The organism is Streptomyces sp. 378, from assembly GCF_030124145.1.
In the GTDB taxonomy this organism is placed as follows: Bacteria; Actinomycetota; Actinomycetes; order Streptomycetales; family Streptomycetaceae; genus Streptomyces.
Genome location: NZ_JASKMS010000042.1, coordinates 1 through 53,155 on the forward strand (window position 1 = coordinate 1; position 53,155 = coordinate 53,155).

Below are 53,155 nucleotides of genomic sequence, written 5' to 3' on the forward strand. Positions count from 1 at the left end.
TGGCAGACCGGGCCGGTGGTGTGGGGCACGCCGGGCACCAACGGGCAGCACGCCTACTACCAGTTGATCCACCAGGGCACCAAGCTCATCCCCGCCGACCTGATCGGCTTCGCCCGGCCCGTCGACGAGCTGAGCGACGAACTGAAGGCGCAGCACGACCTGCTGATGGCCAACCTGTTCGCGCAGGGGCAGGCGCTCGCCTTCGGCAAGACCGCCGAGGAGGTGCGCGCGGAGGGCGTACCCGAGGAACAGGTGCCCCACCGCACCTTCCGGGGCAACCACCCCACCACGACGATCCTGGCCACCGAACTGACCCCGTCGGTCCTCGGCCAGCTCGTCGCCCTCTACGAGCACAAGGTGTTCGTGCAGGGCGCCGTGTGGAACATCGACTCCTTCGACCAGTGGGGCGTGGAGCTGGGCAAGGTCCTCGCCAAGCGCGTCGAGCCCGCCCTGACCGAGACGTTCTCATCAGCCGCTGACGCGGCGGGGTCCGTCCCCGGTCTCGACCCGTCCACGGCCGCGCTGGTGGCCACCTACCGCAATCTCCGGGAAGTGAACTGACATGCAGATCGGTCTTGTGGGTCTCGGCAAGATGGGCGGCAACATGCGCGAGCGCCTGCGCAACGCCGGCCACACCGTCATCGGATACGACACCGACCCCGAGAAGTCCGACGTCGGCAGTCTGGCCGACCTCGTCAACCGGCTGGAAGCGCCCCGCACGGTCTGGGTCATGGTCCCGGCCGGCGAGCCCACCCAGCACGTCATCGACCAGCTCGCGGGTCTCCTGAAGCCCTACGACACGGTGGTCGACGGCGGCAACTCCCGCTGGACGGACGACGAGAGGCACGCCGAGGAGCTGGGCAAGCGCGGCATCGGCTTCGTCGACGCGGGTGTCTCCGGCGGCGTGTGGGGCCTGAAGAACGGCTACGCCCTGATGGTGGGCGGCGAGAAGGAGTACGTCGACCGGCTGCTGCCGATCTTCGAGGCGCTCAAGCCGGAGGGCCCGTACGGCTTCGTCCACGCGGGCAAGGTCGGCGCCGGGCACTTCGCCAAGATGGTCCACAACGGCATCGAGTACGCGATGATGCAGGCCTACGCCGAGGGCTGGGAACTGCTGGAGGCCGTGGACTCGGTGGACAACGTCCGCGAGGTGTTCCGCTCCTGGCAGGAGGGCACCGTCATCCGGTCCTGGTTGCTGGAACTGGCGGTGGAGGCCCTCGACGAGGACGAGCACCTGGAGGAGCTCCGGGGCTACGCCCAGGACTCCGGCGAGGGACGCTGGACCGTGGAGGCCGCGATCGACAACTCCGTGCCGCTGCCCGCGATCACCGCCTCCCTCTTCTCCCGGTTCGCCTCCCGGCAGGACGACTCGCCGCAGATGAAGATGATCGCGGCGCTGCGCAACCAGTTCGGCGGCCACGCCGTCGAGTCCGCGAAGAAGGCGTAGCGCGTGGGTGATCTGCTGCTGGTCCGCCACGGCGAGACGGAGTGGAGCCGGAGCGGACAGCACACCAGCTTCACCGACCTGCCCCTCACCCCGAACGGTGAGGAACAGGCCACGTCGCTCGCCCCGCTCCTCGCGGACCGCTCCTTCGCACTGGTCCTCACCAGCCCGCTCGCCCGCGCGGTACGCACCGCCGAACTCGCGGGCCTGACGGGGGCCGTGCGGGAGGCGGACCTGCACGAGTGGTACTACGGCGCCTACGAGGGCGTCACCACCGAGGAGATACACCGCACCCGCCCCGAGTGGGACCTGTGGACCGACGGAGGCCCGCCCGGCCCCGACGGCGAACCGGGCGAGTCCCCCGAGGAGGTCGGCGAGCGGGCCGACCGGGTACTGGCCCGGGCGGCGAAGGCGCTTCCCGAGGGCGATGTGATGCTGGTGGCCCACGGCCACTTCCTCCGCGTCGTGACGGCCCGCCGGCTGGGTCTGTCCCCGGCGGAGGGGCGGCTGTTCCGGCTGGAGACCGGCACGGTCTGCCGGCTGTCGACCGAACACGGCCGGCCCGTGATCTCGGAGTGGAACACCAGGGCGTAACCGGCCCCGGCCGGAGGCGGGTTGACAGCCTCCGGCCGGGCGCGCCAGAGTCCCCGCTGATGGAGATCGACAACATGACGCCCGCCGAGGAGCGGGTGTGGCGCGCCTTCGCGCGCGGGGCGGACGTCGACTTACGGGAACCGGCGGACGGGGACCCCGCGCGCGGCGCCGACTGGGGGCCCGAACGGACCCTGCGGGCGGCCGTGGTACGGGCACTGCTGCTCAGCGCCCCGCAGGAGGACGGGGAGACGGCCGCCCTCAGACTGGCCGGCGCGCGGATCACCGGGACGCTGAACCTCCAGTACGCCGACGTCGGCCACGCCGTGCGCCTCAGCGACTGCTTCTTCGAGGAAGTGCCCGTGCTGTACGCGGCGCGGCTGCGCCAGCTGAACCTGCGCGGCTCCGCCCTTCCCGGCCTGGACGCCGACACCCTGCGCGTGGACGGCGTGCTGCGCATGTCCGGCTGCCTGTTCGAGGGGCCCGTGCGGCTCGGCGGCGCGCAGATCTCCAGCGCGTTGTTCATGGACGGGGCCACCATCGACGAACCGCCCTCCGGCCGGCCCGCGCTCCAGCTCAACCACGTGACCGTTGGGGACGGCCTGTCGGCGCCGGGCCTGCGGGCGCACGGTGAGGTGCGGCTGACGGGCGCCTCGGTCGCCGGCACCGTCGACCTCAACGGGGTGCGGCTGGAGGCCGGTGCCGGAGAGGTCGCCATCGACGCGGAGACGCTCACGGTGGACGGCGACGCCCTGCTGCGCGACGCGGACGTCCTGGGCTGGATCGGACTGCGCGGCGCCCGGATCGCGGGCCGGCTCGACCTGTCGCACGCCCGCCTGGCGAACCCGGGTGACGCGGCGCTACGGGCCAGCAGCTGCACCATAGGGGAACTCTGGCTGCGCAAGAGCCCTCCCATGGTCGGCACCCTCAATCTGCGCCGTGCCCAGCTGGACGTGCTGTTCCTGGAGCCGGAGGTCGTCCCGGAGAAGGTCCTGCTCAACAGTCTCGTCTACACCTCCCTGACCCCGCACGAGCCCGCCGAGCGACGCCTGGCGATGCTGGAGCGGGACGGCGAGGGCTATGTTCCGCACGCCTACGAGCAGTTGACCGCCGCCTACCGCAGGATCGGCGACGACCCCGCCGCCCGCCTCGTTCAGCTCGCCAAGCAGCGCCGCCGGCGCGCCACCCTGCCCTGGTACGGCCGGTTGTGGGGCCATGTGCAGGACGCCACCGTCGGCTACGGCTTCCGCCCCCTGCGGGCCGCGGGCTGGCTGGTGTCGCTGCTGGTGATCGGCTCCCTCGCCTACGCCCTGCACCACCCCGAGCCGCTCAAGGCGGACGAGGCCCCCCGGTTCAACCCGGTCTTCTACACCCTCGACCTGCTGCTGCCGGTGATCTCGTTCGGCCAGGAGGGCGCGTTCGCCCCCACCGGCGGGTACCAGTGGCTGTCCTACGCCCTCGTGCTCACGGGCTGGATCCTCGCCACCACCGTCGTCACCGGCATCACCCGGACCGTCAGCCGCCAGTGAGCGCCCGCACCGCGTGCTGCGCGGCCAGCCGCACCGGGGCGTTGGCGGCGCCGTAGCCCCGGTAGCCGCCGTCGCGCTGGACGAGTTCGACGAAGACCCGGCCGACGGTGCGGGTGTAGCAGTGGCGGAAGACACCGTGGGCGTCGCGGTCGTAGAGGATGCCGAGGTCGCGGTAGGTCTCCAGCTCACCGTCGGCGAACTCGAAGCGGGCGGCGAGGTCGTCGTGGTAGTTCGCCGGGACGGGCAGCAGGCTGCCGCCCGCGTCCCGGAAGCGGCGGGCGGCGGCGACCACGTCGTCGGTGGCCAGGGCGATGTGCTGGGCGTGGACGGTGTCGTCCGTGGGCGCGGCGCCGACGGTGAGGGCGATCCGGACGCTGCCGTCGGGGGTGGTGACGGCGCGGCTGCGCATCAGTCCGTAGGGGTCGGCGACGTCGACGCTGTCCTGGGCGCGCAGGCCGAGCACGCCGCGGTGGAAGAGGGCCGCCTCGTCGAAGTGGTGCCAGGGCTGGGTGAGGGCGAGGTGGTCGATGCCCCGGATGCCCGCGCCCGGCGGGGGCGCGCCGATGTCCTCGAAGTCGGCGCGCCAGTCGGGCGGTTCCGGGTGGCCGGCGGCTCCGGCGGCTCCGGCGGCGCAGAAGAACAGTTCGGTGCCGTCGGGCGCGGCGACCGCGTCCAGCGGGGCGTCCCCGGGAGCGCGCCGGCGCGGCAGCACGGGCGCCAGCAGTGCCTCGGCCCGCCGGGCCGCCGCTGCCGGGTCCGGTGACTCCAGCCCGATCGCGGCGAGTCGGGTGCCCTCGCGGCGGACGGCCGGCCCGGTGTTGACGAGGATCCGGGCCTCGCCCTGCTCCCACAGGGTGACGGGCTTGCCCCGGTGCCGTGCGGTGCGAGTGAAGCCGAGGGCGGCGAGCAGGGCACCCAGGGGTTCGGCGTCGGGCGTGACCAGCTCGGCGAAGGCGACGCCGGTGGGGACGACCGGGGCGGGCAGGGACGTCGCTCCCACCTCCTCCTGGAGGACCAGCAGGGAGCGCCGGGCGTCGACGGCGGTAGGGCCGGCCTCGGCCTGCCGGAACACGTCGTTGAAGACCTCCAGGGACAGCGGGCCGTCGTAGCCGGTGGCGAGCACACGCCGCACCAGCCCGGCGACGTCGAAGCCGCCCTGGCCGGGGAAGCAGCGGTGGTGGCGGCTCCACTGCAGGACGTCCATGGCCGGCAGCGGGGCGTCGGCGAGCTGGAGGAAGAAGATCTTCTCGCCGGGGATGGCAGCGATGCCTTCGAGGTCCTTCGGTTCACCGCCGCGCGAGAGGATGTGGAAGCTGTCCAGGCAGGTGCCGAGCGCGGGATGGGCGGCGGCCTCGACGATGCGCCAGGCGTGGTCCCAGGTACTGACGTGCCGGCCCCAGGCGAGCGCCTCATAGGCGACCCGGACGCCGGACTCCCCCGCCAGGTCGGCGAGCCGGCGGAGCTGCTCGGCGGCGAGGGCGTCGTCGTCCACCGCCTGCGGGGAGACGCTGGAGCAGACGAGGACCGTCTCGGCGCCGAGCCGGCGCATCAGCTCGAACTTGTGCCGGGCCCGCCGCAGGTTCCGGGCGAACTCGGCCTCGGGGACTGCCTCCATGTCCCGCATGGGCTGGTAGAGGTCGACGGTGAGACCCAGGTCGGCACAGCGGGCGCGGATGTCCTCGGGAGTGAGAGAGCTGGCCAGCAGGTCGTTCTCGAAGATCTCCACCCCGTCGAACCCGGCCCGGGCCGCGGCGTCGAGCTTCTCGGTGAGGGAGCCGCTGAGACAGACGGTGGCGATGGACGTACGCACGTCGGTACCCCTCTCTACTTCGAAGCCCCGACGGCCCCGGCCAGTTCGGTCAGGTCCGCCAGCATCCGCGCGGTATCGGGTTCCCGGCCGGTGAACAGGCGGAACGCGTCGGCGGCCTGGAAGGCGGCCATGCCACCGCCGTCGAGGGTGGCGCAGCCCAGGGCGCGGGCCGAGCGCAGCAGCTCGGTCTCCAGCGGGCGGTACACCACCTCGGCCACCCACAGCCCGGAGTGGAGCAGCGCGGCGGGCAGGGGGAGGCCGGGGTGGGCCGCCATACCGGTGGGCGTGGCGTGGACGATGCCGTCGGCGTGCGCGAGCAGCTCGCCCCGCCGGTCCGGCGGGGCGGCGCCCGCACGGCCCGCCCCGAAGGTCCGGTTCAGCGCGTCGGCCAGGGCGGCGGCCCGCTCGGGCAGGGCGTCGACGACGGTGACCCGCCCGGCGCCGAGGGTGAGCACGGCGTGGGCGACGGCGGCGCCCGCACCGCCGGCGCCCAGCAGCACGACCCGCTCCAGCCGCGCGTCGGGCAGCCCGCGCGCGAAGGACGCGGCGAAGCCGGTGACGTCCGTGTTGTGGCCGACGGCCCGGCCGTCCTCGAAGACGACCGTGTTGACCGCTCCCAGCGCCTCGGCCTGCGGGGTGAGCGCGTCCAGGTGCTCGACGACGAGCTGCTTGCAGGGGTGCGTGATGTTGAGCCCGTCGAAGCCCAGGTCGCGGGCGGCCCGCACCAGGTCGCCCACCGCCTCGGGCGCCACTTCGAGGGTGTCGATGTCGATGAGCCGGTAGACCAGTCGCAGGCCCTGGCGGTCGGCCTCGCGTTCGTGCAACGCCGGGCTGAGTGACGGACCGATGCCGGACCCGATCAGTCCGACGAGATACGACTCCTTGGGCACGTGCGCCTCCCGAGCGGCTCACTAATGTACGAACCAGTACGTTAGCTATATCAGCCGAGCATCGGCTCGGGAAGACCCAGCGGAGGGACGGCCCCGTGCTTCTACAATCACCGGCACCGGCCCCTCCGCCCGAAGGAACCTGATGACCAGCGCCGAAGAACCGGCACGTCCCGGCGAGCGCATCCGTGACGCCGCCCGCACCCGGGCCGAGATCCTCGACGTCGCCACCCAGGAGTTCGCGCGGGCCGGCTACGACGGGGCCCGGGTGGACGAGATCGCCGCCCGCACCCGGACCACGAAGCGGATGATCTACTACTACTTCGGCGGCAAGGAACAGCTGTTCACGGCCGTGCTGGAGCGGGCGTACGGCGTGATCCGGGAGGCCGAGCAGCAGCTCGACGTCGACCACCTGGACCCGGTCGCGGCCATCCGGAGGCTCGCCGAGGTGACCTTCGACCACCACGAGCAGCACCCCGACTTCATCCGCCTGGTCAGCATCGAGAACATCCACGAGGCGCAGCACATCGCCGGCTCCGAGAAGCTCGGGAAGATCGGCTCCCCCGCCCTGGACGTGATCCGCCGGATCCTGGCGTCGGGCCGGGAGTCGGGACTGTTCACGGCCGACGTCGACGCCGTCGACCTGCACGCGATGATCTCCGCGTTCTGCTTCTTCCGGGTCTCCAACCGGCACACCTTCGGCGCGCTGTTCGGCCGCGACCTGCTCGACCGGACGCAACGCGCGCACTACCGCACCATGCTGGGCGACATGGTGATCGCGTATCTGACGGCGGAGCGGACGACGGACTGAACGTCCGGCGCGAGACCCCTTGACACCGGTGGCACCCGGGCGCAGCATCACTGGCCATCCCCTACTAACTACCCAGTGGGTTAATTAGCCGTGATCCGGCGCACACCCTCCCCTGCTCACCCGTGTCCCGCTCCGCCCAGGGCGGAGCTCCCCCGAAGGAGCCGCCGTGTCCGTCCCCGCCCCGTCCCCAGGGTCCACCGCACCGCCCGGCCAGCCCAGGAAGGCCGCGACCGCCGCCTGGATCGGCAGCGCCCTGGAGTACTACGACTTCTTCATCTACGGCAGCGCCGCCGCGCTGATCTTCCCCGAGGTGTTCTTCGACGAGTCCGATCCCGCCACGGCGACCCTGCTGTCGCTCGCCACGTTCGGCGTCGCCTACGCCGCACGCCCGGTGGGCGCGCTGGTGCTCGGGCACGTCGGCGACCGGGCCGGCCGCAAGAAGATCATGGTCTTCACGCTGATGCTGATGGGCCTGTCGACGTTCCTCATCGGCTGTCTGCCCACCCGGGACCAGGTCGGCGACCTCGCCCCGGTCCTGCTGGTGGTGTGCCGGGTGCTGCAGGGCATCTCCGCGGCCGGTGAGCAGGCCAGCGCCAACTCCATGACGCTGGAACACGCGCCACCCCACCGGCGCGGCTTCTTCACGAGCTTCACCCTGAGCGGCACACAGGGCGGCCAGCTGCTGGCGACGCTGGTGTTCATCCCGGTCGCGGCGCTGCCCGAGGAGCAGTTGCTGTCGTGGGGCTGGCGGCTGCCGTTCTGGCTGAGCGTCGCGGTGGCCGTCGTCGGCTACGTCATCCGCCGCAAGCTGGACGAGACGCCCGCCTTCGCCCAGCAGGCCGCCGAGGAGGGCGTGGCCAAGCTGCCGCTCGTGATCCTGCTCCGCGAGCACTGGGCGGACGTGCTGCGCGTGATCGCCGGCGCGCTGGTCGCCTCGGTCAGCACGATCTTCACGGTGTGGGCGCTGGCGTACGCCACCGGCGACGCCGTCGGCATGTCGCGTACGGCCATGCTGTGGGTGGGTGCCCTGGCGAACGTCGTCGCGCTCGCCGCGATCCCGCTGTGGGCCGCGCTGTCCGACCGGATCGGCCGCCGCCCGGTGTTCATGATCGGCGCGGCCGGCAGCGCGGTGACGATGTTCCTGTACCTGTGGGCGGTCTCCACGGGCTCCTATCCGCTGACGTTCCTGACGGGCGTCGTCTGCTTCGGCCTGGTCTACAGCGCGGCGAACGGTGTGTGGCCCGCCTTCTACGGCGAGATGTTCGCGACGCGCGTCCGGCTGTCCGGTGTGGCGATCGGCACCCAGATCGGCTTCGCCGCGGCCGGGTTCGCGGTGACGTTCGCGGCGCGGATCGCCGGCCCCGAGGGTGACGACTGGTCGGCGGTGGCGCTGTTCACGGCGGCGTTGTGCGTGCCGCCGGTGATCGCGGCGATGTCGGCGCGAGAGACCCACCGGGTTCCTACAGAGGCGCTGGGGGAACGCACCGGACTCGGGGCCGCGCAGGCACAGAAGGTGACGGCCTGAAGCTCGTCGTGTGGTGCCGTCAGCGGTTGGACCAAGCCCGGCGGCACGGCACGAGACGTCAGCCGTCCGGGTCCTCGACGGTGACTCCCCACTGGAGGGACACGGGGAAGCGGCTGCCACCGGACCGTCGGCCATCGGTTGAGCACCCCCGGCCTCAGGGCCGTCGCCCGCCCGTTCCTGCGCGATCATGAACCGTTCCTGCACCACGATGGGGTCTGAGGCGGTCCGGGCGGGGTATGCCGGATCTCACCTCGACGAGCGCGACGGGAGAAGAGCCATGGCACAGCTGCGACAAGAGGTCGACCCGGATGAGGCCGGGCTGGATCCGCGGGTGCTGAGCCGCCTGGACCGGCACTTCGCCCGGCTGGTCGACGACGGGCGACTGCCGGGCTTCCTCGTCTCCGTGGCCCGGGCCGGGCGCGTCGCCCACCTCGCGACGCACGGGCTGCGCGACATCGCGGCCGGGCTCCCGGTCGAGCCCGACACGCTGTGGCGGGTCTATTCCATGACGAAGCCGGTCACCGCGGTCGCCGCACTGCTGCTGGCGGAGGAGGGCCGGCTGTCGCTGGACGACCCGGTCGCCGACCATCTGCCCGCCTTCGCCGACCCGCGGGTCTACGTCAGCGGCTCCGGGGCCGGCGTCGAGACCCGCCCGGCCGACGGCCCCATACTCGTCCGGCACCTGATGACCCACACCTCGGGTCTGACCTTCGGCTTCTACCACGCCCACCCCGTAGACGCCCTGTACCGCGAGGCCCGTCTGGAGTCGTCGGTGCCGCCGGGCGCGGACCTGGCCGAGACGATCGAGGTGTACGCGAGCCTGCCGCTGCAGTTCGAGCCGGGCACCGAGTGGAACTACTCGGTGGCGAGCAACGTCCTGGGCCGCATCATCGAGGTCGTGTCCGGGCAGCCGCTCGACGCGTTCTGCGCCGAGCGGATCTTCGGGCCGCTCGGCATGACGGACGCGGGTTTCCATGTGACGGACGCGCAGGCGGACCGGCTGTCCGAGATGTACGGGGAGAAGGAGGGCGGCGGCATCGAGCCGATCCCGGGGCTCCCCCTGCGTGGCCGTCCGCGGTTTCTGTCGGGCAGCGGCGGCATGGTGTGCTCGGCCCACGACTACCACCGCTTCATGGAGATGCTGCGCCGCCGGGGCGAACTCGACGGCGTGCGGCTGCTCACGCCGCGGACCGTGGATCTGATGACCCGCAACCACCTGCCCGGCGGCGCCGATCTGCGGGCCTTCGGCAGCCGCCCCGCCCACGACGAACCCGGCAACGACGGTCTAGGGTTCGGCCTCAACTGCTCCGTGGTGATCGACCCGTCCCGCACCCTGGTGCCGTCCGGGCTCGGCGCCTTCGGCTGGAGCGGCGTGGCCACGACGACGTTCTGGGTGGACCCGGGCCGCGACCTGACGGTGCAGTTCATGACGCAGGTGCGGCCCAGGACCTCCCACACGGTCTTCAAGGACCTCAAGCGAATGGTGCACGAGGCCCTGTCGGACTGACACCGCCACCGGTCGACGCAGCGGGCCATCGCGCTCTCCTCGGCGTCACCCACCGAATTGAGCAGTAACCGCCCTGCCGCGACGGCCGGTTCAGTGGTCGGAGGGCTCCCCCTTGTCGCGGCCGTGGGCCCGGGACGCCTCACGGAACCGGTCCAGGCAGCGTCCCCAGGGCCCGGAGACGCCGAAGTCGAGCAACTGGGGCAGCAGGGCGGCCGAGAAGTCGGTGCTGGACTCCAGCGGCAGCAGGGAGGGCAGGTTGTCGATGGCGATCAGGTCGAGCGGGGGTTCGTCGCGCAGCCGCCGTACGGGCTCGTCCCAGTCGGTGGTGTCGTCGTACACCGGGAGGACGTTGAGCGGGGAGCCGACGTCGCAGGTCACGTCGCACAGGGTGCGCAGCCGGCGGCCGGGGGTGTCGAGGTCCCGCTCGCGCAGGAAGGGCGGGACGGGGGTGGTGGCGAGCACCGCGTTGACCATCACGTCGTGCCGCAGCAGCGCGGGGCGGTCCAGGTCCCGGGTCTCGGCGAGGTCCCAGCAGGTCGGGTCGACGCCGGCGGTGGTGAAGGCCGCGCGGGCACCGCGGCCGCTGCGGCCCAGGGCGCCGATGACGAGGCCGGTGAAGTCGCGGTCCCCGGCGGCCGGCCGCAGCGTCTCGTCCAGGTCTTCCTTGGTGGTCGGCGTCAGCGGTGCCCGCAGCCGGCCCCGGTGCCGGAGCACCGCCAGCGCCGCACCCAGGTAACCGGCCCAGAAACCGAAGGCGGCGAGACGCCGCCCGGTGTCGTCCACCAGGTACTCCAGGTCGAACAGCGCCCCGCCCCCGGCGGCGAACCGGCCCAGCAGGTCCGCGGCTCCCGGCTGGGCCTTGTACGCGTGGCCGAAGAAGACGTGCCGGTGCGTCAGCGCGGCCGGGCGGTCGGGCAGTTCCTTCAAGCCGAGCACGACGGCGTCCCGCGGCGCCGTCGCCCAGGAGCCGGCGGGCGCGACACGGCAGCCGGCCGCCTCGTACTCCTCGATCGGGAAGACCCGCTGCGGGGACTCCTCCACGGTCAGTCGCACTCCGTGCCCGACGAGCCGCCGGGCGTCGTCGGGCACGATCGGAGTGCGTCGTTCGGTCGTGCGGTCCTCGTGGCGCAGCCACAGATGGAGCTCGGTCATACCAGGTGGGCCTCCGGCGTGAGGCGCCGGCCGCTGAGGGCCGACGCTCAAGGGGCGGACGTCCACGAAGCGTACGCGTCAGGAGGAGCTGACCACCGCGTCCAGGTGGGGCAGGTGGTGGTCGAGGCGTTCCCGCTTGGTGCGCAGATAGGTGATGTTGTTCTCGCACGGCGGGATCAGCAGCGGGACCTGCTCGGCGACCGTGATGCCGTGGTCCACCAGTGCCTCGCGCTTGCGCGGGTTGTTGGACATCAGGCGCACCGACCGCACGCCCAGGTCGTCCAGGATCCGGGCGGCGACACCGTAGTCACGGGCGTCGACCGGCAGGCCGAGCGCGAGGTTGGCCTCGACGGTGTCCAGGCCCTCCGCCTGCAGGGCCATCGCGCGCAACTTGGCGAGCAGGCCTATGCCGCGGCCTTCATGCCCTCTGAGGTAGACGACGATGCCCGCGCCCTCGGCGACGACCGCGCGCAGGGCGGCGTCGAGCTGGTCACCGCATTCGCAGTGCTGGGAGCCGAAGGCGTCACCGGTCAGGCACTCCGAGTGCAACCGGACGAGGACGTCGTCCGTGCCGATCTCTCCGTGGACCAGAGCCACCTGTTCGTCACCGCGGTCATGGTCCAGGTAACCGACCGCCTGGAATTTCCCGTACACGGTGGGCAAGGGCGCATTCACGACGCGTTCCACGCCGGTCCGCTGCGCCGACTTCTTGCCGAGTACGCCAATTTTTTCTGTCATGATTCTCGAGTTCCTAAGCAGAGACGAAAGGCCGTGACGTGATGAGTGATCTGGTGCCGGCGGACACCACGGAAGACGTACGGACGCGGGGCGCCGGTGTCTCACGGCAGGTCGCGGTGCTTCCCGTGGGGAGCTTCGAGCAGCACGGTCCGTACCTCCCGCTGGCGACCGACACGCTCGTCGCCTGTGCCGTCGCGCGGGAGATAGCCGGCGCGTACCCGGTGCACCTCCTTCCTCCGGTGACGATCTCGTGCTCGCACGAGCACGCGGCCTGGCCGGGGACCGTGAGCATCTCCTCGGTGACCCTTCATGCGGTGGTACGGGACATTGCGGCTTCGCTGCGCCGGTCCGGGGTCGACGCCCTGGTGGTGGTCAACGGGCACGGCGGCAACTACGTGCTGGGCAACGTGGTTCAGGAATCCTCCGCCGGCGGCGAGCGGATGGCGCTCTTCCCGGCCCCGGAGGACTGGGAGGCGGCGCGCGAACGGGCGGGGGTGGTCACCTCGCTGCTCACCGACATGCACGCGGGGGAAATAGAGACCTCCATCCTTCTGCACGCTCATCCCGAAATGCTCCGACCCGGTTATGAGACCTCCGATTTCGTCGCTGACGACCGGCGTCATCTGCTCACCCTCGGCATGTCCGGCTATACCGATTCGGGTGTCATCGGCCGTCCTTCACTGGGTTCGGCGGAAAAGGGGAAGGAACTGCTGGCGAGCCTCGCGGATTCCTTCGGGACGTATTTCTCGATGCTGACCTCCGAGGCGTAACCACCCTGCGGCGCCAGGGCCTCGGGGACGGCTCGGGGCCCGGTTCGCAGGCCCGCGTACCAGCGGGCGACGAGCACGATCACGCCGGGCAGGCTCGCCACCAGGCTGAGCACCCCGTAGACGACCGCGACGGCGAGCCCCCGTCCGGCACCCAGGCCGGCGGCGCCGAACGCCCAGGCGGTGACGCCCTCACGCGGTCCCCAGCCGCCGACGTTCAGCGGCAGACCCATCGCCAGCAGGGCGAGGACCGCCAGGGGCAGCAGGACGGCCACCGAGGCGGCGGTCCCGGCGACACGGGCGGCGAGTACGAACATCGCGACGTAACCTGCCAGCACCACCACGGAGGAGACAACCACCGCGGGCCCGTTCCGCCGCGACAGCAGCCCCTCGCGGGCCTCGGTGAGGACCGTGCGCAACGCGCGGCCGCGGCGGGAGGACGCCGAACGGTTCATGCGCAGGGCGAGGACGACGGCGGTCGCGCCCAGGGCGGCCAGGGCCGTGAGCAGGGCGATGTACCGGGCCTCGGCGAGCACGGGGGACGGCATGGTCAGCAGGACGACGGCCCCCACGGCGAACAACGCGATCTGCCCGGCGGCCCGTTCGAGGACGACGGCCTTGACGCCCCGCCGCAGATCCCCCTCGCTGTGTCCGTGCCGCACGGCCCGGTGCACATCGCCGAGGACGCCTCCGGGCAGGGCCGCGTTCAGGAACAGCGCGCGGTAGTAGTCGGCGACGGCCGGACCGAACGGCAGCCGGATGCTGAGCCCCCGGGCCACGATCGCCCATCGCCACGCGCTGAACACGGTGGTCACGAGGCCGATGCCGAGCGCCAGCAGCAGCGACACACCGTCGATGCGCCGCAGCCCGTCCAGGAAGACACCGGTACCGAGCCGCCAGAACAGGACGCCCAGGATGGCGATTCCGGCGAGGGTGCCGAGGTGCGTACGGAAACGGGAGGAGCCGAGGCGGGCCAGGGCGGCGCGGAGGGGGCCGGGCGGCGGGGCTCCGGTCGTCGCCGCCCGGCCACATCCGGCCGGGTCCGAGGCGACGGGCCCGCTCCGGTCATCCGCGGCCAGGTCCGAGGCGACGGGCCCACCCTGGTCGCCGACAGCCTGGTCCAAGGCGACGGGCCCGCTCCGGTCGTCCACGGCCGGGTCCGAGACGACGAACTCACTCCGGTCGCCGACAGCCGGGTCCAAGGCGACGAACTCACTCCGGTCGCCGACAGCCGGGTCCAAGGCGACGAACTCACTCCGGTCACCCACGGCCGGGTCCGAGACGACGAACTCGCTCCGGTCGTCCACGGCCTGGCCCGAGGCGACGGGATCGCTCTCGTCGTCCGCGGCCGGGCGCGGTACGACCACCTCTGTCCGGACCGTGCCCGCCGCACCGGATATCGCGGGCGCACGGGTACCGCTGCCGGTCGCGGACGGCGGGGCGTGGGTGGGCGTGGCACGCGGACACGTTCCCGTCGCCTGGGGGCTCATGACGCTCCGCCCACCGGGCGGGACAGGGCCAGCAGGTCGATGTGGTGGACCGTCACGCGCAACTCGCCCGCGGCGCAGGCCGCCAGCCGGTTGGTCAGGTAGACGTCTGCTTCGGCCCGCAACTCGGGGCGCTCCTCGACGGCGGCGCCGACCCAGCCGCGCAGCCACTGTTCGGTGAGCGCGGCCTGCTCGGGGCCGAGCCGCCAGGGGCTCGGGTGCAGCCGTACGGTCGCGCCGTGTGCGGAGAACGCCTCGGCCGCCGCCGTGACCGCGTCGGGGCCGAGCAGTCCGTCATGGCGCTGGTGGTCGTTGAACGCCTGGGCGATCTCCGCGTCCAGCGGGTGGGACGGGGTCAGTTCCACGCGCCCGGCGACGGACAGCGTCAGCAGGGCGGGGCAGCCTGCTCCGGTGCACGCGGCGGCGAAGGTGTCGATCTCCTCGTGGGTGAGGACGTCCAGCAGGGCGGACGCCGTGACCAGGGACGCGCCCCGCAGGGCGTCCGGGGTGAGGCGGGCGATGTCACCGCGCCGCGTCTCCACGGTGACCCGGCTGCCGTCGGCGGCCGAGCGCGGGGAGGCGACGGCGGCGAAGTGCAGCAGGTAGGGGTCGCGGTCGTGCAGCACCCAGTGCTGGGCGCCGTCGAGGCGGGGCGCGAGCCAGCGGCCCATCGAGCCGGTGCCGCAGCCCACGTCGTGGATGACGACGCCCGACTTGCCCGGCAGGTTGGCGAGCCGGATCCGCAGCGGGTCGAGCAGGTCGTGCGCCCGGGCGGCGGCATCGGCCGGCTCCCGCAACTCCAGCCACTCGGGTGCGTAGCGGGGCGGGTCGTCGGGGTCGGCATCCCGCAGCTTCACGGTCGGCCGGGCGCCGGGCTTGCCGCTGGGTCCGGCGCCGGGGATGACGGCGCCGGGGACCGGCCCGGGGAAGAACGCGACACCGGAGCCCGGCCCGGGCCGCACGGCGTCACCGGCCGCGCCCGGCCCGGGCTTTCCGCCCTGGGCCGCGGTGTTCTCGGCCTGCCGCGGCCCGGGCGTCCCGCCGGGAGCCGGACTGTCCGCCGCGGCGGCCTGCTTCGACCCCGGCTTCCCCGCCGGCCACGCGCCCGGGGTCACGTCGTCCGTCACCGTGACCTCCCTCGGGCCGGGCTGGGCCGGGATCGTACCGCTCTGCTGGGTCGTCACCGGGTTCGTCATGCGGCCCTCCGGGGTTCGGTCGGAAGCCGGCGCAGGACCGCCGCCAGGCTCTGTGCGGTCGCCGCCCAGCCGCCGAGGGCGGCGCGGCGGCTGCGGGCGGCGGCCTTCAGCCGGCGCCGTACGTCCGCCTCACCGAACCAGCCGCGCAGTTCGGCGGCGATGGCGGCGGGGTTCTCCGGCGGGACGAGGATGCCGGGCACCCCGCCGTCGGGCGCGCGGCCGACCGCCTCCGGCACCCCGCCGACATCCGTGGCCAGCACCGGGATGCCCCGGGCCAGGGCCTCGGTCACCGCCATGCCGTACGTCTCGGCGTAGGAGGTGAGGACCATCAGGTCGGCGGTGGCGTAGGCGGCGTCCAGCGCGGCACCGGACTTCGGCCCCGCCAGCTCCAGCCGGTCCTCCAGCCCGTGCTTCCGGATGAGGGACCGCAGATGGGCGACGTACTCCGGGTCCTGGGTCAGAGCGCCGACGCACACGCAGCTCCACGGCAGGTCGGTCACCGTGGCCAGCGCCTCGACCAGCCGGTGCTGGCCCTTGCGCGGGGTCACGGCGGCCACGCACAGCAGGCGCGAGACACCGTCGGTGCCGGGCGCGAGCGGTGCGATGTCGGCGCCGGGGGCCGCGACGTGGACCCGCTCGGGAGGGAGGCCGTGGTGGGCGACCAGACGGCGGACCGCCCAGTCGCTGGTGGCGATCACCGCGGGCACCGCCCGCAGCACCCTCCGCTCCTTGGCGTCCAGTTCGGCGGCCACGGCCGTGTCGAGCCCGGTCTCGTCGCCGAGCGGGAGGTGGACGAGGACGGCCATGCGCAACCGTTCCGCCTCGGGGACGACGACCTCAGGCACGCCGCAGGCCACGAGCCCGTCGAGCAGGACCACGGCCCCGTCGGGCAGTCCGCCCAGGGTGCGGGCGAGTTCCGTACGGGCGTCGGCCCCCGGCCGGGGCCAGTCACCGGCCACGGCGTGCTGGGTGACCTGCCAGCCGAAGCCGGGCAGGTCCAGACACACACGCCGGTCGTAGGCGTTGCCGCCGCTGGGTGCCGCCGGGTCGTCGACGCCGCCCGGCAGCACGAAGTGCACGGTGCGCAGGGACATGGGGATGATCTCGGCGTTCTTCTGGGAGGCGTGCTGCACGGGAACATAATTCAGCCGTGCCGGTGCCGGTCCGGGCTGCCCGGGCCGTTCGATCGTCGTGTCGGTCACAGCGCACGCTCGTAACTCGCCCAGGCGATGTGCGACTCGTGCAGTGTGACCGTGAGGCCCGCGATGCCCTTGGCTCCCTCGCCCAGCGCCCCCTTGTGGATGCGCTCGGCGAGCCGGTCGGCGATGACCTTGGCGAGGAACTCCGTGGAGGTGTTGACTCCGGCGAAGTCGGGCTCGTTGTCGAGGTTGCGGTAGTTCAGTTCGCTGACGACCGCGCCGAGTTCCTGGGTGGCCAGCCCGATGTCGACGACGATGTTGTCCTCGTCCAGCTGTTCGCGCCGGAACGTGGCGTCCACGAGGAACGTGGCGCCGTGGAGGCGCTGGGCCGGTCCGAAGACGTCGCCACGGAAGCTGTGAGCGATCATGATGTGATCGCGGACGGTGATGCTGAACAACGGACGACCCTCCAGGTGCGGCGCGTCTGCTCCCCGCTCTCGGGTGCCGGGGATGCCGAGTAGTACGGCTCCTTGCCTTCCCTTGTTCAGCCTTCGGTACGTCTTTTCTCAGGTCAGGCGCTCTTGTCGTGGCGAAGTCGTACCGGATGGAACGAATCGTCAGCCGATGCGTCCATCGTTCTCGTCGTATCGGACCCGGTGGCACAGCGCGGGGACCTCGCCGGAGACCAGTCGGGGCAGCACCTCGGGCAGGTCCTCGAAGGCGGATTCACCGGTGATGAGGGCGTCGAGCGCGGGATCGGCGAGCAGGTCCAGGGCGACGGCGAGCCGGTCGGCGTAGGTGCGGTTCGCGCGGGCCGGGGAGACGGTGCCGACCTGGCTGCTGCGGATGACCAGCCGCCGCGAGTGGAAGGCCTCGCCGAGCGGGAGAGCGATCCGCCGGTCGCCGTACCAGCTGAGTTCGAGGACGGTCCCCTCGGCGGTGAGCAGCTCGAGCGACCTGGCGAGGCCCTGTTCCGTGGCACTGGCGTGCACGACCAGGTCGCGGTCCCCGTCGGCGTCCTGCGGGGTGGCGAAGCCGACGCCGAGCGCCTCGGCGATCTTCGCCCGGGACGGGTCGGCGTCGACCAGCTGGACGCGGACGCCGGGGAACCGGGCGAGCAGGGCGGCCACCGAGCAGCCGACCATGCCACCGCCGACCACGGCGATCCGGTCGCCGACCAGGGGCGCGGCGTCCCACAGGGCGTTCACGGCGGTCTCCACGGTCCCGGCGAGCACGGCCCGTTCGGCGGGGACGGTGTCCGGCACGGGGGTGACCGCGGTGGCCGGCACGACGTAGCGCGTCTGGTGCGGGTAGAGGCAGAACACCGTACGGCCGGTGAGCTCCTCGGGCCCCTGCTCCACTACGCCGACGTTGAGGTAGCCGTACTTCACCGGGCCCGGGAAGTCGCCCTCCTGGAACGGTGCGCGCATGGCCGTGTGCTGGCTGACGGGCACGCCGCCGCGGAAGACGAGCGTCTCGGTGCCGCGGCTCACGCCGGAGAACAGCGTGCGGACCAGCACCTCGTCCTCGCCGGGCGCGGGCAGGGTGACGTCCCGGATCGAGGCTCGCCCAGGCGAGTCGATCCAGAACGCGCGTCCGGTGTGCTTCATCGAAGTCCTCCTGAACGATCGGGAAGCTGCTTGCGTACCGAGGGGTGCACAGGCCGCGCACAACGTAGCGGCGTTGATCGACTCTGTCACACGGCCGGAGGACGTTCGGTGGCCCTGAACAACACTTACGACGCGAGGCTCGTACAGCAGGAGACCGCCCTGGGGGCGGGCGTGCAGGTCCTGCTGCTGGTCCTGATCGGCACGGCGATCGGGATGGGGCCGGCGGGCTGGCTGACGGGCCTCGCGTTCGCGATCGCCACCTGGGCGGTTCTCTCGCGGGCCCTGCACCGCTCGCGGCTGCGCTCGTTCGGCGCGGCCAACCGGGTCACCCTCGGCCGGGCCACCCTCGTCGGCGGGGTCACCGCCCTGGTCGCCGACTCCTTCCAGAGCTCGCCGCCCGTGTCGCTGTTCGTCGGCCTGACGGCGGTGGCGCTGATCCTCGACGGCGTGGACGGCAAGGTCGCCCGCCGCACCGGCACTTCGACCCCGCTGGGCGCGCGTTTCGACATGGAGGTCGACGCGTTCCTGATCCTGGTGTTGAGCGTGTACGTGTCCACGCAACTGGGCCCGTGGGTGCTGCTGATCGGCGGTATGCGCTACGTCTTCGTCGCCGCGGCCAAGGTGCGGCCCTGGCTGACCGCCGCCCTCCCGCCGAGCACCGCCCGCAAGACCGTCGCCGCGCTCCAGGGTGTGCTCCTGCTGCTGGCGGGCGCCGATCTGCTGCCCCACGCGGCCAACTTCGGCGTCGCGGCCCTGGCCCTGGGCCTGCTGCTCTGGTCGTTCGGGCGGGATGTGCTGTGGCTGTACCGGACCTCGCGCATCCAGGAGCCGGTGGCGCCGCGGCAGGTGCGGGAACTGGTCGCCGGCTGACGGCAAGCGCGGCGGGGGCGGTCAGTCGTCGAACCGCCCGCGCGCCGCCTCGATGTGGCCGAGGTACTGGTGGGTCCAGCCGCAGATCGCGTCGACCGTGGCGCGCAGGGCCCGGCCCGGCTCGGTCAGGGTGTACTCGACCCTGGGCGGCACGGTGGGGTACACCGTCCGGTCGACCAGACCGTTGCGCTCCAGCATCCGCAGGTTCTGGGTCAGCATCTTGTGGCTGACGCCCTCGACCTCGTCCCGTACTTCACTGAAGCGCAGGGTGCGTTCTCCGAGGGCCTCGATGATCAGAAGCGCCCATCTGTTGGCCACGTCGGAGAAGATCTCCCGCGCCAGGGAGTCCGCCCGCCGCAGGTCCGCGTTCTCGGGCAGGTCCCTCAACTGCTTGGTCACCATCTGGTTCCCCCGTTACCGAAAAGTGCGTTCTTCCAGGTCGGCGGTCACTCTCCTACGGTTTCCCAGTAACCGCAAGAGAGCGCGGTTCGCGCTCGACGGAAGGACACCGACTGTGACCACCACCGACGTCTACGACCACGGCATCCCGGCCGAGAGCCACTTCGGCTACGCGCAGGCGATCAGGTCCGGCGGTCTGATCCATGTCTCCGGGCAGCTCGCGTTCGACGAGGCGGGCGGCTTCCGCCCCGAGGACGACGTCACCGCCCAGCTGGAGCGGACCCACATCAACCTCGACAGGGTCCTGGCCCACTACGGCGTGACGCGCAACCAGATCGTGTCCCAGACGCTGTACGCGGTGGACCTGGTGCGGAACGCCGAGGTCGTGGCGAAGGCCAATCGGGCGTACTTCGGCGCCCACCGCCCGGTCAGCACGGCCCTGGGCGTCACCGAACTGACCTTTCCCGGGCAGCTCGTCGAGATCAGTTGCGTGATCGACACGCGGTTGCCCGCCTGAACGGGCCGGTCAGCGACGCGTTCCGGTGCCGACCAGGGTCCGCTCGTACGGGTCGAGCAGCACGCCCCGCACCTTGGTCGAGACGCGGCGATGATCCACTGGTGGGCCGGTGGCACGACCGCGTCCGTGCCGAGGATCGCCGCCTCGGCGGCCATGGCGGCGTCCTGCCGCTCTCCGGTGCCGTCGGTCCCGTCGGCTTCGGCGACGGCCCGGTCGGCCTTCTCGTCGCACAACCGGGCCAGGTTGTAGCCGCCGTCGCAGGTGTAGTCGCTGCCGAGGACTCCGACGGGGTCGCCGGTGTCCAGGAGGCTGTTGCGGGCGCCGATGAACGCGTCGAACTCTCGGCAAGCGCGTCGCTCTCCAGCCGTGAGTACTCGCGCACTTCCAGCTTCACCGTGAACCCGGCCTTCTGCGACTGCCGTTGCACGACCTGGGCGACCTCGGGAAGCTCGGGCCGGTTGTCGTAGGTGGCCAGGGTGATCGATGCGCCGTCGGGCCGGGCGGGCTCGGCGCGACCGGCCGGCTTCACCCGCTTGCCCTCGGCCCAGGGGACGGCGGGTCCGAAGAGGCCGGCGCCCGGGTCGGCGTACCCCTCGAAGACGCCCTTGACCAGGGCGGAGGGCGCGATCGCCGCGCGGGCGGCGGCGCGCAACTCCGGGTCCTTGAAGGGCCCGGACTCCGTTGCGGAGCAAGAGATTTGACACGGGTGCGGACCACTCCTTAAACCTATCCACATGACATCCATTTTCAAAAAGGTGGGGCGGTCGTGAGGGTCGCGTTCGTCGGCAAGGGCGGCAGCGGCAAGACCACGCTGTCCGCGCTCTTCTCCCGCCACCTGGCGCGCTCCGGCGCTCCGGTCCTCGCCATCGACGGCGACATCAACCAGCACCTGGCCGAGGCGCTCGGCGGCGCGGAGGAGTTCGCCCCTCCCCTGGGCGCACACGTGCACGAGATCAAGACCTTCCTGCGAGGCGACAACCCCCGCATCCTCTCCCCCGAGGCGATGATCAAGACGACCCCGCCGGGCCGCGGGTCCCGTCTGCTCCGCCCGCTCGGCGACGACGAACTGCACACGCGGCACGTCGGCCGGGCGGGTGGCGTCCCCCTCATGGTGACGGGCGAGTTCGACGAGTCGGACCTGGGCGTGGCCTGCTACCACTCCAAGCTGGGCGCGGTGGAGCTGTACCTCGGCCACCTGCTGGACGGCCCCGGCGAGTACGTCGTGGTCGACATGACGGCGGGCGCGGACGCCTTCGCGTCGGGCCTGTTCACCCGGTTCGACATGACGTTCCTGGTGGCGGAACCCACCCGTAAGGGCGTCTCGGTGTACCGCCAGTACCGCGACCACGCGGAACAGTTCGGCATCCGCATCGCGGTCGTCGGCAACAAGGTCACCGGCGAGGACGACCTGCTCTTCCTCAAGGAACAGGTGGGCGACGACCTCCTGACCCACCTGGTGCAGTCCCCCTGGGTTCGCGCGGCCGAGCAGGGCCGCGCGGAGCCCGGCCCGGACGCACTGGCGTCGCTGGAGCCGCACAACCGCCACGCCCTCACGGTCCTGCGCGAGGCGGTCGATGCCGAGGTCCGCGACTGGAACCGGCTCCACCGTCACGCGGTCGAGTTCCACCTGCGCAACGTCCGGTCCTGGGCGGACGCGCGTACAGGCGGGGACCTGGCAGCCCAGGTGGACCCGGACTATGTCCCGGGCAGCGGGGCGGAGGTCTGATCCAAGAAGGCCGCCAGAGCCGTCACGAACGCACCCGAGCCGTCCCGCCACGGAAAGTGCCCCGCTTCGCTCTGCACGATGAGCTCGGCGTGCGGAAACAGGCCGGCGTACTCCTTCATCACGCGCACGGGCGCGGCGATGTCGTACTCCCCCGCGAGGACGAGCACCGGTGAGGGCAACTCCGCGAGAGCGGCACGCGTGGCGCCGGGGTCGAAGGCGCCCTCGGAGGCGTACAGGGCCGCCGCCTCGTCGTTGCGCTGCTGCTGCTCCGCAGCGCGGAACCGGCGCGCCTCGTCGTCCCACCGGCCGAACCAGAAGGGGGCGACGGCATCCCAGTCGGCGGGCTTCGCCCGGCCCGACGTGATCGCTTCCAGGGAAGCGTGCGCCGGGGCGAACCACGGTTCGTCGCGGCGCAGTCGGGCCGTCTCCAGCCGGTCCTCGGCGGTGACGACGAGGCCGACGGCGAAGACGCTGGGTGTGACGACCGCGAGCCGGCCCACGCGCTCCGGATGCCGGGCCGCGTACAGCACGGCCAGGTTCGCCCCTGCGGAGTGCCCGAGCAGATCGATCCGCTCCAGGCCCAACTCCGCACGCAGCGCCTCGACATCGCCGACCTGCCGGTCACAGCGGTACGACGCCGGGTCCCGCGGCACCGTGGAGTGGCCCGTGCCCCGGAGGTCCAGCCGGATCAGGGTGCGGCGGGCCGTCAGGCCGCCGAGGTCCCCCAGGTACACGGAGTCCTGCATGGGGCCACCCGGGAGGCAGACCAGAGGCGGTCCGTCTCCCGTCACGTGGTAGGCCAGGCGGGTGCCGTCGGGTGCGGTGAAGGCGGGCATGGGCGCGACCTTGTCAGGAGATGGCGTACTGGACAACGGGATTTCCGCGGAAGACGTCAGTCCCCGCCCACCAAGGCGTTCCACTACTCGATCCCCGTGGCATCGAGCAGCCGGACCACGTCCTTGCGCCCGTATCCGAGCAACCGGGCGCGGTCGGCGGCCATCAGCACGACATGCGCGACGATCTTCGCGGCATATCCGTCCTTGCCGTCCGCGTCGAACCATTCCTGGGGCTTCTCGACGCCCAGGCTGTTCATCACCAGCCCGTGCTCTCGGCGGATCTCCGCGACGGTACCGGCGACCGCGTCCAGGAGCGTCTTCCCCGGCCGTTCGCACTCCAGGGCGAAGCACCCCCAGTCGACCGACGTGCACCCCTCGGGCGGACGTGCCCGCAGCCCCGCATACCTCTCGTCCTCGAAGCCGGAGGCCCGGAACTCGTCGTGCACCAAGGAGAACCTGTGAAACCCGGGCGGCACCGGGGGCGGTGGAGGCGTGTACTCCCACCCGGCGTCCTCGTACAACTGCCGCTTCACCTCTTCTTCGTCGGCAAGCGTCACGGTGAAGCCGTTGGCCTCGTTGCGCCCGGTCGTCGTGCCGTCGGGGTTGCGGTGGAAGTGCAGGCCCATGGTGTGCTCCCGTCACCGTGCTGAGAATGGACGACAAGTCCCGTCACCAGGTCGAACGGCCCGCAGGCAGGGCAGGTGCCCGCTCCCCGAAGCACCATCCGATCGCGTGAAAAGGGCCGCTGCGGGAACTTCCCGGCCCAGCCGGACGGACGGTTGCTACGCTCGGCCGATGAGGATTCCGGGCCCCGCAGAGATCCGGGCGCTGCACGAGAAGTACGCGCCCACCACCGAGGCGTTCACCCTCGTCCATACGCACTGTGAGATCGTCTGGGACATCGCCGAGCAGCTCCTGTCGGCACCCCACCTCTCGCACCTCGACGCCGAACTGGTCCGCGCCGGCTGTCTCCTCCACGACATCGGCGTCTACCGCCTCTACGGAGACGACGGACTGCTGGACCACCGGAACTACGTCCGGCACGGCCTGCTCGGCCACGAGATCCTCGAAGCGGAGGGCTTCCCCGAGGCCCTCCGCCGCTTCTGCTCCCACCACACCGGAGTGGGACTCACGCGGCACGACATCGTGAGCCAGGGACTGCCCCTGCCTCCCGCCGACTACGTGGCGGTGACCGAAGAGGAGAGGCTCGTGATGTACGCGGACAAGTTCCACACCAAGTCCCGGCCATCGGCGTACCTCTCCCCCGACGAGTACGCCGCCCACGTCCGCCGCTTCGGCGAGGACAAGGTGACCGCGTTCCAAGCGCTGCGCGCGGAGTTCGGCGACCCGGTGCTCGAACGGCCGGTGCCGGGCTGCGGCATGGAAGCAGACGTGAGGACGGCCCACGCTCAGGCGTAGAAGTCCGGTTCGAGCACGGCGAAGTGTCCGTCCCGTCACGTTGGTTGACCTACTGTGACGGCATGACGACGAAGTCTCTTCCCCGCCTCACCCCGACCGGCACCTGCTGGTGCGGCTGCGCCAAGCAGGTCGGACCCGGATCGTTCTTCGCTCCCGGCCACGACAAGGTGGCGGAAGCCGCACTGCTCGCGGCCGAGTACGGTTCTTCCGTCGCCCAGTTGCTGCACGGCCACGGATACGGGCCCGGGCACTCGGTGAGCGCCCGGGCCGTTTCCGAAGGGGTGTGGCAGACGTGCCCCGCGTGCGACTACGTCGGCGCGCCGGCGAGCATCGCCAACCACACGAAGAAGTCGCACGCCGCGGCCGCCGGCGAGCAGGCGCAGGGAGCGGAGCGTTGACGGAACCCGCCGACAGCCAGCGCGCAACCCTCGAGAAGGCCGTGCACATGTACGGCGGCTACTGGGACACCGACCGAAGTCTGCGCGCGCTGCGTGACGCCGGACACGACCCGCAGGACAAGCACACCCGCCGGATCCTCCGGGACCTCACGAGCGAGGGCCTGCTGGTGAAGGTGGAGGACCGGCCCGTCAAGTACCGCCTTGCTGAGACAGGTTGAGACGGAGATAGGAACCCAGCGGGCCCGCGTGCTGCGGGCTCCGGTCGTGAGGTCGGCACCGCCGACCGCGGTCCATTGTGAACGCCCCGTGGCGTTCCACCCGCGCCAGCTTGACGAACCGCTCCTTCTCCGCGTTGCCGGCAAGTGGCATGAGACCCGTAGGGTCGCGGGTATGGCGGATGATCAGCAGCAGGCGCAGGCCGTGGCGGGCGCCTGGGCGAGGATCGAGAAGTGGCTGGAGCTGCACGCTCCGCGCTGCCCCGGTCGCGCTCCTGCGGGTCGAAATCGGTGACGGTGGTGCCGTCGTGGACCTCGCCGCGTTTGTGGGTGGTGCCGGTGGCGAAGAGGACGCGTTCGGCGACGGTGGTCTTGCCGGCGTCGACGTGGGCGAGGATGCCGAGGTTGCGGACGGCGGCGAGCGGGTTGAGACGGGTGCGCACGGCCCAGGGCCTTTCGATGCGATCGGAAGAAGGGGCAGCGCGATTTCCGGACGGGAAGGGCAGGGCGGCACACGGCCACCCTGCCCTGACATCACGTCAGAGCACTTCGGGATCTGGCGCTCTTCGTCCGGTCAGCCGATGCCGCCGCGCAGCGGGCACCGGGGCGACGAAGACACGAGGATCACCTCGTAGCGCGGCGGGGAGACGGCGGCAGCGGTGCGGTCACGCATGGCCCTCTCCCTTCGTTCGTCGCGGCGACGCCCGGCGCTCGGTGGTGGGCGGCCGGGTATGTGCGTGAGTGTAGGAAGGTCACACGCACCGGGCCAGCGAATATCGCGCGCGGGACGGTCGGGGTCGTCGTCGTGTCTCAGCCGCGTACGTCTCGGCGGTGGTTGCCGACTGAACCTGCCGGGCCTCGTTGTTCACGAGAGAGTCAGGACCGCCCCTCGAAGGCGGCCGCGTGCTCGGCGGCCCACTGGGCGAAGGTGCGCGCCGGGCGGCCGGTGACCCGCTCGACGGTGCCGGAGACCGTACGGCCCACCTCCGGCGTGTTCCCGTACGTCTCCCTCAGGAAGCCGATGACGTCCTCGGGCAGGCCCGCCGCCCGCCACCGCGCGAGGGCCTCTTCCTCGGTCAGTTCGACCAGGGCGATCTCGCGACCGACGGCGGCGGCGATCGTCTTCACCTTGTCCCCGACGGTGAGCACCTCGGGGCCGGTGATCACGTACTCCCGGCCGCCGTGCCCCTCCTCGGTGAGCGCGGTCGCAGCGACGGCGCCGATGTCCGCTTCGTGGACCATGGCACTCAGCCGGTCCACGAACGGCTCCCGCACCTCGCCGGAGGCGACGATCCCGTCCGCCCACTCCAGGGCGTTGGCCATGAACTCCACCGGCATGAGCACGGTCCGCTCCACACCGTCCTCGGCACGCACCGCGTCCTCCAGGGGGGTGGGCCCGCCGCCGTGCAGCACGGTGACGCGTCGGACACCGGCCGAGCGGGCGAGCTCCAGGATCCGGGGGCCGGTCTCCAGCGGGCTGAAGGTGACACCGCCGAACGTGATCAGATGGAGGCCGGTGACGCCCTCCAGGGCCGGGGCCAGGCTCTCCGGTTCGGTCAGGTCGCCCTCGACGACGTCGACACCGGCCGGGAAGGCGGCCCTCGCCGCGTCGCGGGTCACGGCACGCACGTCGTGCCCCCGGGCGAGCAGTTCGGCGACGACCTGACGGCCGACGGTTCCGGTGGCGCCGGTGACAAGAATCCTCTGCGTCTGAGTCATGGCACGACCCTAGGCAGGCTTGCGGTCACCTTCTGTCCGCGGTGACCGGGCGGTCCGGGTCGGCGCTCGCGGTCTTCGGCGGGGACGTCATCGTCGCGGCGGGCGCAGCGCCGTCAGGTCGTCCGGGAGGAACTCGGGGTGGTACGCCGCCAGAGCCGCGCCGCCCAGCCACCAGCCGCGGTGGACCAGGGCCCGGCAGAGGCCGGGGTCGAGGCGGTCGAACACGGTCGGGACGAGGGCGAGATGACGGCCGTCGAAGGCCGGGTGTTCGGGGAAGGCCGCGCGCCAGCGGCGCAGGGCGTCCGGGCCGTCCGCCGGGAAGTCGGTGGAGAGCTGGACGAGGATGCCGCGCCGGGCACCACGCGGCAGGGAGCCGTCCGGGCCCGAGGCCCTCGCGTGCGCGAAGCGTTCGACGACGGCACGGGTCCGCAGCGTGGTGCTCTGCCGGTACAGCAGCGAGTTGGCCCGGGCCAGGTCCCGGACCACCGGCACGCGCCCGTACACGCCGGGCCGCAGCAGCCCTCCGGCGTTGAGGACGCACAGGAAGGTGTGCCGGTAGCGGTCCGAGTCGATGGCCTCCAGGCCGGTGTTGTCGTACGTACCGCCGTCGAGCAGGGCGGGCGGCCGGGCGGCGCACGGGAAGGGGGCCTGGTCGAGAACGACGGGCGGGAACGCGCCGGGCACCGCGGCGGAGGCCGACACGGCCCGGCTCAGCCGCAGCCGCGTGCCGGCTGTGGGGGCCAGACCGATGGTGTAGTCGCCGTACACGTCGCGTTCGAAGGTGAAGCGGGCACCGGTGGTCAGGTTGGCGGCGTTGACGATCCAGCGCACCTCCGGGTCCAGGCGCTCCAGTTCGGCCTCCCGCAGGAACCACTCGTCCAGACACCCGGCCAGGAGGTCCGTACGGGTGGAGGGGCCGAGGGTTCGCCACAGGCCGTGGACGAGGGCGCGCTTGAGGGAGCGGGAGGAGACGCGGTCGACGACCGGCGCGATGACCAGCTCGTCGACGGCGCGGGCGGTGAAGTCCTCCCGCCGCAGCGCGGGCCAGGCGGTGGCCAGGCAGCCGTTGGCGATCGAACCGCCGGACACCGACGAGGAGTACCGCAGCCGGGCGAGCAGCCCGGTGTCGGCCAGCAGCCGCACGAAGCCCAGGGCGGCGAGGGTGGCGCGGAACCCGCCGCCGGACAGGGCGAGCGCCACCGGGTGCGCGGTGGCCGGTGGTTCTGCGGGGCGAAGGGCGTCACCGCAGGGACGCGCGGTGAGGCCCGTGCCGGTGGCGGGCGAGTCCACGGCCCACAGCGGACCGGCGTCCGGTGCGGCGCCGGCCGGCGGCGCGGGAAGGGCGGGGGCCCGCCGGAAGGTGGTCATGGCCGGTCTCCGATCTCGATGAGGAGCGCTTGGTCGGCGGGCGCCCGGACGTCGACGCCGAAGGCGCGGCCCTCGCTCAGTCGCGTGAGTTCCTCTTCGGCGAAGGGGATGTGGTTGGTCAGGTGGATGACGTACTCGTCGTCCGGTGCCCGGGACTCGACGAGCCTGCGCAGGGTGTCCTCACTGGGGTGGTGGTGGCGGACGCCGTCGGCGGATATGACGTAGTGGTCGGCCCACACCTGTTCGAAGAAGCCCGCCGCCATGTTGCGGTCGCTGCCGTGGTGCGGCAGTTTGAGCAGGTCGACGTGGAGGGGTTCCGAGTCGTCGAGCAGGCCCAGTTCGCGCAGGCCCGTCAGGACGCGGTCACCGCGGGCGTCACCGGTGAGCAGGGCGGTGCACCCCTCGTGGCGCAGCAGCAGGACGATGCTGGAGAGGTTCGGCACCGACCCGTCGGTGTAGCCCGCGGTGATGACGTCGGGGTCGCCGCGCTGCTTCGCCTCGCGCCACCGCTCCTCCAGTTCCACCAGCGCTTCCCGGTCCGGTGCGACGACCGTGACGTCCAGGTCGTCGAGGACGGCCTCGGCGCCCTCGGTGAGCGGTCCGCCGAACGGGGCGTTGCCGTCCAGGCGCAGCGCGGTCGCCGCGTTGCGGATGTCGCGGCCCTGCTGGTAGCTCGCCCCGACCGCCGCGTCGGCGGCGGCGCGTTCGAAGAGCGGCCGGACGGAGGCGCTCAGCCCGGGGGCGTGCCGGTCGACGAGTTCCTCCACGGAGTTGAACCACAGGGCGTCCACCGCGTACGGCGGGGCTTCTCCGTCCTGCTGGGCCTGTCTCATGTCGCGGAAGAGCCGGACGAGCCCGCCGGCGTGGTCGTCGTCGACGTGGGACAGACACACGACGTCGAGGTGCGGCCGGTCATCGCCGTCCGGTCCGCCGAGTTCCTGCAGCCGGCCGCGGAGTGTGGCCCGGTAGACCCCACCGGGACCGCCGTCGACGAGCATGACCCGCTCGGGGGGTGTGCCCCAGTGGACGAGGAAGCAGTCGCCGTGGCGCGCGTCGAGGAAATCGAAGGTGAGCATGGCGGCTCCTGGCTGGTGGACCGTTCCGTCAGACGGACTGGATGGCACGCAGCACGTCGACGAGCCCGTGGCCCTGGAAGTGGCGTTCACGAGCCAGGTCCGTCGCCGTGGCGCACAAGATCTCCTTCACCCGTTCGGGGCGGCCGAGCAACTCCCGGTTGCGGGCCAGCAGCATGGCCGCGGCCCCGCTGACATGGGCCGCCGCCTGGCTGGTGCCGTGCATGGCGGCGATGCCCTCACCGGGGATGGGGCCGTCGATGTCCTCCCCCGGCGCCACCAGGTCGGGCTTGGGCCGCCCGTCGCCGGTGGGCCCCCGGCCGGAGAAGTAGCTGACGCCGTGGCGGTGCGGGTTGCTGCGGTGGGTGGAGCCGACGGTGATGACGGACTCCGCGTTTCCGGGGTCGGAGATGCTGATGGCCCGGTAGTCGGCGCCCACGGTCCGCGCCGTGCCGGCGAACCCCGCGTTGCCCGCCGCGGTGACGACCACGACGCCCGACCGTGTCAGCCGGTCGCACTCGACGCACACGGGTGTCCACCCGGTGGCGTGACTGGCGACGTCGTGCGGGACCGACAGGCTGATGTTGACCCCGGCGACGATGAACCGTCCGGCCTGCTCGTTGATGTGACGGATCGCCTGCAGCGCGGTGACGATGGAGAACTCGTCGCCCCCTCCCTCGTCGTCGAGGACGCGGAAGTCGTAGAGCCGGATGCGCGGACAGATGCCGCGGAAGTCCAGCTCCGGCCACCAGCCGCCGATGATGCCGGCGATGTGGGTGCCGTGCTGGTCGCCCGGCGGCGGCCGTGCGGGCTGTTCCCGGGACAGGGTGGTCTCGACGGTCGGCAGGGCGGCCGCCCAGTTGACGAGGCCGCCCACGAGCACGTCGGCGGAGAGTTTCTCCCGTACGCCGGTGAAGTCGAAGGCGCGGGCGATGCGCGTCTCGAGTCGCTGCGGCGTCGGGCCGGTGGTGTCCCAGTCGTGGAAGGCGGGATGCCGTGCATCGATGCCGCTGTCGACGACGGCCCAGCCGATGGAGGCGGTGTCGACCGAGAAGACCTGCTCCGCCGCGTCGGCCTTGATGGTCCGGCGGGACCGTACGACCGCTCCGGTCGCGGGCCGGTTCGTCGTCACGGAGACGACCGGATACTTCTGTCTCCGGTCGGCCACCCGCCCGGTGGGTGCGTGGGGTCGGCGCACGGGCCCGGTGTCCACGACGACGGCGTCCAGCATGTCGACGAGCACGTCGGTCACCGCCTGTTCCCGCGTCTCGCCCCGCCCGAGGTCGGGCCTCGCGTGCAGCACGATGCGGTGCAGCAGCCTCAACAGCCAGGTGACGTGGCGGCCACGTTCCTGCCGGCGCTCCATGCTGTCGTGGATCTCACTGGTGGCCGGGGTCCTGACGTGTCCGGCGAGGGCGGCTTCGACGCCTTCGGGCCCGCCGTGCCGCGCGAGTTCGTGGGCGACACGCACCGCACCGGCCAGACTGGTCAGGGGCAGGACGTCGCCGACGAGCTCCTTCAGGGTCAGCTGTGCCGCCACGAAGCTGCCGGCGGCGATCGGACGGCACTTCTCCATCAGCCCGCGGCTCTGGAAACGCTCCAGTACCTGCTCGACTCCGTACTCTTCGCGGATCGCGAGAATCAGGTCCTGCCGTCCCCGCTCTCCCGTCCGGGCCGCGGCCCCCGAACCGTGGGCGTCCCCCAGCGAGGCCGGCGGCTGGGCGAACGCCAGCCACACGTCGAAGTGCACAGGGCAGTGGGTGGCCCACAGGACGGGAACGGGGCCGTCCCCGTAGAACACCGCTGAGAGGTCGGCTGGATCCATGGGGACTCCCGGTGCGCGTGCGTGTGGCCCTGCGCAAGGGGGTGGGAGGCGGTGACAGCGGCCGGAGGGCCTGCTTTCATCCTCCGCCCCGGGCGCGGGCGCCGCAAGCGCACGGCCGTCCGGGCCGACGCCTCCGGTCGGACCGCGTTCACGAGACCCGTGAATCCCTGCGGATCCCGTCCCGGGCGATCAGCCGGGCGCGAGACTCCGGCCGAACGCTGACGTCGCATCAGACACGGGCCGTGAGGCAGCGTTCACGGAAGGTGCCGTGAGGCAGCGGCCATGGAAGGTGCCGTGAGGCAGCGGCCATGGAAGGTGCCGTGAGGCAGCGTCCATGGAAGGTGCCGTGAGGCAGCGTCCATGGAAGGTGCCGTGAGGCAGCGTCCATGGAAGGTGCCGTGAGGCAGCGTCCATGGAAGGTGCCGTGAGGCAGCGTCCATGGAAGGTGCCGTGAGGCAGCGTCCATGGAAGGTGCGGAGTGTGCCGGCTGAAGGCGGCACCTATGCCGTCGACGGCGGCCCTCCCTCGTACGCCGCGAGCAGCACGCCCCGAACCCCCTCGGCCGTCACCTCGCGCGGGTTGGCGTACGGCTCACCCGCGGCCCGGGCCGCCGCCGGTGTCACGTCGGCCCGCGCGAGGCCGAGTTCGGCGAGGGAACGCGGTGCGCCCAGGCGGCCGGCCAGGTCCCACAGGGCGCGGGGCACGTCGTCGGCGCCGAGGGCGCGGCGCAGGACGGTCAACGCCCGCGGGGCGGCGGGGGCGTTGTGGGCGAGAGCGTAGGGCAGGACGACGGTGTGGGTCTCGGCGTGGGGCAGGCCGTACGTGCCACCGAGGACGTGGCACAGCTTGTGGTGCAGGCCCATCGTGGTCGCGCCGAGGCATGCCCCGCACAGCCACGCCCCGTACAGCGCCCGGCTGCGCGCGTCGAGGTCCTCCGGGTCGTGGGCCAGCAGCGGCAGTGCCTCGGCCATCGCCCGCACCCCCTCCTCGGCCATGACCGTCACCAGCGGCGAGACGTCCGGGGCGTACAGCGCCTCGACGGCGTGCGCGAGCGCGTTGATCCCGCTGGTGACGGTCAGCGGCACGGGCAGGGAGAGGGTGAGCCGGGGATCGTAGACGACGCTGCGGGGCTGGACGGCCGGGTCACGGCCGGTGCGTTTGGTGCCGTGCTCGGTCAGGCCCCACACCGGGGTCATCTCGGAGCCCGCGTAGGTGGACGGCACCGCGATCAGGGGCAGTCCGGTGCGCAGGGCGATCGCCTTGCCGAGCCCGATCGCGGAGCCGCCGCCGACCGCGACGCAGCCGTCCGCACCGGCCGCCCGTACGGCCGCGACGGCCCGGTCCGCGTCCCGCACGGGCACGTGCATCCGGGCTTCGGCGTGCAGCCCCGCGCAGGTGTCGCCGAGGGCGTCCGCGACGGTCCGGGCCACGTTCTCGCCCCGCCTGCCGCACACCACGAGCAGCCGCCGCAGGCCCAGGCGTGCCGCCTCGCCGGGGGTCGCGGTGACGGCCGCGCCGGGCCGGAAGACGACGCGCACGGGCCGCGTCTCGTACGTGAACTCCTGCTGGAACGTCATGCGGCCCGCTCCAGCACGAGGTCGAAGCGGGCGTGCCGGAAGGGGTTGGGCACGCCGAACTCCTGGGCGAGCGGGGCGTCGTCCGTCTCCGCGAAGTCCTGGATCAGGCTCTGCTTCACGGCGAACACCGCGTCGGAGTCGAGGTAGTCGCCGCCGGCCACGAAGATGTGCGTGGTGACGGGCGTGTGGCCCGCGGCGGAGGCGATGAAGTGGATGTGCGCGGGGCGGTAGGGGTGCCGTCCGGTCGCGCGCAGCAACCCGCCCACGGGGCCGTCGGTGGGGATCGGATACGCGGCCGGGACGCAGGTGCGGAACCAGAACCGGCCCTCGGCGTCGGCCGTGAACAGTCCGCGTCCGTTGCCGGCGGGCTGGACGCCGGGCTGCTGGACGTCGTAGTACCCCTTGTCGTCGGCCTGCCAGACGTCGACGACGGCGCCGGGCAGCGGGGTGCCGTCCGCGGACCGCACCCGGCCGCTGACGACGCACGTCTCGCCGCCGCCCACCAGGTCGATGTCGTCGCCGAGCGCGCGGACCGGCGACTCGGTCATGTGGAAGGGGCCGAGCACGGTCGACTCGGTGGTCCCGGGCGCGCGATCGCCGCTCAGCGTCTCCACCAGCATGGACAGGCCCAGCACGTCCGACAGCAGGATGAACTCCTGCCGGGTGTCGGTGCAGCTCTGCCCGGTCGCGGTCAGGAAGGCGATGGCCCGCTCCCACTCGTCCTGGGTGAGGCGGGTCTCGCGCGCGAAGTCGTGCAGGTGGCGGACGAGGCCGGTGAGCAGTTCACGCAGCCGCGGGTCGGCGGTCCCGCGCAGGCTTGCCAGGGCCTGCGCGGTGACGCCGGTCCCGGTCCCATCGGTGGTCATCCCGGCTCCTCGTCGTCGATGTCCGCTTCTTCCATGATGGCGCGCACCGGCGGGCCGGGGACACGCTGCGGCGCGTCCGGACGGTGATGCTCAGAAGTGCCCCGGGCTCCGCCGCAGCGCGTCCGTCAGCAACCGCCCCGCGTCCGCTGCAGCGGACGCGTGCACACCGCGATCTCGGAGGCGCCGCGCCGTCACGGCGGCAACAAGGCCCGCACGGCGCCGCGTCGTGATCGATCGGCCGGGCGACGCTGTTCCACCGGCTACGGGAGTGGCGGCGCGAGACCGCGTTCCGCCGGCTGCGGGAGTGGCGGCGCGAGACCGCGTTCCGCCGGCTGCGGGAGTGGCGGCGCGAGACCGCGGAATGGCTCGGTGCGAGGGAAGGACGCCTGGCACGGGATCGGCTCGGTGCGAGGGAGGACGCCTGGCACCGGACCGGCTCCGGGTACGGGACCGACGCACGACAGCTCGGGCGGGTCGAGAAGATCTCGACCCGCCCGAGCTGGTCTGTGTCCGAGGGGGGACTTGAACCCCCACGCCCGATAAAGGGCACTAGCACCTCAAGCTAGCGCGTCTGCCATTCCGCCACCCGGACCAGGTGTCCGCCGCCTTACCCAGAGGTGTTCCCGGCGGCGACACGGACAACAATACCAAGCTTTCGGAGTGCCTTTCACCTGCGTTTCCGTCCGCCTGGCGGGGGTCCGGGACCTCGCGCCCCGCTACCTCTAGGGTCGCACCATGAGTGACTGGATGGTGACGCAGAGCCCCTCGGTGAGGCGTCGCCCGCGTGCCCTGTCGCCACTCAGGGAGCACTTGCGGGACACGTTCTGGTTCGCCCCCACCGCGGCGATGGTGGGGATCTTCCTGGTCTGGGCGGGGGCGGAGCTGCTCGACACGGCTCTCGTCGACGCGCTCCGGGAGGAGCGGGACTTCGAGACGCTCGACGAGCTGCTGCGGTTCGCGGAGGATGCGAAGGCCGTGGTGAGCGCGGTCGGCTCGGCGATGATGACCTTCATCGGTGTCGTCTTCAGCATCTCGCTGGTCGCCGTGCAGATGGCGAGTGGCCAGTTCACCCCGCGGGTGGTGCGGCTCTTCGTCCGGAGCCGGATCACCAAGGCGACCTTCGCGGTGTTCCTGGCGACCTTCGTACTGACCCTGCTGGTCCTGACGAGCTTCGACAGTGTCGACGACCCCCGGGCCGTCACGTCGGTGCCTCTGGTGCAGTCGGTCCTCACCCTCTGCATGGTCGGGCTGAGCCTGCTGCTCTTCGTGCTGTACGTGAACACCACCCTGCGGCTGATGCGGATCAGCCATGTGATCGCACGGATCGCCTCGGAGTCGTTCCGGGTGGCCGCCTCGATGCCGGTGCCGGTGGGCGCACAGGACGCCCCCGCCTTCGGCCCGGAGACCGCGTGGGTGCCGCACGAGGGCCGGGCGGGGGTGCTGCGCGACGTGCACATCGCACGATTGGTGCGGGTGGCGCGCCAGTACGGGGTCGTGCTGCGGCTGATCCCGCGGATCGGGGACTTCGTGGTGCCCGGCATGCCCGTACTGGCGGTGCACGGCGGGCCGGTCCCGCCGCGCAGGGTGCTGCGTCACGCGATCTCGGTGGGGGTGGAGCGGACCTACCACCAGGATCTCGGTTTCGGGCTGCGGCAGTTGTCCGACATCGCGTTGCGCGCCCTGTCGTCCGCGATCAACGATCCGACGACCGCCGTGCAGGCGCTGGACCGGATCGTCCAGTTCCTGGCCGTGCTGAGCCGACGGCCGCTGGACTCCGCCCTGCACCGGGACCGGGTCGGTGCGGTGCGGCTGGTGCAGCCCGTGCCCGGGTGGACCGAGCTGGTGGATCTCGGGTTCACCGAGGTACGGATCCACGCCCTAGGGAGCCCGCAGGTCTCCCGTCGCATGCTGGCCGGCCTGGACGACCTGCTCCTGCTCGCGCCGCCGGAACGCCGCGAGCCGCTGCTGCGCCATCGCGAACTGCTCCGGCAGGCCGTCGGCTTGGCCGCGCCGACCCCGTCGGACCGGGAGTTCGCCCTGCGCCCGGACCGGCAGGGCATCGGCTGAGCCTGTCCCGGCACGCTCGGGGACGGGCCCCCGGCGAGCGGCCGGGCCGAAGAGAGGCCGACCACCGTGGCCGGCCGACCTCCGCGGCAGGCCCGCCCGGCGCCCGACCCTGCCGACGCCCTGCCTCATCAGCGCCCGACTGTGCCGACGGCCGACACCGGCACCCACTCGACCGACCGTGTGGGAAACCGGTGCCGGCCGCCCCCCTCTCTCAGGGCAGCAGCTGGTATTCGGGGAAGTTCCCCGGCAACCGCTCCCCCTGTGGTCCCCGTGTCACGGCGTGCACGAGCAGGTCGCCGCCGACGAACGCGCCGCGCCAGGACGCGCCGAGCCCGCCGAACAGCTCGTCGCGATCCCCCCGCGAGCGGGGCGCGCCGTGGCCGACCTTGAACGCGCGGATCTGCGGGGCGAGCCGGTCGTAGGTCGCCTGGTCATCCGTGGACAAGGTGGCGACCAGCGCGCCGTTGGAGGCGTTCATCGCGGCCAGCAGCTCCGCCTCCGTGTCGACCAGGACGATCGTGTCGACCGGGCCGAACGGCTCCGCGTGGTGCAGCGGAGAGGACGAGGGCGGGTTGAGCAGCGTGACCGGCTGGACGTAGGCGGAGGTGTCCTGGCCGGGCAGGAAGCGGGCGTCGTCGGGCCTGCCGCGGTGCAGCGGCACGGCACCGCGCTCGATCGCCTCGGCGACCTGGTCGTGCAGTTCCTTCGCCTTGGCCGCGTTGATCACCGGCCCGAAGTCCAGCTCCGGGTACGGGTCGTCCCGCCGCTCCACGGCGAGCGGATGCCCGACCTTCAGGGTGCGCACCGCGGGGAGGTACGCCGCCAGGAACGCGTCGAACAGATGCCGTTGGACGACGAAGCGCGGGTACGCCGTGCAGCGCTGCTTGCCGTAGTCGAAGAGCTTGGGGATCACCGCGGTGAGGGTGTCCCAGTCCGAGTGGTTCCAGATTCCCCAGGTGTTGAGTCCTTCCTGTTCCAGTACGTGCCGTTTGCCGAGGTCGGTGACGGCCGTGGCCACGGCGGCGCCGGTGTCGCGACCGCCGACGAAGGAGACGCAGCCGATCTCGGGCGACCGCACCAGTGCCTGGGAGAGCTCGCCTCCGCTGCCGCTGACGAGGGTCACGGGGATCCCCTCGCGGGCGGCGAGGGCGCAGGCCAGGGTGAGACAGGCGACACCGCCGTCGGTCGGGGTCTTGGCGATGACCGCGTTGCCCGCCAGTGCCTGGACCAGCAATGCGTGAACGAGCACGCTCATCGGGTAGTTCCAGCTGGCGATGTTGGACACGGGGCCGTCCAGCGGGGAGCGGCCGGCGAGCATGGGTTCGACTCCGTCGACGTACCAGCGGACCCCGTCGATGGCCCGGTCGACGTCCGCCCGGGCGAGCCGCCAGGGCTTGCCGATCTCCCAGACGAGCAGCAGCGCGAGCAGGCCGCGGTGTTCGGTCAGGGCGTCGAGGGTGGCGGCGACCCGGGCCCGGCGCTCCTGAAGGGGGATGTGCCGCCAGGCGCGGTGCTGGTCGAGCGCGGCGCACACGGCCCGGTGGGCGGTGATTCCGTCCAGGCGTGGCGGGCCGGCGATCGGGCCGCCGTCGACCGGGCTGACGGCGGGCAGGACCCGGCCGTCCTCCTGCCAGGCGCCGTTCCAGAGGTTGAGGACCCGGTCGTCACGGAAGGCCTCGGGAACGACGGCGAGACAGCGCCGCCACGCGTCGGGCCAGGACGTTCCGGTCTTGAGGGTGAGGGTGGGTGCCATGGGGTTGCTCCGCTCTCGGTGCACAGTCGGGGGCGGGGATGCGGCGTGGAGTGGCCCGGCGTCGGCTGGGACTCGGCGTGGGCGGCCCTGTGATCGGGCCGGGGCATCGGCGAGGGCAGCCCGGCATCGGCCGGGCCACTCGGCGCTGGCGGCCCGGCTAGCGGCCGGGAATCCGCGCGGGCGGCCCGGCTAGCGGCCTTCGAGTCGCGCGAGCACCAGCTTCGCCGTCTCGGTCGGTGTGCTGCCCACGCTCACCCCGACCGCCTCCAAGGCCTCCTTCTTGGCGGCGGCCGTGCCGGAGGAGCCGGACACGATCGCGCCCGCGTGCCCCATGGTCTTGCCCTCGGGGGCGGTGAATCCGGCGATGTAGCCGACGACCGGCTTGGTGACGTGCTCGCGGAGGTACGCCGCCGCGCGCTCCTCCGCGTCGCCGCCGATCTCGCCGATGAGGACGATCAGTTCGGTGTCGGGATCGTCCTCGAAGGCGGCGAGGCAATCGATGTGCGTGGTGCCGACGACGGGGTCGCCGCCGATGCCGACACAGGTCGAGAACCCGATGTCGCGCAGCTCGTACATGAGCTGGTACGTCAGCGTGCCCGATTTGGAGACCAGCCCGATGCGGCCGGGCTTGGTGATGTCGGCGGGGATGATGCCCGCGTTGGACTGGCCGGGGGTGATCAGGCCCGGGCAGTTGGGCCCGATGACGCGGGTGCCCTTGTTCTTCGCGTAGGCGGTGAAGGCGACGGAGTCGTGGACGGGAATGCCCTCGGTGATGACGACGGCGAGGCCGATGCCGGCGTCGGCGGCTTCGACGACGGCCGCCTTGGCGAAGGCGGGCGGCACGAAGACGACGGTGACGTCCGCTCCGGTGGCGCGCATCCCGTCGGTGACCGAGCCGAAGACGGGCACGGCACCGGGGGCACCTGCCAGGCCCTCAAGGCCCGGGGGGACGTCGAAGTCGACGGTGCGCCCGGCCTTGCGCGGGTTGACGCCGCCGACGACGTTCGTGCCGGCGGCGAGCATCCGCCGGGTGTGCTTCATGCCCTCGCCGCCGGTCATGCCCTGGACGAGGACCTTGCTCTCCTTGGTGAGGTAGATGGCCATGGCGTTCCCTCTCCTCAGGCCGCGGTGGCGAGTTCGGCGGCACGGGCGGCGGCGCCGTCCATGGTGGTGACCTGCTGGATCAGCGGATGCGCGTGCTCGTCGAGGATGGCCCGGCCCCGGGCCGCGTTGTTGCCGTCGAGACGCACCACGAGCGGCTTGGTCAGCCGGACGGTGTCCAGCGCCCGGACGATGCCGTCGGCGACCGCGTCGCAGGCGGTGATGCCGCCGAAGACGTTGACGAAGACGGATTTCACGGCCGGGTCGGAGAGGACGACGGACAGTCCGTCGGCCATGATCCCGGCGCTCGCACCGCCGCCGATGTCGAGGAAGTTGGCGGGACGCGCACCGCAGCCCGCGACCACGTCGAGGGTCGACATGACGAGGCCGGCGCCGTTGCCGATGATGCCGACCTCGCCGTCCAGCTTGACGTAGTTGAGGCCCTTCGCGGCGGCGGCCGCCTCCAGCGGGTCGTCGTGCCCGGTGTCGTCGGCGCCCCAGCGTGCCTGCCGGAAACGGGCGTTGTCGTCAAGGGTGACCTTGCCGTCGAGGGCCAGGATCCGGCCCTCCTTCGTGCGGACGAGCGGGTTGACCTCGACGAGGAGGGCGTCCTCGCGGACCAGGACCTCCCACAGGCGTACGAGAACGTCGACGGTCCGGGGCGGGAGCCCGGCCGCGTCGGCGATCTCGGTGGCCCTGGCCGGGGTCACCCCCTCGGCCGGATCGACGGGGATGCGGGCGACCGCCTCCGGCCTCGTGGCGGCGACCTCCTCGATCTCCATGCCGCCCTCGGCCGAGGCGATCGCGAGGAAGCGGCCCGCCGCGCGGTCGAGTACGTAGGACACATAGAACTCGTCCGCGATGTCCACGGGTTGGGCCAGCATGACCTTGCCGACCGTGTGGCCCTTGATGTCCATGCCGAGGACCTGGCGTGCTGTCAGCTCTGCGGCGGCCGGGTCTGCGGCGAGTTTCACTCCACCGGCCTTGCCGCGTCCACCGGTCTTCACCTGCGCCTTCACCACGACTCGCCCGCCGAGTCGGCGTGCGATCTCGCGTGCTTCCTTGGGCGAGTCGGTCACCTCGGCCCGTGGCACCAAGATGCCGTGTTCCTCGAAGAGTTCCCTTGCCTGGTGTTCGTACAGGTCCATTTCGGCTCCTGACTGCCGTGTCGTGCGGGGAGCGACTCCCAGCCCCCCGGAAAATGCCGCACGCCCCCTGGACACCACCCACCGGATGCGGGATAACAAGCTTCATACAGTATTCGTCGACTGTATGCAATGTACCGCGAGCCGCTCCAACCCCCTACGAAGGGACAGGACTTCGCCATGCCCGACGACACCCAGGACCTGATTTCCGGTGGTCATCTCGTAGCCAAGGCGCTGAAGGCCGAGGGAGTCGACCGCATCTACACCTTGTGCGGCGGCCACATCATCGACATCTACGACGGCTGCGTCGACGAGGGCATCGAGGTCGTCGACGTACGCCACGAGCAGGTCGCCGCCCACGCCGCAGACGGCTACGCGCGCATCACCGGCAAGCCCGGTTGCGCGGTGGTCACCGCGGGACCCGGGACGACCGACGCCGTCACCGGTGTCGCCAACGCCTTGCGCGCGGAGTCCCCGATGCTGCTGATCGGCGGTCAGGGAGCTCTCACCCAGCACAAGATGGGGTCCCTGCAGGACCTGCCGCACGTCGACATGATGAACCCCATCACCAAGTTCGCGGCGACCGTGCCCGACACGGCCCGCGCCGCGGACATGGTGTCCATGGCCTTCCGCGAGTGCTTCCACGGCGCGCCCGGCCCCTCCTTCCTGGAGATCCCGCGCGACGTGCTGGACGCCAAGGTGCCCGCGTCCAAGGCGCGCGTGCCGCAGGTCGGCGCCTACCGCGCCTCGACCCGCTCGGCCGGCGACCCCGAGGCGATCGAGAAGCTGGCCGACCTGCTGGTGCACGCCGAGAAACCGGCCATCCTGCTCGGCAGCCAGGTGTGGACGACCCGGGGCACCGAGTCGGCCGTCGAACTCGTCAGGACCCTCAACATCCCCGCCTACATGAACGGCGCGGGACGCGGCACCCTCCCGCCCGGCGACCCGCACCACTTCCAGCTCTCGCGCCGGTACGCCTTCTCCAACGCCGATGTCATCGTCATCGTCGGTACGCCCTTCGACTTCCGCATGGGCTACGGCAAGCGGCTGTCGCCGGACGCGACCGTCGTGCAGATCGACCTCGACTACCGCACCGTCGGCAAGAACCGCGACATCGACCTCGGCATCGTGGGCGACGCCGGGCTGGTCCTGAAGTCCGTGACCGAGGCGGCCTCCGGGCGCGTCAACGGCGGCGCCTCCAAGCGCAAGGAGTGGCTGGACGAGCTGCGGGCCGCCGAGCAGACCGCCCTGGAGAAGCGGCTGCCGAACCTGAGGTCCGACGCCTCACCCATCCACCCCTACCGCCTGGTCAGCGAGATCAACGACTTCCTCACCGAGGACTCCCTCTACATCGGCGACGGCGGCGACATCGTCACCTTCTCCGGGCAGGTCGTCCAGCCCAAGTCGCCCGGGCAATGGATGGACCCGGGACCCCTCGGCACGCTCGGCGTCGGCGTCCCCTTCGTGCTCGCGGCCAAGCAGGCGCGGCCCGACAAGGAGGTCGTCGCGCTCTTCGGCGACGGCGCCTTCTCCCTGACCGGCTGGGACTTCGAGACGCTCGTCCGCTACGACCTCCCGTTCGTCGGCATCGTCGGCAACAACTCCTCCATGAACCAGATCCGGTACGGCCAGGCCGCCAAGTACGGCAAGGACCGCGACCGCGTCGGCAACACCCTCGGCGACGTCCACTACGACAAGTTCGCCCAGATGCTGGGCGGTCACGGCGAGGAGGTCCGCGACCCCTCCGACATCGGCCCGGCCCTGCGGCGCGCCCGCGAGTCCGGCAAGCCGTCGCTGATCAACGTCTGGGTCGACCCGGACGCGTACGCCCCCGGAACCATGAACCAGACCATGTACAAGTGAGGTGCCCCCGATGACAGCTACCTCCACCAAGGCCCTCGAAGGCATCCGCGTCCTGGACATGACCCACGTCCAGTCCGGACCGTCGGCGACCCAGCTGCTCGCCTGGCTCGGCGCGGACGTCGTCAAGCTGGAGGCACCGACCGGCGACATCACGCGCAAGCAACTGCGTGATCTGCCGGACGTCGACTCCCTCTACTTCACGATGCTCAACTGCAACAAGCGGAGCATCACCCTCAACACCAAGACCGAGCGCGGCAAGGAGATCCTCACCGAGCTGATCCGGCGCTCCGACGTCATGGTCGAGAACTTCGGCCCGGGCGCGGTGGACCGGATGGGCTTCACCTGGGACCGCATCCAGGAGATCAATCCACGGATCGTCTACGCCTCCATCAAGGGGTTCGGCGAGGGCCCGTACACCAACTTCAAGGCGTACGAGGTCGTCGCCCAGGCCATGGGCGGGTCGATGTCGACCACCGGCTTCGAGGACGGGCCGCCGCTGGCGACGGGAGCCCAGATCGGGGACTCGGGGACGGGTGTGCACGCCGTGGCGGGCATCCTCGCCGCGCTCTACCAACGGGAGCGCACCGGGCGCGGGCAGCGGGTCAACGTGGCCATGCAGCACGCCGTACTGAACCTGTGCCGGGTGAAGCTGCGGGATCAGCAGCGCCTGGCACACGGGCCGCTCGCTGAATATCCCAACGAGGACTTCGGCGACGAGGTTCCCAGGTCCGGAAACGCGTCCGGCGGCGGCCAGCCGGGCTGGGCGGTCAAGTGCGCGCCGGGCGGCCCGAACGACTACGTGTACGTCATCGTGCAGCCCGTCGGCTGGCAGCCGATCAGCGAGCTCATCGGCCGGCCCGAGCTGGCCGCCGATCCCGAGTGGGCGACGCCCGAGGCACGGCTGCCCAAGCTCGGCAAGATGTTCCAGCTGATCGAGGAGTGGTCCTCGACGCTGCCCAAGTGGGAGGTGCTGGAACGGCTCAACGCGCGCAACATCCCGTGCGGGCCGATCCTGTCCACCCGGGAGATCATCGAGGATCGTTCACTGATCGCCAACGAGATGGTCGTCACCGTCCCGCACCCCGAGCGCGGCGACTTCGTGACCGTGGGCAGCCCGCTCAAACTGTCCGACTCGCCCGTCGAGGTGACCGGTTCACCCCTGCTCGGCGAGCACAACGAAGAAGTCTACGTCGGCGAACTGGGCCTCGGCGACGAGGAAGTGCGCCTGCTCAAGTCGAACGGAGTGATCTGACGTGATGGCGGAAGACCGGGTCCTGCGGGTGCGGTCCCTCCTGGAGTCCGTGCGGGCCGAGGGACGGACCGCGCTGACCGCGCCCGAGGGCAAGGTGATCGCCGACGCGTACGGGATCGCCGTACCGGGCGAGGAACTGGCGACGGACGTCGACGAGGCCGTGGCGTTCGCGGCACGCTTCGGCGGACCCGTCGTGATGAAGATCGTCTCGCCGGACATCCTGCACAAGACCGACGCCGGTGGAGTGATCGTCGGGGTCGAGGGCGCGGCCGACGTACGGGCCGCCTTCCACACCATCATCGACAACGCACGCGCCTACGACGCCGATGCCCGCATCTCGGGCGTGCAGGTGCAGGAGCTGCTGCCGAAGGGGCAGGAGGTCATCGTCGGCGCGGTCACGGACCCGACGTTCGGGAAGGTGGTCGCCTTCGGGCTCGGCGGGGTGCTCGTCGAGGTCTTGAAGGACGTCACCTTCCGACTCGCGCCGGTGACCGCCGACGAGGCGCTGTCGATGCTGGACTCGATCCGGTCGGCGGAGATCCTGCGCGGGGTGCGCGGTCGGGCGGGTGTGGACCGGTGGGCCGTCGCCGAGCAGATCCGCCGGGTGTCCCAACTCGTGGCGGACTTCCCCGAGATCGCCGAGGTGGACCTCAACCCGGTGATCGCGACGGCGGAGGGGGCCGTCGCGGCCGACATCCGGGTGATCCTCGCCGAGTCGCAGCCCGCGCCGCGCCGAAAGTACTCGCGCGACGAGATCCTCGCGTCGATGCGCCGGCTGATGCAGCCGCGTTCGGTGGCCGTGATCGGGGCCTCCAACGAGCAGGGCAAGATCGGCAATTCGGTGATGCGCAACCTCATCGACGGAGGGTTCGCCGGGGAGATCCATCCCGTGAATCCCAAGGCCGATGACATTCTGGGCCGCAAGGCGTACAAGAGCGTCACGGACGTTCCCGGTGAGGTGGATGTGGCGGTCTTCGCGATCCCCGCCAAGTTCGTGGCCGCGGCCCTGGAGGAGGTGGGACGCAAGAAGATCCCGAACGCCGTGCTGATCCCCTCCGGGTTCGCCGAGACCGGCGAGCACGCACTCCAGGCGGAGATCGTGGCGATCGCGGAGCGGTACGGCGTACGGCTGCTGGGGCCGAACATCTACGGCTACTACTCCACCTGGCAGGACCTGTGCGCCACGTTCTGCACGCCGTACGACGTCAAGGGCGGGGTGGCGCTGACCTCGCAGTCGGGCGGCATCGGCATGGCCATCCTGGGCTTCGCCCGCACCACCAAGACGGGGGTGTCGGCCATCGTCGGGCTCGGCAACAAATCGGACCTTGACGAGGACGACCTGCTGACCTGGTTCGGTGAGGACCCGCACACCGACTGCATCGCGATGCACCTGGAGGACCTCAAGGACGGCCGTGCCTTCGTGGAGGCGGCGCGGGCGACCGTGCCGAAGAAGCCGGTGGTCGTGCTGAAAGCCGGGCGGACGGCGGCGGGCGCCAAGGCGGCCGGCTCACACACCGGCGCCCTCGCCGGCGATGACGCCGTGTACGACGACATCCTGCGGCAGGCAGGGGTGATCCGGGCGCCGGGACTGAACGACATGCTGGAGTACGCGCGCGCGTTGCCTGTGCTGCCCACACCCGAGGGCGACAACGTCGTGATCATCACGGGCGCCGGCGGCAGCGGTGTGCTGCTCTCCGACGCGGTGACGGACAACGGCCTGTCGCTGATGGAGATCCCGCCGGACCTGGACGAGGCGTTCCGGGCGTTCATCCCGCCCTTCGGGGCCGCGGGCAACCCGGTGGACATCACCGGGGGCGAGCCGCCGTCGACGTACGAGGCGACGATCCGGCTGGGTCTCGAGGACGAGCGCGTCCACGCGCTGGTCCTCGGCTACTGGCACACCATCGTCACTCCTCCCATGGTCTTCGCGGAGCTCACCGCGCGTGTGGTGGCCGAGTTCCGGGAGCGGGGCATCGAGAAGCCCGTGGTGGCGTCGCTCGCGGGGGACGTGGAGGTGGAGGAGGCATGCCAGTACCTCTTCGAGCGCGGGGTCGTGGCGTACCCGTACACGACGGAGAAGCCGGTGGCCGTGCTCGGTGCGAAGTACCGCTGGGCGCGGGAGGCGGAACGGCTGGGGGGCGGTACATGAGGTGAGTGAGCGGGGGGCCGGCCGACGGTGCGCGTCGGCCGGCCCCGGGACCCGCGCGCGCACGAAAGGCATGGGACAGGGGGCGCTGGCCAGATCTTTCGACGCAAGGGGTGCGACACGACATGACAACGACCGATCTGCCCACCACGGTTCCCTACCGGGAGGTCACCGACGCGAACGGTCGCGTCTACCGCCTCGGTGAGACCGACATCGACATCATGGGGCGCAAGCGCAAGTGGATGGTGATCCTGCCCTGGATCGGCATGATGGGCATCTCCTCCGCCGAGTACGCGTTCGCGTCGGCCGAGGAGACCCTGCACACGGCGCACAGCTGGAACAGCATGCACATCTTCTGGATGATGACCGTGTGGGTCTTCTTCCAGGCCGCGGTGGCCTTCCCCGCGGGCAAACTGCGTGAGAGCGGGAAACTGCCGGCCCGCGGGGCCATGATGCTCGGCGCCGTCGGCACACTGCTGGGCTATCTGTCCCTCGCCTTCGCGCCGCACGTGGTCTTCGCCTACATCGGCTTCAGCATGTTCAGCGGCATGGGCGCGGGCATGGTGTACGCCACCTGCGTCAACATGGTCGGCAAGTGGTATCCGGAGCGCAAGGGCGGCAAGACCGGCTTCGTCAACGGCGGTTTCGCCTACGGATCGGTGCCCTTCGTCTTCCTCTTCAACGGCTACATGGACCTGACCAACTTCCGCTGGGTGCTGGTCTCGGTGGGTGTGTTCCTGGCCGGGATGGTCGCGTGCTCCGGCTACTTCTTCAAAGACCCTCCGAAGAACTGGTGGCCCTCCACGATCGACCCGCTGAACCCGCCGGACGACCCGCGCGCGGCCCGCTCGCTGCGGATGAACCCGCCGGCGGTGCGCCAGTACTCCCCCAAGGAGGCCTGGAAGACCGGCCGGGTGGCCCTGATGTGGTTCTGCCTGGCGTGTACGTCCGGCGTGAACATCTTCGGCATCGCCTTCCAGGTGGAGATCGGCGAGGAGGCCGGCTTCGCGGGCGGCATCGTCGCCACGGCCATGTCCCTGAAGGCCATCGTCAACGGCACCGGCCGCGGTGTCATCGGCTGGCTCTCCGACCTGTACGGCCGCAAGCGCTGCCTGCTCGTCGTGTGCGTGATCCTGGGCCTGTCCCAGTACGGCATCCTCTGGTCGGCGAACGCCGAGAACCTTCCGCTGTTCCTGGTCTTCTCCTCGATCTCCGGCTTCGGCGGCGGCGCCATCTTCCCGATGTTCGCGGCCCTCACCGCCGACTACTTCGGTGAGAACAACAACGCGTCCAACTACGGCATGGTCTACAGCGCCAAGCTCGTCTCCGGCCTGGGCGCCGGCATGGGTGCCGTGGTCGTCGGCGCCTGGGGACACTCCGGTGCCTTCATCCTGGCCGGCTCCATCTCGCTCTTCGCGGGCTGCATGGCACTGTTCCTGACCCCGCCGGGACGCGACAGGAAGACGGGCCGCATCTCCCCCAACCCGCAACCGCTCGGCGAGGACACAACCTGACATGACAGCAGCTCCTACCCGGCACGCACGTCCCCCTCACCCTCCGACGCCGCACACCGTCCCTACCGCGAGGTGACCGACACCCACGGCCGCGCCCACCGTCTCGGCGAAGCCGACCACGACATCCTCAGCCACTCCCGCGAACTGATGGGCGGTTTCGGCGTGGTCGGCGGGATCGGCGCCGGGGCCGTCCACGCCATGCGCCGACCGGGACGCGCGCCGGTGCGGCCGCAGCCCTTTGGCTGACACCCGCTCCACCCCTGAGGAGGCCCCTCCCCCGTCCGGGGAGGGGCCTCCTCATGTCCGTACGCCGGTCAGCACTTCTCCCTCAGGGAGTGCAGATGGGCGCTGGAGCGGCGGGCGAACGTGAAGGACTCGGCCGGGTTGTCGTGCTCGGCCTGCCAGTGGTGGGCCATGCGGTGGCCCCGCAGCCGGGTCACGGCCGAGATGAACCGCTGGTAGTCGATGTCCCCGTCGCCGACATCGGTCATCCTGTAGCCGTAGGGGTTCGACGGGTCGCTCTCGCCGTCCTTCACGTGGAAGAGCGGGTAGCGGTCGGGCCGCCGCAAAACGTAGTTCAGCGGCTCGAACGGCGCGGGCGTGCCGTCGGGCCGCTTGGAGAAGCGGAACTGGCCGACGTACGCCCAGTAGATGTCCATCTCCAGGTAGACGAGGTCCGGGTCGGTCTCCTTGAGCAGGATGTCGTAGAGGCGGACCTTGGGATTGTCGGTGGCGAAGGAGAACTCCTCGGAGTGGTTGTGCTGGTAGAACTTCATGCCGCGGGCCCTGGCCGCCGCACCGTAGGTGTTGAAGTCCTCGGCGGCGCGCTTCCAGGCGTCGACGGTCGAGCCGTAGCGGAACGGTCCGGAGGCGGTGCCGATGTGCTTGAGGCCGAGGGCCTGTGCGTCGTCGAGGACCTTCGTGAGGTTCTGGGCGAAGGTGTAGGCGCCGGGGTCGTCGGAGTAGTAGCCGACGTGACTGCCGATCGGGTTCAGGCCGTGGTCGCGGGCCAGCCGCTTGAGCTGGGCGAGCGTGAGGGGGCCGGCCGAGCCCTGGGTGTAACCGGCGAACTCGACCTCGTCGTAGCCGTATCGCGCCAGTTCGGCGAAGACGGGGCCGAAGCCGAGGGTCGAGACCTTGTCGCGCAGGCTGTAGAGCTGGATGCCGAGCCGGCCGGGCGGCAGGACGGGGCGGCCGCGGCCCTTGGCGCCGGACGCGGTGGCGGCCGTGGCGTTGCCGGTGGCGGCGGTCGCGGGGGCCGCGGCGCCGAGCAGGGCTGCGGCGGTGGCACCGGCGGCCACGCCGAGCATGCCTCGTCTGCTGAGGCGGTGGCCGAGTTCGGGGTCGGGCTGGGAGAAGCGGCTCATGCGTGGAACTCCTCGTGATCGCGGGGCGTTGTCAGTGGTGAGTGCTTCACTTGTGACCAGTCGGACACTGAGGGTCATGACCTCAGGTGAGACCGGCGAGTCGGAGCAGCAGTGACTTCACATCGGTGGCCGCGACGCGGTCGCCGACAGCGCGGGGGGTGGAGCAGATGAGGAGCGGACCGTCGTCGTCGCTCGCCGGAAGGCGGCCGTGGCTGCCGCGAATAGGTGAGGGGTCCAGGGGCACGACCGCCATGCGGTAGCGCATGCCGAGCTTCTTGCGCGCCAGTGCGGTGGCCGCCTTGACCTTGACGTAGGGGTCGAGGGGATCCATGAAGAGTTCGACCGGGTCGTAGCCGGGTTTGCGGTGGATCTCGACCAGTTGCGCGAAGTCGGGCGCGCGGTCGTCGTCGAGCCAGTAGTAGTACGTGAACCAGGCGTCGGGTTCCGCCACGGCGACGAGTTCACCGGCGCGCGGATGGTCGAGATGGTGGGCCTTCTTGCCCTCGTCGTCGAGGAGTTGCTCGATGCCGGGCAGACCGTCGAGGGCGGCCCGGGTGGTGTCCAGGTCCTCGGGGCGGCGCACGTAGACATGGGCGATCTGGTGGTCGGCGACCGCGAAGGCGCGGGACGCCATCGGGTCGAGGTACTCCATGCCGTCCTGTGTGTGCACCTCCAGCAGGCCGGCCCGGCGCAGGGCGCGGTTGATGTCGACATGCCGGTTCACACGGGTGATGCCGTACTCGGACAGGGCGACGACGGTACGGCCCTCGGCGCGGGCGTCGTCCAGCAGCGGGGCGAGGGCGGCGTCCAGGTCGGTGGCCGCTTTCAGGGAGCGGGGATCGTCGGGGCCGAAGCGCTGCAGATCGTAGTCGAGATGCGGGAGGTAGCAGAGCGTCAGGTCGGGGTGGCGGGTGCGGGTGATGTGGCGGGTCGCGTCGATGATCCACCGGCTGGAGACGAGGTCCGCTCCGGGGCCCCAGAAGTGAAAGAGGGGGAACGTACCGAGTTCGGCGGTGAGTTCGTCGTGCAGCGCGGCCGGCCGGGTGTAGCAGTCGGGTTCCTTGCGGCCATCGGCGTAGTAGACGGGACGGGGGGTGACGGTGATGTCGGTGTCGGCGCCCATGGCGTACCACCAGCAGATGTTCGCGACGGTGTAGCCGGGGTGGGCGCGGCGGGCGGCGTCCCAGAGTTTGTCGCCGGCCACGAGTCCGTTGTGCTGGCGCCACAGGAGGACGTCGCCGAGTTCGCGGAAGTACCACCCGTTGCCGACGATGCCGTGCTCCGAGGGCATGGTGCCGGTGAGGAAGGTGGACTGGGCGGCGCAGGTGACGGCGGGCAGGACGGTGCCCAGCGGGGCGCGGGAGCCGGATCGGCCGAGCGCCTTGAGATGCGGCATGTGGTCGAGGAGACGGGGGGTGAGGCCGACGACGTCGAGGACGAGGAGGGGGGTGGGACGGTCCGTGGCGGCCGGGCCGGGGTGTTGGGTGCCGTTGCTCATGGCAGCTCCTTCAGGCCGAGGTCCGTCAGCAGGTCGCGGGCGAGGGTCAGTTCGGCGGCTATGCCCTCGGCGAGCTGGGTGCGGCCCTTGGGGCGCAGCTCGGGCGGGAGGGCCTGCCAGGTGTAGGTCTCGACCTCCAGGTGGCGGGTGAGCGGGGCCGGGCCGCCGACGAGCCGGGTCAGTGCGGATCTCAGGACCGGCAGGGTGGAGGTGAGAGGTGCGGCGGGGGCCGCGTGCAGGGGGACGTGGAAGTGGGCGCGCCAGGGTGAGGCGTCCGGCAGGGCGCCGGCGAGGGCCTCGTCGAGGTCGTCGGTGGCGCGCAGGCCGGCGGCGGTGGCGTTGCGGGTCTGGTGCAGGAAGCGGGGCTCGGCGAAGGCGGCGAGGGCCTCGCGCACCTCGGGAAGATGGGGGTGTTCGGCGTGCAGGGCGGCGGAGAGCTGGGATTTGACGACGGGGACGCGGGCTGCGGCGAGCGCGTCCAGGGCGGTGTGCGGATCTTCGAAGGAGGTGGCGAGGTGGCAGGTGTCGACACAGATGCCGACGCGGTGGAGGCCGATCGCGGTGAGCGGGACGATGGCGTCGTGGGTCGTCTCGACGACGCAGCCGGGTTCCGGTTCCAGGCCGACGCGGATGGAGCGGCCGGTCAGCTCCTCCAGGGCGTCGAGGCGCTCGGCGAGGGTGCGCAAAGCGGTGCGGGCGGTCTCCGCACGGTCGTCGTCGTACGCGGTGCGCCAGGCGAGGGGCAGGGTGGAGATGGTCCCGTCGGTGACGTCGTCGGGGAGCAGCCCGGCGAGGACGCGGGCGAGGGCGGTGGTGTGGTCGAGGCGTTCGGGGTCGGCCCAGTCCGGCTTGTAGACGCGGTACTTGACCTCCTCGGCGCCGAAGCCCTCATAGGGGAAGCCGTTGAGGGTGACGACCTCGAGGCCGCGCCGGTCCAGCTCGGCGCGCAGCTTGCGCAGTGCGGCCGGGTCGGTGACGAGGGCGTGGGCGGCGTCCCTGGCGAGCCACAGTCCGATGCCGAGCCGGTCGCGGCCCAGGCGGCGCCGGACGGGTTCGCAGTGGTCACGCAGCTGGGCGAGGACGCCGTCGAGGGTTTCGGCGGGGTGGACGTTGGTGCAGTAGGCGAGGTGGACGGTGGAGCCGTCGGGGTGGCGGAAGCGCATGGCTCACGCCCCCGCGGTGGGGACGCCCGGCCTGCCGGGGCCGTTGTCCGGCTCGTGCGGGTCCTTCGGCGCGCCGCGCAGGATGGAGTTGCCCTCGTGGGTGGTGTCCGTACCGGTGACGTCGAGGTTCAGGCGGCCGCTGAGCCCGTAGAAGGCGACGGGATTGCGCCACAGCACCTGGTCGACGTCGTCCTCGTCGAAGCCCTCCGCCAGCATCAGGTCGCCGACCTTGCGGGTCTTGAGAGGGTCGCTCCTGCCCCAGTCGGCGGCGGAGTTCACCAGGACCTGTTCGGTCCCGAAGGCGCGCAGGATCGCGACCATGCGCTCCTCGTCCATCTTGGTGTCCGGATAGACGGAGAAGCCCAGCCAGCAGCCGCTGTCCCTGGCCTCCTTGACGGTGGTCTCGTTGAGGTGGTCGACCAGGACCCGGTCCGGGGCCAGCGCGGATTCCCGGACGACGTCGAGGGTGCGGCGCAGCCCGGCGAGCTTGTCGCGGTGCGGGGTATGCACGAGGGCGGGCAGTGCGTGCTCGGCGGCGAGCTGGAGCTGTGCGGCGAGGGCGGTGTCCTCGGCGGGGGTCATGGAGTCGTAGCCGATCTCCCCGACCGCCACCACGTTGTCCTTGACGAGATACCGCGGCAGTTCGTCGAGGACGGGTGCGCAGCGCGGGTCGTTCGCCTCCTTGGGGTTGAGGGCGATCGTGCAGTGGTGGGCGATGCCGTACTGGGCGGCGCGGAAGGGCTCCCAGCCGAGAAGGGCGTCGAAGTAGTCGCGGAAGGAGGCGGGCGAGGTGCGCGGCTGCCCCAGCCAGAAGGACGGCTCGACGACGGCACGGACACCCGCGGCGTACATGGCCTCGTAGTCGTCGGTGGTCCGGGACGTCATGTGGATGTGGGGGTCGAAGATGCGCATCAGGACTCCTTGCCGTGGGGGTGGTCCGTGCCGGGGGCCGGGGTGCCGGACTCGGTCAGGTCCAGGACCCGGTACAGGTCCTCGGGGACGGCTCGGCCGGCGGCGGAGCGTTCGGCGGCGTAGTCACCGAGCATCCGGGCCAGTTCGCCGTCACCGGCGGCGCGCCGGGGCAGGTCCGCCACGTGGTCGACGGGGACGCCGGTGAACAGGCACTTCAGCACGGCGTGCCGCCACTGGTGGGCGGCCAGGTGCCGGGCGGCGTAGGGGCCGAGGGCCGCGCTGAGAAGCCGGGTGTCGTTGGTGCGCAGGGCGTCCTCGGTCAGCGGCAGGGCGTCCGGGCCGGGGACGAGGTGGGGCAGGGCGTGCAGTACGGCTCGGCGCTCGTCGGCGGTGCCCTGGAAGTAGACACGGGTCAGGGCGTCGGAGTCGGCGCGGGCCGCGTCGAGGATGAGGACGCGCGCGGCGTCTGCGTGGGCCGGGCCGCAGCGCCGGCCGGCCTCGGCGAGGCGCAGCTCCCATGCGGAGATGGGCCCGTGCAGGCCGGGGTGGGCGGCGGCCTCGTCGAGGGCATGGTGGAGCCAGGCCTCGGCGGCGGGGTCGAGGTGGGTGGCGAGGTGGTGGCGGAGGTCGGCGAGGCAGGGGGTGGGTGCGGTGTCCCGGGTGGGGAGGCGGGCGGCGTCGCCCGGGCCCTCGGCAGCCCGGCCGGTGTCCTGGTTGCCCTGGCTGCCCTGGCTGCCCTGGCTGCCCTGGCTGCCCTGGGTGCTCTCGGTCTGCGGGGTTCTCGCCGCTGGTGTGGTGCGGGGACGGGTCATCCGGTGCTGCTCCCCTCATGGGTGGCGGAGGGAGCGCCGTGGGGTGGCGCGGCCTGCTGAATGGCCGGAGCGGGGGCGGGCGGTGTGGTGGTGGCCGCGGTCCGCTCGGCGTGGCGGAGGAACGGAAGGGCGTGTGCGGCGAAGTGGGGACCCGCGTGGGAGTGGCGGGGCAGTTCGACGACGGTCAGGCCCTGGTAGCCGGTGGCGGCGAGGGCCGCCAGGACCGGCGGGAAGTCGATCTCCCCGTCCCCGAAGGGGAGGTGCTCGTGGACGCCGCGTCGCATGTCCTCGATCTGGACGTGCCGCAGCCAGGGCGCGGCGGCGCGTACGCAGTCGGCCGGTGGAAGGGGTTCGAGGCACTGGCAGTGGCCGATGTCCAGGGTGAGGCCGAGGGGTTCGGGGTCGCCGAGGGCGCTGCGGAGGTGTTGGAAGTCGGTGAGCGTGCCGAGGAGATGGCCCGGTTCGGGTTCCACGGCGAGCGGAATGCCCGCGGAGGCGGCGGCGTCCAGGACAGGGGTCAGAGTCTCGGTGAGGCGCTTCCACGCGGTGTCCGTGTCGGTGCCCTCGGGGACGACACCGCTGAAGCAGTGGACCGCGTGGGCGCCGAGGTCGGCGGCGACCCGGACGGCCCGGACGAGGAGGTCGACGCGGCGGGCCCGGTCCGCGGGGTTCGGGTCCAGCAGGGACGGGCCGTGCTTGCGGCGCGGGTCGAGCACATAGCGGGCGCCCGTCTCGATGGTGACTCCCAGGCCGAGCGCGTCCAGCCGGTGCGCCACCCGGCCGGTGCGGGCGGCGAGGTCGGGTGCGAGCGGGTCGAGGTGCATGTGGTCGAGGGTCAGTCCGACACCGTCGTACCCGAGGTCGGCGAGGAGGGCGAGCGCATCGTCGAGCCGGAGGTCGGCGAGACCGTTGGTGCCGTAGCCGAAGCGAAGGGAAGGAAGCCCGCCGGGCGGGACGAGAGCGGTACGGGCCGAGGCGGCGCCCCGGACACCCGGTGCTCGCGAAGGCGCCCCGGCACCACCCTCGAAACTGCGGGCCTCAGACCCACGGGCCGAGGCGACGGCCCGGACACCCGGTGCTCGCGAAGGCGCCCCGGCACCACCCTCGAAACTGCGGGCCTCAGAGCTCATGTGACGCTCACCTTCTTCGCGAACCGGGCTCCGAGCGGGGCGAGGGCCGCGATGAGGAGGGCGGAGGCCGTGTCCCGGGAGCGCGCGCAGAGAGCGGCCTGGAGGGGGATGGTGGCGCGGATGCCGGCACCGACGGCGCGCTGGGTGAGAGGAGGCGAGGGGTTGAGGGTGGCGTGGACGTAGGGGCGGGCGGTCGTCGCGGCGTAGGCGGCCCCGAGGGCGGTGGCGAGCGGCGCTGCCCGATCCTGCCAGGGACGCCGGGCGGCCCGGGATCCGGTCGGCCCGGTGGCGGTGGTGGTGGCGAGCGGCGCTGCCCGATCCTGCCAAGGGCGCCTGGCGGCCCGGGATCCGGTCGGCCCGGTGGCGGTGGCGGTGGCGAGCGGCGCTGCCCGATCCTGCCAGGGACGCCGGGCGGCCCGGGATCCGGTCGG

At 71.9% G+C, this 53,155-nt stretch carries 46 protein-coding genes, 1 tRNA gene and 4 pseudogenes; 20 read left to right on the top strand and 31 right to left on the bottom strand.

Translation table 11 applies throughout. From position 1 onward, the window contains the following. The 4 genes from QNO09_RS35945 to QNO09_RS35960 form a co-directional block, all read left to right on the top strand. Window positions 1-561 (top strand): phosphoglucose isomerase-related protein (locus QNO09_RS35945; RefSeq protein ID WP_502962390.1); only part of this gene is annotated, 561 nt, incomplete at its 5' end. Window position 562: 1 nt separating this feature from the next. Further along, window positions 563-1,447 (top strand): phosphogluconate dehydrogenase (NAD(+)-dependent, decarboxylating), encoded by an 885-nt coding sequence (gnd, locus tag QNO09_RS35950; RefSeq protein ID WP_283974438.1) that lies wholly within the window; start codon window positions 563-565, stop codon window positions 1,445-1,447. A 3-nt stretch (window positions 1,448-1,450) separates the two neighbouring features. After that, on the top strand, window positions 1,451-2,038 hold the full coding sequence (locus tag QNO09_RS35955) for a histidine phosphatase family protein (protein ID WP_283974439.1): 588 nt from the start codon (window positions 1,451-1,453) through the stop codon (window positions 2,036-2,038). Window positions 2,039-2,097: 59 nt separating this feature from the next. Further along, window positions 2,098-3,564, top strand: coding sequence for a membrane-associated oxidoreductase (locus QNO09_RS35960; protein ID WP_283974440.1), 1,467 nt, complete (start codon window positions 2,098-2,100; stop codon window positions 3,562-3,564). Here the strand turns inward: QNO09_RS35960 and QNO09_RS35965 are convergent. Both QNO09_RS35965 and QNO09_RS35970 read right to left on the bottom strand, forming a co-directional pair. Then, window positions 3,551-5,374, bottom strand: a complete 1,824-nt coding sequence (locus QNO09_RS35965; protein ID WP_283974441.1) for a bifunctional sugar phosphate isomerase/epimerase/4-hydroxyphenylpyruvate dioxygenase family protein — start codon at window positions 5,372-5,374, stop codon at window positions 3,551-3,553. The genes QNO09_RS35960 and QNO09_RS35965 overlap by 14 nt on opposite strands. Before the next feature lie 14 nt (window positions 5,375-5,388). After that, complete coding sequence (locus tag QNO09_RS35970) at window positions 5,389-6,264, bottom strand: shikimate dehydrogenase (RefSeq protein WP_283974442.1); 876 nt, start codon at window positions 6,262-6,264, stop codon at window positions 5,389-5,391. Between the two features lie 142 nt (window positions 6,265-6,406). Here QNO09_RS35970 and QNO09_RS35975 point away from each other — a divergent pair, with 142 nt between their 5' ends. The 3 genes from QNO09_RS35975 (at window position 6,407) to QNO09_RS35985 (ending at window position 10,104) form a co-directional block, all read left to right on the top strand. Then, window positions 6,407-7,072: a TetR family transcriptional regulator gene (locus QNO09_RS35975; protein ID WP_283974443.1), complete on the top strand. Its 666-nt coding sequence runs from the start codon at window positions 6,407-6,409 to the stop codon at window positions 7,070-7,072. A 166-nt stretch (window positions 7,073-7,238) separates the two neighbouring features. After that, on the top strand, window positions 7,239-8,597 hold the full coding sequence (locus QNO09_RS35980; protein WP_283974444.1) for an MFS transporter: 1,359 nt from the start codon (window positions 7,239-7,241) through the stop codon (window positions 8,595-8,597). Between the two features lie 277 nt (window positions 8,598-8,874). After that, window positions 8,875-10,104 (top strand): serine hydrolase domain-containing protein, encoded by a 1,230-nt coding sequence (locus tag QNO09_RS35985; RefSeq protein ID WP_283974445.1) that lies wholly within the window; start codon window positions 8,875-8,877, stop codon window positions 10,102-10,104. A gap of 90 nt (window positions 10,105-10,194) precedes the next feature. Here QNO09_RS35985 and QNO09_RS35990 read toward each other — a convergent pair whose 3' ends face one another. Both QNO09_RS35990 and ribA read right to left on the bottom strand, forming a co-directional pair. Beyond that, the gene (locus QNO09_RS35990; protein WP_283974446.1) at window positions 10,195-11,256 is read right to left on the bottom strand and encodes a saccharopine dehydrogenase; all 1,062 of its coding nucleotides are present in this window, start codon (window positions 11,254-11,256) and stop codon (window positions 10,195-10,197) included. A gap of 78 nt (window positions 11,257-11,334) precedes the next feature. After that, complete coding sequence (gene ribA, locus QNO09_RS35995; RefSeq protein WP_283974447.1) at window positions 11,335-11,994, bottom strand: GTP cyclohydrolase II; 660 nt, start codon at window positions 11,992-11,994, stop codon at window positions 11,335-11,337. A 41-nt stretch (window positions 11,995-12,035) separates the two neighbouring features. On the opposite strand from ribA, the gene QNO09_RS36000 reads away from it, so the two are divergent. Beyond that, the gene (locus QNO09_RS36000) at window positions 12,036-12,764 is read left to right on the top strand and encodes a creatininase family protein (protein ID WP_349637012.1); all 729 of its coding nucleotides are present in this window, start codon (window positions 12,036-12,038) and stop codon (window positions 12,762-12,764) included. A gap of 98 nt (window positions 12,765-12,862) precedes the next feature. Here QNO09_RS36000 and QNO09_RS36005 read toward each other — a convergent pair. The 5 genes and pseudogenes from QNO09_RS36005 to QNO09_RS36025 all read right to left on the bottom strand — a co-directional run. After that, window positions 12,863-14,251: pseudogene (locus QNO09_RS36005) on the bottom strand (lysylphosphatidylglycerol synthase transmembrane domain-containing protein); the annotation flags it as partial. Next, window positions 14,248-15,444: a class I SAM-dependent methyltransferase gene (locus tag QNO09_RS36010; protein ID WP_283974448.1), complete on the bottom strand. Its 1,197-nt coding sequence runs from the start codon at window positions 15,442-15,444 to the stop codon at window positions 14,248-14,250. The gene QNO09_RS36010 and the pseudogene QNO09_RS36005, both read right to left, overlap by 4 nt. Then, window positions 15,441-16,646 carry a glycosyltransferase family 4 protein gene (locus QNO09_RS36015; protein WP_283974449.1) on the bottom strand — a complete coding sequence of 402 codons (1,206 nt, stop codon included), beginning with the start codon at window positions 16,644-16,646 and terminating at the stop codon, window positions 15,441-15,443. The genes QNO09_RS36010 and QNO09_RS36015 overlap by 4 nt, the downstream gene beginning before the upstream one ends. Beyond that, window positions 16,643-17,041 carry a 6-pyruvoyl trahydropterin synthase family protein gene (locus tag QNO09_RS36020; RefSeq protein ID WP_030843501.1) on the bottom strand — a complete coding sequence of 133 codons (399 nt, stop codon included), beginning with the start codon at window positions 17,039-17,041 and terminating at the stop codon, window positions 16,643-16,645. The genes QNO09_RS36015 and QNO09_RS36020 overlap by 4 nt, the downstream gene beginning before the upstream one ends. Before the next feature lie 159 nt (window positions 17,042-17,200). Then, window positions 17,201-18,193, bottom strand: a complete 993-nt coding sequence (locus QNO09_RS36025) for a zinc-dependent alcohol dehydrogenase (RefSeq protein WP_283974450.1) — start codon at window positions 18,191-18,193, stop codon at window positions 17,201-17,203. A gap of 108 nt (window positions 18,194-18,301) precedes the next feature. Here QNO09_RS36025 and QNO09_RS36030 point away from each other — a divergent pair, with 108 nt between their 5' ends. Next, entirely contained in the window at window positions 18,302-19,063 is a 762-nt protein-coding gene (locus QNO09_RS36030; RefSeq protein ID WP_283974451.1) for a CDP-alcohol phosphatidyltransferase family protein, read from the top strand. A 21-nt stretch (window positions 19,064-19,084) separates the two neighbouring features. Here QNO09_RS36030 and QNO09_RS36035 read toward each other — a convergent pair whose 3' ends face one another. Next, window positions 19,085-19,465, bottom strand: coding sequence for a winged helix-turn-helix transcriptional regulator (locus QNO09_RS36035; RefSeq protein ID WP_283974452.1), 381 nt, complete (start codon window positions 19,463-19,465; stop codon window positions 19,085-19,087). 112 nt (window positions 19,466-19,577) lie between these two features. Here QNO09_RS36035 and QNO09_RS36040 point away from each other — a divergent pair, with 112 nt between their 5' ends. Next, complete coding sequence (locus QNO09_RS36040; protein ID WP_283974453.1) at window positions 19,578-19,979, top strand: RidA family protein; 402 nt, start codon at window positions 19,578-19,580, stop codon at window positions 19,977-19,979. A gap of 9 nt (window positions 19,980-19,988) precedes the next feature. On the opposite strand, the pseudogene QNO09_RS36045 reads toward QNO09_RS36040, so the two are convergent. Then, window positions 19,989-20,661 (bottom strand): annotated as a pseudogene (locus tag QNO09_RS36045) (ABC transporter substrate-binding protein); the annotation flags it as partial. Between the two features lie 84 nt (window positions 20,662-20,745). Here QNO09_RS36045 and QNO09_RS36050 point away from each other — a divergent pair. Next, a complete protein-coding gene (locus tag QNO09_RS36050; RefSeq protein ID WP_283974454.1) occupies window positions 20,746-21,705 on the top strand; it encodes an ATP-binding protein in 960 nt (319 codons plus the stop codon). Here the strand turns inward: QNO09_RS36050 and QNO09_RS36055 are convergent. Both QNO09_RS36055 and QNO09_RS36060 read right to left on the bottom strand, forming a co-directional pair. Further along, window positions 21,675-22,541 (bottom strand): alpha/beta fold hydrolase, encoded by an 867-nt coding sequence (locus tag QNO09_RS36055; RefSeq protein ID WP_283974455.1) that lies wholly within the window; start codon window positions 22,539-22,541, stop codon window positions 21,675-21,677. The genes QNO09_RS36050 and QNO09_RS36055 overlap by 31 nt on opposite strands. A gap of 83 nt (window positions 22,542-22,624) precedes the next feature. Beyond that, window positions 22,625-23,167: a hypothetical protein gene (locus tag QNO09_RS36060; RefSeq protein WP_283974456.1), complete on the bottom strand. Its 543-nt coding sequence runs from the start codon at window positions 23,165-23,167 to the stop codon at window positions 22,625-22,627. A gap of 169 nt (window positions 23,168-23,336) precedes the next feature. Here QNO09_RS36060 and QNO09_RS36065 point away from each other — a divergent pair, with 169 nt between their 5' ends. The 3 genes from QNO09_RS36065 (at window position 23,337) to QNO09_RS36075 (ending at window position 24,576) form a co-directional block, all read left to right on the top strand. Next, entirely contained in the window at window positions 23,337-23,960 is a 624-nt protein-coding gene (locus tag QNO09_RS36065; RefSeq protein WP_283974457.1) for an HD domain-containing protein, read from the top strand. A 62-nt stretch (window positions 23,961-24,022) separates the two neighbouring features. Further along, window positions 24,023-24,358, top strand: coding sequence for a hypothetical protein (locus QNO09_RS36070; RefSeq protein WP_283974458.1), 336 nt, complete (start codon window positions 24,023-24,025; stop codon window positions 24,356-24,358). Continuing rightward, a complete protein-coding gene (locus QNO09_RS36075) occupies window positions 24,355-24,576 on the top strand; it encodes a UBA domain-containing protein (RefSeq protein WP_283974459.1) in 222 nt (73 codons plus the stop codon). The genes QNO09_RS36070 and QNO09_RS36075 overlap by 4 nt, the downstream gene beginning before the upstream one ends. A 257-nt stretch (window positions 24,577-24,833) precedes the next feature. Here QNO09_RS36075 and QNO09_RS36080 read toward each other — a convergent pair. From QNO09_RS36080 to QNO09_RS36115, 8 genes and pseudogenes are all read right to left on the bottom strand, one after another. After that, window positions 24,834-25,016, bottom strand: a pseudogene (locus QNO09_RS36080) (GTP-binding protein); the annotation flags it as partial. Window positions 25,017-25,449: 433 nt separating this feature from the next. Further along, on the bottom strand, window positions 25,450-26,292 hold the full coding sequence (locus QNO09_RS36085) for an NmrA family NAD(P)-binding protein (protein ID WP_283974460.1): 843 nt from the start codon (window positions 26,290-26,292) through the stop codon (window positions 25,450-25,452). 87 nt (window positions 26,293-26,379) lie between these two features. After that, window positions 26,380-27,660: a patatin-like phospholipase family protein gene (locus tag QNO09_RS36090; protein ID WP_283974461.1), complete on the bottom strand. Its 1,281-nt coding sequence runs from the start codon at window positions 27,658-27,660 to the stop codon at window positions 26,380-26,382. Then, window positions 27,657-28,736, bottom strand: a complete 1,080-nt coding sequence (locus QNO09_RS36095) for a ComEC/Rec2 family competence protein (RefSeq protein WP_283974462.1) — start codon at window positions 28,734-28,736, stop codon at window positions 27,657-27,659. The genes QNO09_RS36090 and QNO09_RS36095 overlap by 4 nt, the downstream gene beginning before the upstream one ends. 28 nt (window positions 28,737-28,764) lie before the next feature. After that, on the bottom strand, window positions 28,765-30,558 hold the full coding sequence (locus QNO09_RS36100; protein ID WP_283974463.1) for a S8 family serine peptidase: 1,794 nt from the start codon (window positions 30,556-30,558) through the stop codon (window positions 28,765-28,767). Window positions 30,559-31,058: 500 nt separating this feature from the next. Beyond that, entirely contained in the window at window positions 31,059-32,135 is a 1,077-nt protein-coding gene (locus QNO09_RS36105; protein WP_283974464.1) for a maleylacetate reductase, read from the bottom strand. Continuing rightward, window positions 32,132-33,001 carry an intradiol ring-cleavage dioxygenase gene (locus QNO09_RS36110; RefSeq protein WP_283974465.1) on the bottom strand — a complete coding sequence of 290 codons (870 nt, stop codon included), beginning with the start codon at window positions 32,999-33,001 and terminating at the stop codon, window positions 32,132-32,134. Before QNO09_RS36110 ends, QNO09_RS36105 begins: the two co-directional genes overlap by 4 nt. A 507-nt stretch (window positions 33,002-33,508) precedes the next feature. Next, window positions 33,509-33,593 (bottom strand) — tRNA-Leu (locus QNO09_RS36115). Between the two features lie 143 nt (window positions 33,594-33,736). Between QNO09_RS36115 and QNO09_RS36120 the strand changes: the two genes are divergently transcribed. Then, on the top strand, window positions 33,737-35,068 hold the full coding sequence (locus tag QNO09_RS36120) for a DUF2254 domain-containing protein (protein WP_283974466.1): 1,332 nt from the start codon (window positions 33,737-33,739) through the stop codon (window positions 35,066-35,068). 211 nt (window positions 35,069-35,279) lie between these two features. Here the strand turns inward: QNO09_RS36120 and QNO09_RS36125 are convergent, their stop codons facing one another. The 3 genes from QNO09_RS36125 to sucC form a co-directional block, all read right to left on the bottom strand. Beyond that, window positions 35,280-36,821, bottom strand: a complete 1,542-nt coding sequence (locus tag QNO09_RS36125) for an aldehyde dehydrogenase family protein (RefSeq protein WP_283974467.1) — start codon at window positions 36,819-36,821, stop codon at window positions 35,280-35,282. Between the two features lie 189 nt (window positions 36,822-37,010). Further along, the gene (gene sucD, locus QNO09_RS36130) at window positions 37,011-37,925 is read right to left on the bottom strand and encodes a succinate--CoA ligase subunit alpha (protein WP_283974468.1); all 915 of its coding nucleotides are present in this window, start codon (window positions 37,923-37,925) and stop codon (window positions 37,011-37,013) included. Window positions 37,926-37,939: 14 nt separating this feature from the next. After that, window positions 37,940-39,070: an ADP-forming succinate--CoA ligase subunit beta gene (sucC, locus tag QNO09_RS36135; RefSeq protein WP_283974469.1), complete on the bottom strand. Its 1,131-nt coding sequence runs from the start codon at window positions 39,068-39,070 to the stop codon at window positions 37,940-37,942. Window positions 39,071-39,247: 177 nt separating this feature from the next. Here sucC and QNO09_RS36140 point away from each other — a divergent pair, with 177 nt between their 5' ends. The 5 genes from QNO09_RS36140 (at window position 39,248) to QNO09_RS36160 (ending at window position 46,088) form a co-directional block, all read left to right on the top strand. Then, complete coding sequence (locus QNO09_RS36140; RefSeq protein ID WP_283974470.1) at window positions 39,248-40,930, top strand: thiamine pyrophosphate-binding protein; 1,683 nt, start codon at window positions 39,248-39,250, stop codon at window positions 40,928-40,930. A 10-nt stretch (window positions 40,931-40,940) separates the two neighbouring features. Next, window positions 40,941-42,182: a formyl-CoA transferase gene (gene frc, locus QNO09_RS36145; RefSeq protein ID WP_283974471.1), complete on the top strand. Its 1,242-nt coding sequence runs from the start codon at window positions 40,941-40,943 to the stop codon at window positions 42,180-42,182. Window positions 42,183-42,186: 4 nt separating this feature from the next. Next, window positions 42,187-44,331 carry an acetate--CoA ligase family protein gene (locus QNO09_RS36150; protein WP_283974472.1) on the top strand — a complete coding sequence of 715 codons (2,145 nt, stop codon included), beginning with the start codon at window positions 42,187-42,189 and terminating at the stop codon, window positions 44,329-44,331. A gap of 122 nt (window positions 44,332-44,453) precedes the next feature. Continuing rightward, window positions 44,454-45,842 (top strand): OFA family MFS transporter, encoded by a 1,389-nt coding sequence (locus QNO09_RS36155; RefSeq protein WP_283974473.1) that lies wholly within the window; start codon window positions 44,454-44,456, stop codon window positions 45,840-45,842. Between the two features lie 72 nt (window positions 45,843-45,914). Next, entirely contained in the window at window positions 45,915-46,088 is a 174-nt protein-coding gene (locus QNO09_RS36160; protein WP_283974474.1) for a hypothetical protein, read from the top strand. Between the two features lie 68 nt (window positions 46,089-46,156). On the opposite strand, the gene QNO09_RS36165 is transcribed toward QNO09_RS36160, so the two are convergent. From QNO09_RS36165 to QNO09_RS36195, 7 genes and pseudogenes are all read right to left on the bottom strand, one after another. Continuing rightward, complete coding sequence (locus QNO09_RS36165; RefSeq protein ID WP_283974475.1) at window positions 46,157-47,209, bottom strand: sugar phosphate isomerase/epimerase family protein; 1,053 nt, start codon at window positions 47,207-47,209, stop codon at window positions 46,157-46,159. Between the two features lie 82 nt (window positions 47,210-47,291). Beyond that, complete coding sequence (locus QNO09_RS36170) at window positions 47,292-48,707, bottom strand: alkaline phosphatase family protein (RefSeq protein WP_283974476.1); 1,416 nt, start codon at window positions 48,705-48,707, stop codon at window positions 47,292-47,294. Then, a complete protein-coding gene (eboE, locus tag QNO09_RS36175) occupies window positions 48,704-49,870 on the bottom strand; it encodes a metabolite traffic protein EboE (protein ID WP_283974477.1) in 1,167 nt (388 codons plus the stop codon). Before eboE ends, QNO09_RS36170 begins: the two co-directional genes overlap by 4 nt. Window positions 49,871-49,873: 3 nt before the next feature. Then, window positions 49,874-50,782 carry a TatD family hydrolase gene (locus tag QNO09_RS36180; RefSeq protein ID WP_283974478.1) on the bottom strand — a complete coding sequence of 303 codons (909 nt, stop codon included), beginning with the start codon at window positions 50,780-50,782 and terminating at the stop codon, window positions 49,874-49,876. Continuing rightward, window positions 50,782-51,594 carry an EboA domain-containing protein gene (locus QNO09_RS36185; RefSeq protein ID WP_283974479.1) on the bottom strand — a complete coding sequence of 271 codons (813 nt, stop codon included), beginning with the start codon at window positions 51,592-51,594 and terminating at the stop codon, window positions 50,782-50,784. Before QNO09_RS36185 ends, QNO09_RS36180 begins: the two co-directional genes overlap by 1 nt. Then, window positions 51,591-52,724, bottom strand: a complete 1,134-nt coding sequence (locus QNO09_RS36190; RefSeq protein WP_283974480.1) for a sugar phosphate isomerase/epimerase family protein — start codon at window positions 52,722-52,724, stop codon at window positions 51,591-51,593. The genes QNO09_RS36185 and QNO09_RS36190 overlap by 4 nt, the downstream gene beginning before the upstream one ends. Continuing rightward, window positions 52,721-53,155, bottom strand: a pseudogene (locus QNO09_RS36195) (SCO3242 family prenyltransferase); the annotation flags it as partial. The gene QNO09_RS36190 and the pseudogene QNO09_RS36195, both read right to left, overlap by 4 nt.

Excerpts from the sequence above, each read along its gene's own strand:
- gnd (WP_283974438.1), top strand. The coding sequence starts at position 563 with ATGCAGATCGGTCTTGTGGGTCTCGGCAAGATGGGCGGCAACATGCGC.
- QNO09_RS35960 (WP_283974440.1), top strand. The coding sequence starts at position 2,098 with ATGGAGATCGACAACATGACGCCCGCCGAGGAGCGGGTGTGGCGCGCC.
- QNO09_RS35975 (WP_283974443.1), top strand. The coding sequence starts at position 6,407 with ATGACCAGCGCCGAAGAACCGGCACGTCCCGGCGAGCGCATCCGTGAC.
- QNO09_RS35985 (WP_283974445.1), top strand. The coding sequence starts at position 8,875 with ATGGCACAGCTGCGACAAGAGGTCGACCCGGATGAGGCCGGGCTGGAT.
- QNO09_RS35990 (WP_283974446.1), bottom strand. The coding sequence starts at position 11,256 with ATGACCGAGCTCCATCTGTGGCTGCGCCACGAGGACCGCACGACCGAA.
- ribA (WP_283974447.1), bottom strand. The coding sequence starts at position 11,994 with ATGACAGAAAAAATTGGCGTACTCGGCAAGAAGTCGGCGCAGCGGACC.
- QNO09_RS36000 (WP_349637012.1), top strand. The coding sequence starts at position 12,036 with ATGAGTGATCTGGTGCCGGCGGACACCACGGAAGACGTACGGACGCGG.
- QNO09_RS36010 (WP_283974448.1), bottom strand. The coding sequence starts at position 15,444 with ATGACGAACCCGGTGACGACCCAGCAGAGCGGTACGATCCCGGCCCAG.
- QNO09_RS36025 (WP_283974450.1), bottom strand. The coding sequence starts at position 18,193 with ATGAAGCACACCGGACGCGCGTTCTGGATCGACTCGCCTGGGCGAGCC.
- QNO09_RS36035 (WP_283974452.1), bottom strand. The coding sequence starts at position 19,465 with ATGGTGACCAAGCAGTTGAGGGACCTGCCCGAGAACGCGGACCTGCGG.
- QNO09_RS36055 (WP_283974455.1), bottom strand. The coding sequence starts at position 22,541 with ATGCCCGCCTTCACCGCACCCGACGGCACCCGCCTGGCCTACCACGTG.
- QNO09_RS36060 (WP_283974456.1), bottom strand. The coding sequence starts at position 23,167 with ATGGGCCTGCACTTCCACCGCAACCCCGACGGCACGACGACCGGGCGC.
- QNO09_RS36065 (WP_283974457.1), top strand. The coding sequence starts at position 23,337 with ATGAGGATTCCGGGCCCCGCAGAGATCCGGGCGCTGCACGAGAAGTAC.
- QNO09_RS36070 (WP_283974458.1), top strand. The coding sequence starts at position 24,023 with ATGACGACGAAGTCTCTTCCCCGCCTCACCCCGACCGGCACCTGCTGG.
- QNO09_RS36085 (WP_283974460.1), bottom strand. The coding sequence starts at position 26,292 with ATGACTCAGACGCAGAGGATTCTTGTCACCGGCGCCACCGGAACCGTC.
- QNO09_RS36090 (WP_283974461.1), bottom strand. The coding sequence starts at position 27,660 with ATGACCACCTTCCGGCGGGCCCCCGCCCTTCCCGCGCCGCCGGCCGGC.
- QNO09_RS36095 (WP_283974462.1), bottom strand. The coding sequence starts at position 28,736 with ATGCTCACCTTCGATTTCCTCGACGCGCGCCACGGCGACTGCTTCCTC.
- QNO09_RS36100 (WP_283974463.1), bottom strand. The coding sequence starts at position 30,558 with ATGGATCCAGCCGACCTCTCAGCGGTGTTCTACGGGGACGGCCCCGTT.
- QNO09_RS36105 (WP_283974464.1), bottom strand. The coding sequence starts at position 32,135 with ATGACGTTCCAGCAGGAGTTCACGTACGAGACGCGGCCCGTGCGCGTC.
- QNO09_RS36110 (WP_283974465.1), bottom strand. The coding sequence starts at position 33,001 with ATGACCACCGATGGGACCGGGACCGGCGTCACCGCGCAGGCCCTGGCA.
- QNO09_RS36120 (WP_283974466.1), top strand. The coding sequence starts at position 33,737 with ATGAGTGACTGGATGGTGACGCAGAGCCCCTCGGTGAGGCGTCGCCCG.
- QNO09_RS36125 (WP_283974467.1), bottom strand. The coding sequence starts at position 36,821 with ATGGCACCCACCCTCACCCTCAAGACCGGAACGTCCTGGCCCGACGCG.
- sucD (WP_283974468.1), bottom strand. The coding sequence starts at position 37,925 with ATGGCCATCTACCTCACCAAGGAGAGCAAGGTCCTCGTCCAGGGCATG.
- sucC (WP_283974469.1), bottom strand. The coding sequence starts at position 39,070 with ATGGACCTGTACGAACACCAGGCAAGGGAACTCTTCGAGGAACACGGC.
- QNO09_RS36140 (WP_283974470.1), top strand. The coding sequence starts at position 39,248 with ATGCCCGACGACACCCAGGACCTGATTTCCGGTGGTCATCTCGTAGCC.
- frc (WP_283974471.1), top strand. The coding sequence starts at position 40,941 with ATGACAGCTACCTCCACCAAGGCCCTCGAAGGCATCCGCGTCCTGGAC.
- QNO09_RS36150 (WP_283974472.1), top strand. The coding sequence starts at position 42,187 with ATGGCGGAAGACCGGGTCCTGCGGGTGCGGTCCCTCCTGGAGTCCGTG.
- QNO09_RS36155 (WP_283974473.1), top strand. The coding sequence starts at position 44,454 with ATGACAACGACCGATCTGCCCACCACGGTTCCCTACCGGGAGGTCACC.
- QNO09_RS36165 (WP_283974475.1), bottom strand. The coding sequence starts at position 47,209 with ATGAGCCGCTTCTCCCAGCCCGACCCCGAACTCGGCCACCGCCTCAGC.
- QNO09_RS36170 (WP_283974476.1), bottom strand. The coding sequence starts at position 48,707 with ATGAGCAACGGCACCCAACACCCCGGCCCGGCCGCCACGGACCGTCCC.
- eboE (WP_283974477.1), bottom strand. The coding sequence starts at position 49,870 with ATGCGCTTCCGCCACCCCGACGGCTCCACCGTCCACCTCGCCTACTGC.
- QNO09_RS36180 (WP_283974478.1), bottom strand. The coding sequence starts at position 50,782 with ATGCGCATCTTCGACCCCCACATCCACATGACGTCCCGGACCACCGAC.
- QNO09_RS36185 (WP_283974479.1), bottom strand. The coding sequence starts at position 51,594 with ATGACCCGTCCCCGCACCACACCAGCGGCGAGAACCCCGCAGACCGAG.
- QNO09_RS36190 (WP_283974480.1), bottom strand. The coding sequence starts at position 52,724 with ATGAGCTCTGAGGCCCGCAGTTTCGAGGGTGGTGCCGGGGCGCCTTCG.